Below are 57,671 nucleotides of genomic sequence, written 5' to 3'. Positions count from 1 at the left end.
CGGCTAAGAAAATCAAAGGACTTACCAAAGTGGTGAATGGCGAGCGTAGCTTTGTAGAAATAGCAACTCCAACAAGTTCGACAACGGCTGATGAGAAGCTGCTTGCCGTATCTTCTGCCGAATGGAATGAGATCAAAGACAACTGGTCCGGGTATGTGAATCAAACAAGATTATCCACAGCATCCAAAGACCAATTCTTTGCCATTAAAGATATTGCACGGGTTATTGAAAAAGGACTTGGGAGCATCGGGGTTAGGCGCTATTTCGTATTAATTGAGGGTGCTACAACGGGAACGAATGATGACCTAATTCTGGATGTAAAACAGCAGAAAGCGCCTGCTTTGTTGGGGAACACTTTTGTGAATCTGGATTATTCAGCCTATGTAGGCAAAGACGCTTCCCGTGCGAAAAAAGCTTATGACGAGTTGTCTTCAGTTGATGATCCGTTTGTCGGCGAGTTGAACGGCGCTTCCAAAACGTTTTTGATTCGAAAAATCTCAGCCTTTGATCGCGATTACGATGATAGTAAATTCGCTGATTTTAATGCATATAAAGATTTATTGAAGGCATCCGCTATGGCCTATGCTTATGCACATGCGCGGGCTGATCGCAATTTGGGATACAGTTTTGAAGCAAATGCACTTGCTGCGTTGAACACCGACTGGAGTACCATCAGAGATACAATAGTCAACTTAGGTGAAGACTACGCTAAGCAAGTGGAGGCTGACTACAATCAATTTAAAAATGTGAGTGCTGCTAATTTGATTGATATTGCAGATTTGAGTGCATTATCGATAGTGGGGGGAACAATCGCACCTTCCTTTAGTAGTAAACAAACGGATTATGCCATGAGTGTTGGAAATAGCGTATACGCGATGACCGTGGCTCCAGCAGCAATTGATCCAGCGGCTACGGTGACTGTGAACGGAACTGCCTTTGTAGGGCCAACACCTCGCACGATAGATTTGGCTGTAGGCAGCAATGTGGTCACGATTGTGGTTACGGCACAAGATCAATCGACAAAGACATATAAGATAACCGTTAGTCGAGACAGCTCCAACTCTAGCGGAAGCGGGACAGGGGCGGCCCCAGCCGCATCAGAAGCGACAAGCACAGTAGAGAAGAGCGATACGACTATTAAGACGACAACGGACGTAAAAAGCTCGTTAGACAGCGCTGGAAAGGCGACAGCCTCTGTATCCAGCAAGCAGGTGTCTGAGGCTTTAGCTAAGGTAACCGAGGGGCATACGGACGGAAAAGCTTCTGTCTTAGAAATTAAGACGGTTGTAGACCCTGCGGCGAAGCAAGCTGTGGTCAGTCTGCCAACCGAAGCTTTTGCAAGCATTGCAAGCAGTCCAACAGATACGCTTACGTTGTCATCAGGACTTGGTCAGATTTCTTTAGACAAACAGGCCATGGGTGCTGTACAGGGTGCCGCGACGAGCGGTACAGTAGATATTTCGATCCGTAAAGCAGACCTGCAGGCAGCAACGCAAGGTTGGACTCCGGCTGCTAAGGAAGCGCTGGAAGCAGCAGTAAGCGGCCGCCCAGTCTTCGACTTTACGATCACAGCAGGCGGCAATACAGTTTCAAGCTTCAATGGAGGTACGGTAGAGGTTCAAGTACCTTATAAACCGGCAGCTAATGAGGACACAAATGCCATTGTAGCCTACTACATTGCTGATAACGGTGAGCTCGTAAAAGTGACGAACAGCTATTTCGATGCTGCTACTGGCACATTAATTTTTAAAGTAAGCCACTTCTCACAATACGCGGTGGGGTATTCACCTGTTACGTTTGGGGATACGTCAGGAAGCTTCGCGAAGAGCTATATTACTTACTTAGCCGCACGTAATATTATCAATGGAACAGCAGAAGGTGAATTCTCGCCAGCTGAACAAATTACCCGTGCGGATTTCACCCTGATGCTGGCTCGCATGGCGGGCGCAAATCTAGGCGCGTATAAAGCGGTCACCTTCAACGATGTGAAGGCGGATAGCTATTATGCCCAGGCTGTACAATGGGCATCCCAGAACGGCATTACAAGCGGCGTACGCGCAGGTGAATTTGCACCAGCAGCTAACATATCGCGTGAGCAAATGGTAACGATGATTGCTAGGTTCGCCGCGCTGCAGAAGTTTAGCTTGCCGCAAGTCGCGGTCTCAGCATCTTTTGCAGATAGCGTTGAGATCCCTGCCTTCGCTGTAGATGCAGCGAAAGCGATGCAGCAAGCCGGCATTATTTCCGGGAAATCCGGCAATCGTTTCGCGCCGAAGGATTTGGCTTCACGTGAAGAGGCGGCGAAGATGTTGGGTATGCTTTGGCAGCAAATGATTCAATAGTTAGCTAATCTTAACACCTATTCCGAAAACACGATTTCTCATTCGTGCCGGGGAGTAGGTGTTTTTTTACATGGATAAAAGATAGGCGGCTTCCGCATTTTAATCATGTGGAGGTGTTACCTATGAGCAAATCAGATAAGCCTAGCGTGGATCAAGCTGAAATCGTGAAAGAGTGGATGCGCGTCATGCCCACCGTTCTCCAGCCTGCTGATACAACAAGGGTATGGGCAGATGAAGGCGATGCGGACGCTGTCCGTGTGCACATTATGACGGCGGGGCATACCGGCTATTCGTTTGATTTTAAAGTGACGTATGTGGACGCCAGAGAAGTGAAGGTTGAACTAACCGATGTACAGCAAGGAACGACGCATATTGACGAACGAAGTGATGTTATACAGTCGCTAATCGATGATTATGTGCGGCATATTCATGAGTGTGCGCAGGCATTGCAGAAGGTCACCAACGCTTAATAGAAGGAGGACACCTTGATGACGAAGCAAAAGAGTGCAGATAAGAACCTGCAAAATGTGGCTAAGGATCTAGATGCGAATCCGGCGAACGCGCATAATGCGCAGCAAATCCAGCAGAAGGTCAACGACCATAGGCATCAAGATGCTCTAAATCACGAAGGAACAAATTCGTAAAAGAGAGGATGAGGAGCTATGTCTAAACCTAAAAACTATTCTGCAGGTGACAATCTTGTTAATAATGGCAATGTAAAGAACCGCAATAATCCGGGTGGAAATCAAGAACCCTTATCGGGGTCTAAGAAAGTGAAGAATCAGAATCATCACGGCGGACACGCTGCAGAAGGCCATGGACACGGCGGATAACGGGCAATGAAATTTTTTAATAAACATGATTAAAAAAACGAAAACCGGTCATACTATTATTGTCGGCAAGCAGAGAGGTGTGGTTCCGTTGGAGCAATTAGCGAAAGCGAAACAACCATTGCAAAGAGGACTTTTCTACCTGTTATAATCAGGCTGGAGGGCGATGTGCTAAAGACACTTACCGTGTTTTATACGCAGATTTAACTTAGGTTTTATGTGTAACAAGGTTCAAAGAAATATCATCAATGCCGACAGAAAAAAGAACCCTTAGGGGTTCTTTTTTTCTATGTCTATCACGGTATCTGATGAGGGAGAGAAGGCGGCTGCATCGTCATTTTTCTCCGTAAACATTGATTTATGCTGCTTACGATGCATCAACAAACGGATACCCGCTCCTATTAAAAGAATAGCAACAATTAAGGTCTGACTAAAATTGTTAATCAGATACATGTAATTTCGCGAACTCGGCAGGAGCTGATACAAGAACTGAACGAAGACGTCACTGAAGATGTAGTAGCTGCCTAACACGATTAATATAACACCTATAGAGCGTTGGTAAGCTGTCCAGTTCTCGACAAGAGGCTTGTCGACTAAGGTGCCATTTTCATACTTAGAAATACTCTGTAAGGCATCAAAAAAGCTAAAGAACCACAGAATCGGAATCAGAAAGAAGAACAGTGAGAGTCGCAATACATCCAGGACATAGACGGAGAATAGGAACACAGCCATCAGCTGAATACCCCTTTTGGTCATAGATAAGTAGAGATGCGCGGCTCCAGGAAAAATAGCGATAATTGTAGCGAGAGTTCGGTTTTTACGTCCATGCTCATCACGTTGGAAATCTTCGAATATGCTGCGATCAATGAGTTCATATCCGGCCTGCTTGCGATCCAGTTGCTTAAGTGCATCGAACATGGTGTAGAACCAGAGTACCGGTAAAGCTAGCAAGAATACGATGAAGCCATCGTTGTGGGTCAGTATGGTGATGAAGAAGATAAGGATCGCGATCCCGAAGAAGGAGACCATTGCCGTAAGGCCTCTTTGCATGAGTCCAAGTCGGTAGTGACCAACGCCAGGTATGAAAGAGAGCATAAGCACTTTGGATCTTTCCTGACTCCTCGCTAGGTGATCATAATAGGAAGCGGCGTCCCAGGCGGGTATCTCCTGTTCAGGTGGGTAAGGCCCATAATACGCCGGATTCGGTTGATAATAGGCAGCAGGTGTAGGTGCTGGAGAACGCAGCAGGTAGATAATCATATCCACCATATTGGCAATCGCTGTGAACGCAATCGGTATTAATAGGATAGCGAATTCGTCAGCATCATGGGAAGCGACTCCTAAGAACAGGATGAAGGCTAGTCCAAAGAATACAAATCCGTATAGAAAACCGCGGCCCTTCCTGTTCATATATAAATGACCCGCTCCAGGAATGAAAGACAATAAGAACGCAGTAAGATGACTTTTGTTAGACATTATGGGTTGAAACCTCCTTCTTTTTGATCATTTTGCAAGGTGTCTAGCCAGGTAAGTGTTTTATTAACAATGTGATCGGAAACCGAAACTTGAGCTTTAAGGGAGGCAGGGGCTTCCAGAGGAGGAGCGGGCTTGAAGGCGCCGAACGTTCCTAATTCCTGCGATAAGCCATGGAAAAAGCCAGTTGCTACAAGGACAAGTGTCGCAGCAGCGGCGACCCCGTAGTGGAACATTGTAGAGCGATACCAAGCTGGCTTTGTGCCAATGGTACGCGTAATAATCTCTTTCATGTAAGTCTCTGTGTTAACGATATCAGTGAGCGTTACTGTTGACTCCTCTATACAAGCCATATAGATCGCTAGACAGTCATCACAACGGTATAAATGATTCTCCATCTCATTCCTTGTTTCTGAAGGGAGACTCTCTTTCACATACTGCATCCATTCCTGTTGGTCATAGTGTTGCGTTTTCATCGAAACTCCTCCTCCTTCCAGTGATTTCTCACCCATTGCTTTGCCCTGTACAGCTTAGATTCGACTGTTATAATGGTAACGCCTTGAGCATTGGCAATATCTTGATAGGACTGATGATGAATATAATAGGCCAGTAAAACATCCTGGTAATTCGATGGGATTTGGTCGAGCTTGTGACGTATGAATTCAGTCGTTTCTTTGATCAAAACCTCATGCTCTACACTCTGCTCCAGATGAGGAGGTCCTTGTCCTGTTGGAGACAGCCTCCTCGAATTCAGAGATAATGTCTTCCTTTCGCCGACTGGACGCGCGCTTGAAATCAATAGCTCGATTAACCGCGATGCGGGTCATCCACGTTTTCAAGCCTTTCCTTTCATACTGAGGGAGGGAGAAGTAAATACGGGTCCAAACCTCTTGGGATAAGTCCTCGGCATCCTTTTGATGGCGAACAATGGCAAAGATCGTCTGCAAAAGATAAGGACGATACCTGATAACCAACTCGCGGAATGCCGCTTCATCGCCCTTTACTATGCGATCAACTAATGAGTGCTCCTCAATATGCTTCTCCTCCTCTCCGCATGAATAGACGAAGCTCGTCAGCTGTACCCCTGCACTTATATGAAAAAAAAGAGCGAATCGTGAGATTCGCCCTTACTATCATTGCGCAATCGTAGAGTTGTTAGCAGTTAGTGGCCGCTTCTTAGCCGCGTTCTGAACGAACAGATAAGCGAGTAGTGCACTGAAAGCACCGAGGATACCGAGTACAATAAAGCCTTGGTTGAGTGAAAAATAGTCACCAATGATGCCCATGAGGACTGGCCCTACGAACATCCCGAGCCCATATATGGCTTGGAAGAAGCCCATTGCTGTTGCGCGCTTATCCGCAGGCATATGCTTAATGCTCATGCCCATGAGTAACGTAAATGAAAGTCCGCGACCAAAGCCTGCCAATGCTTGCGTGACCATGAGCAGCCATAGATGATGGGTGAACGGAACCGTAAAGGTGAATATCCCCATGAGCAGAAAGCCAACGACAACCATGCGCTTCTCTCCATAACGGATCGACCATCGTCGTCCTCCGAACAAGGAGGCTAGTGCAACGGGGACGTTAGCGAATAAGGATAGCAAGGAGAGCGAGAATTTGTCTGCTCCGAGCTGCATGGCATAGACTGGGGTGAAGCCGAAAACCGTAGCAAAAATCAATACCTGCGATAGAATAGCGAGCAAAGACACGAAAAGGAGCGTTCGATCTGTTGCCACGTCGCCTATTCCGCGCAGCGTAATTTTAGGCGCATCTTTCTCGACTTTTTCAATGAGAAAGAATGAGCCGATCATGCCAAGTAGGCCGAGCACTGCACCTAAGATAAATACCGATTCCCACCCCAGCTTGTCTGCTGCCCAGCCTGCACTTAGGATACCAAGCACCTGACCGAGTGAGTTGAAAAAGGAGATCGTGCCAATCGCCTTCGTTGATTCTTCATGCTTGTAATAGCTTGTGAATAGCACTGTAAAATCAACCCATGTCGCTGCGGCTGCTCCCGCGAGAGCGCGGAGGATTAAGATCCAAGTAAAATCGTGCGTGAACCACAGCCCTATTCCGGTAATGGCGGTGAAAAGAAGGCCGAAGGTAATGAACAGTCTTCTTTTATGAAAACGATCCGACATAATACCTACGGGTATGCGGAGCAGCATCTGCGAGATGCCATACATGCCTACAATCCAACCAGCTAACTGGTGGCTTCCCCCAAGGAACTCCACATAAGGCGCCATGATCGGAACGCTGGTGTACATTGACATCCAGAAGAGCATCGTAACGGCACAGAAGAGCGGGATCCGGTAGGATGAAATAGCGCGAGTTGTCATCGGAGTGAGGACTCCTTTCGATTATGAATCCAAAACAAAGAAGGGATTGCCAACCTAAGTTGAAATCCCTTTTTAAGTATGATTGCTTTGTGAGAAGAACGATACGCGCCCGATACGATTCGAACGTACGACCTACAGTTTAGGAAACTGTTGCTCTATCCTGCTGAGCTACGGGCGCATAGTATCGTCATTCTAACACGAGATGATTTCGGGGTGCAACCCATTTTAACCCATGTTCAAGCAGGAGGTTTCATTTAAGTAAGGAATGTACTGTAGTGAATAATGAATAGATATGTCATTTACTAGGATCCCTAATTAAAACAGCAGAAAGCAGGTGTTGTATGGAGCAACGTCCCGTGATTCAACTTGCCAGATCCAAAGCAGAAACAGTACTTGAAGGCATTTCTCTACTCATAATCGTAAGTATGATCGCATATGTCGCTTACGCGTGGCAGGATATGCCTGAGCGGATTCCGCTACATTTTAACGGAAAAGGCGAAGTTGATGGTTGGGGGAACAAAATAAGCTTAATTGTCTTACCCCTCATAGGCATAATCATCTACATTGGTTTGACCTTTCTTAGCAAGGTGCCGCACATATATAATTATCCAGCCCCAATTACACCTCAGAATGCCCTTGGTCAATACCAGAATGCGCGTTTATTTATGAACAGTTTAAAAGCGGTGATTGTGATTCTATTTGGTTTTATTGAATGGTCGGTTATCCAAAGTGCTAAGGCAGGCAACGCTGATCTCAACTGGTGGGCGTTTGGCTTCATTTTACTGCTACTGTTTGGCACGATCATCTTTTTCATCGTACGTTCGATACAATTAAAGTAAGGGAGGAATCAAGCTTTTCCCCGTAGTTTTCGAAAAAACTGCGTTAACATCGTTGAACATTCCTCTTGCAAAACGCCACTAACCACATCGACACGATGATTGAATCGGTCCTCCTGCAGTAAGTTCATCAACGTTCCAGCGCAGCCAGCCTTTGGATCCACTGTTCCATAAATCACTTGCGGTATTCGTGCTTGTACTATGGCACCTGCGCACATCGGACAAGGTTCCAGCGTCACATAAAGCTGGCAGTCGAGAAGGCGCCAGGCTTGCAGATGCTCGCTTGCCTGTTTAATGGCAATCATCTCTGCATGTGCGAGAGGATCTAGGGTTGTTTCGCGTAAATTATAGCCGCGGCCAATGATTTGACCTTGATGGACGACGACTGCGCCTATCGGTACTTCACGGATGGCTTCGGCTTTAAGCGCCTCACCAATCGCTTCTTGCATCCAGGGGATATGTTGATCCACAGGGGGACACCTCGCAATAATAGTTTATCCACATGTGCATAAAAATCCGAACAAATATTCGTTGTTAACAAGCTGTGGATAACAATGTGGATAACTTATAAACCTGTGGATATTCATTCCACTACACATTCATACAATAAAAACATCGCCCATGCAAGGATTTTAGTTGAAAGAAATATCCAGGCTACGTATAATGGTGGTAATAGTGGGTCTTTTAGACCATAAATAACGACTAAATTGAATAGCATAGCAGGGTTCGACAATAGCAAACTTGTTGAAAAGCAAGGACGCAAAGCTGAGGGTCTACGGTTCTAAGGAACTATGGCAGCCTGGTTACCGAAAATCGATGCTTTTTTTTGATTAAGGTGATAGGCTGCTCCCTTCTATATGGAAGAGGGGCAGTCTATTTTGTGCGTAATTGTTCTGTGGAATCCATTCGTCCGTAGAGGGAGAGGTGAAGGTGAGCATGGCGATGAATCAGGATGCTTTGAAACGGTATGGGAGCAAAGAAGGATTTGATGCGGAAGTATTGATCGATTGTAGAGCTGTTTTGGCGAAGGATGATTTTGTGTCAACAGGTATTCTTACCTATGCACAAGGAGATATCATGGAGATCGAGCTGCCGGAATATGAAGTATTTCAGCTTGGAGATAAAGCTAAAATGACGTTGTACACCAAATCGGGTCTCTTCGTCCTTCATACGACAGTCGTGGCTAGAGAGCCTGGTTCGCTCATTGTGATTAATCCGCCGGAGAACCGAAAGAAGTTTTCGGAGAAACGGGAGTTCCCGCGGGTGAATGTGAAAAACATAGGACAAATTTTTGGGTTTCAGAATATCCAACAGAAAGAACAGTATCAGCTTGAACAAGCCATTGAGATTTCAATTAAAAATATTTCGATGAATGGACTTGGTTTCACGATTAACGATAGTTCTATGATTGATGCTATTTTACATAAAAAATGCCAGTTACAAGTACAGCTCGATTTAGGCTTCGAAATGCCTTGTATGTTGGAAATTATAAGGAAAGAAAAGCAAGAGGGCAGCTACTATTACGGTGCTAGCTTCGAGAGTGTTCCTGCGGAACAAAGCAATGCGCTGCGCGGTTTTATTCTGCGAAATCAGATCCAAACCTACTTCGAACAGAAGCGGGATGAAGAGTACAAAAAAGCAATGGAAAAAAAGTCTGGAGCTAATCAATAGCTAGCAGGCTTTTTTTTGCCCTCCAAGTACTATATAATAAGAAGGATGATCTTCGAAAATTAAGGAGTTGTAACGACAATGGCTTTGAAAGCAGGTATCGTCGGTCTACCGAACGTAGGAAAATCGACATTGTTTAATGCAATTACACAGGCGGGGGCAGAATCTGCAAATTATCCGTTCTGTACGATCGATCCGAATGTTGGGGTAGTAGAAGTACCAGACGAGAGATTGCAGAAGCTGGTAGAAATCGTTGTGCCTAAGAGCATCGTGCCGACAGCGTTCGAATTCGTTGACATTGCGGGATTGGTTAAGGGTGCGAGCAAAGGCGAGGGCCTTGGAAATAAATTTCTAGCACACATCCGCGAAGTTGATGCGATTGTGCATGTTGTCCGTTGTTTTGAGGATGATAATATTACTCACGTTTCTGGGAAAGTCGATCCGATTGGCGACATCGAGACGATTAATCTTGAATTGATTTTGGCAGATATTGAGTCGGTTGATAAAAAAATCGAGCGTTCACGCAAAAACCTCAAAGGCGGCGACAAGAAAGTTGTAGCTGAAGTTGAGTGTTTGGAACGTATCAAAGAAGCCTTATATAATGATATGCCAGCACGCAGCTTGGATTTGACAGACGATGAGCGCCTTCTAGTTCGCGATCTTCATTTATTGACGATGAAGCCAGTGCTTTATGCGGCAAACGTGAGTGAAGATGAAGTTGCAACAGCGGATGACAATGCATACGTTAAAATCGTGAAGGAATTCGCAGAAAAAGAAAACAACGAAGTTGTTTCCATCAGTGCGAAGGTTGAGTCTGAGATTGCTGAACTGGAAGACGAAGAAAAAGAGATGTTCCTGGAAGAGTTGGGACTTCAAGAGTCCGGCTTGAATAGATTAATTAAAGCTGCTTATCGCAAACTCGGCTTGTATACGTATTTCACAGCTGGAGTGCAAGAAGTTAGAGCATGGACAATTCGTAAAGGAACAAAAGCTCCGCAAGCAGCTGGCGTCATTCATACGGATTTCGAACGTGGATTTATTCGTGCAGAGGTTGTTTCTTATCACGATTTGGCTGCTGCTGGATCCATGGCGGGTGCGAAAGAAAAAGGCCAAGTACGCCTTGAAGGTAAAGAGTACGTGGTAAATGACGGCGACGTTATGCATTTCCGCTTCAACGTTTAATTAATAACAAAAATAAGAAAGGAGTGATCCCCTATGTTGGATCGACTTCAGTCCATTGTGGACCGCTATGACAAACTAAGTGAGTTATTGTGTGACCCGGATGTAACGAGTGATACGAAGAAACTAAGAGAGTATTCCAAAGAGCAATCTGATCTTCAGGAGTCTTACGATGCTTATAATGAATATAAGAGCGTGAGCGAACAGCTGGCTGATGCGAAAGTGATGCAGAATGAGAAGCTGGACGATGAGATGCGCGAAATGGTCAAAATGGAGATCGAAGAGCTTAGCGAGCAATCCGCTAAACTAGAAGAACATCTCCGCATCTTGATGATGCCGAAGGATCCTAACGATGATAAGAACGTCATCGTGGAGATTCGCGGAGCGGCAGGCGGCGACGAAGCTGCACTGTTTGCAGGCGATCTCTACCGCATGTATACGCGTTATGCGGATGCGCAAGGTTGGAGAACGGAGATTTTGGATGCTTCCGTGAATGATTTGGGCGGATTTAAAGAAATTATTTTCATGATTACGGGTAAAGGTGCTTATAGCAAGCTCAAGTTTGAGAGCGGTGCGCACCGTGTTCAACGTATTCCAGTAACGGAATCCGGTGGACGGATCCACACCTCCACGTCAACGGTAGTCGTTATGCCGGAGGCAGAAGATGTGGAAATCGTGATTCATGATGCCGATATTCGTGTCGATACGTTCTGTTCCAGTGGAGCGGGCGGTCAATCCGTTAATACAACGAAATCCGCTGTACGTGTAACCCATGTACCAACGGGTATCGTAGCAACATGTCAGGATGGTAAATCGCAAAACTCCAATAAAGAGTCAGCGCTTCGTGTACTTCGTACGCGGATTTCAGATAAATTGCGTGAAGAAGAAGAAGCGAAATATGCTGGCGAGCGTAAAAGCAAAGTCGGAACGGGTGACCGTTCAGAGCGGATTCGTACGTACAACTTCCCGCAAAGCCGGATTACCGATCACCGTATCGGCTTGACGCTTCACCGTTTAGAGACAGTTCTTAACGGCGATATGGCGGAAATTGTGTCAGCACTAACGATTGCTGCACAATCCGATGCCTTAGAGGCAATGTAATGACGAGTGCAAACATGAGTGTGAGAGAAGCCTTTGTGAAGGCTTCTTCTTTTTTAGCAGAGCAAGGCGTAGCAGAGGCTTCGGCTTGCACGGAGTTATTGCTGCAGCACCTCTTAGGCGGCTGCAGTCGGACTGAGCTGCTGTTCCGCTGGTGGCAGGAACAGATGCCGGTAGAGCTGGTCGCCACGTGGGACCAGCTCGTTGCAAGGAAGGCCGCGGGTGAACCGGTGCAGTACATCATCGGTGAGCAGGATTTCTTCGGCCTTCCGTTTGAAGTCGGGCCGGCTGTGTTGATCCCGCGGCCGGAGACCGAACTGCTCGTGGAGGCGTTGCTCCACGAGGGCTCGCGTCTGTTCCCGCAAGGCGCTCCGCTCCTTGCGGATGTGGGCACCGGGAGTGGCATCATCCCGGTGACGATCGCGCACGCGCGCCCAACGTGGCGCGTGGCTGCCAGTGACATCTCCGCGGCAGCGCTGGAGATGGCCCGCAAGAACGCGCAGCGCCACGAAGTGGCAGCGCGGATTGAGTGGCTCGAGGGCGACCTCCTCGAGCCTTATATCGAGCGCGGGCTCGCGCCGGATATACTGGTGTCTAACCCACCGTATATCCCTGATGGCGACCTGCCGGCGCTGATGCCCGAGGTGCGGCTATTCGAGCCGCACACAGCTTTGTTCGGCGGTGTCGAGGGACTCGACCTGTACCGCCGGATGGTTTCGCAGCTGCACCGGCTGCCACGAATCCCGACTGTGGTCGGGTTCGAGGTGGGCATTGGGCAGGCGGAGGCAGTTGCGACGTTGCTGGGTGCCGCCGCAGACTGGACGGAGATCCGTTTCGTGCAGGATCTCCAGGGGATCAATCGCCACGTGTTGGCGATTCGTGAGCCACGCCAGCTGTAGGCTTGATCCAGGCGAGCCTGAAAGCCTGCAAATATGAGCCCTCTACCAACTCTATCATTTTGCCAAAAATAATAGATTCATAGGTTTAGCCCCACCCACTATTGTCCATACTGGCTAGTAGATGACGGGAAAGGGGCTACTCTCCATGGTTAAGAGAACGGAGCGCCACTCAGTTAAGAGTTTATTATTCATTGTTTTTGCACTTATACTTATGATTATGTGTTGGGAATCCAATCGTACGAATGCGGCGGTTATTTCGCCTACGATACCAGAAGAATCGATTCGTTTGCGTATTCTAGCAAATTCGGATTCTGCGCAGGACCAAGCTTTGAAACGCGAGATTCGCGATGCGATTATTGCTCGTATGGCAGAGTGGGTTGTTGGACCCCATTCCTTAGACGAGGCAAGAGCGGTTGTGAACGCGCATTTGCCTGAATTCGATCAACTTGTTGGCGAGATGATTGCATCCCGTGGCTATAATTATCCGCATACAGTAGAGCTAGGTGTTGTTCCTTTTCCAACCAAAATGTACGGAAATGACGTCTACCCAGCTGGGGATTATGAAGCATTGCGTGTTGTGATTGGTTCGGGTGAAGGCCAAAATTGGTGGTGCGTGTTATTTCCACCGTTATGCTTTGTAGATTCCGTATCGGGTGAAGCGGTTGCTTCAGCAGCTGTTGTCGTGGCCAAAACGACCGATGAGAATGGCAAGGAAAAGCAGCCGGTTAAAGAAGATAAAGCGAAAACTGTCGCTAGCAAAGATAAAGCTACTTCGACAGAGAAGGTAGCAAAGAAAGACACAAAAGGTGAGGTCGTAGCAGCTTCAGTTACCACGACCACGACCGAAGAGCCGGCTCAACCGAAAGTAAAGTTCTTTATTTGGGAAATGTTTAAGGCGATCTTTTCGTGGTTCAGCTAATCTATACAAGTAAGGATGAGAGTTTGTGACAATCTACTGGAACGTGAATCAAGGAGCGATTGGCGCAACAGCGCAGGATATAGCAGAAGCAGCGAAACTTCTGCAGCAAGGTGATACGGTCGCTTTTCCGACCGAAACGGTGTACGGACTTGGAGCGGATGCGACGAATACCGCCGCCGTTCTCCAGATTTTCGCTGCAAAAGGGAGGCCGTCTGATAACCCTCTGATTGTACATATTGCTGATGTGAACCAGCTCCCAAGTCTTATTCAGTCGGATAGTCTAACAACGGATCATCTAGCTCTTATGCAAGCCTTTTGGCCAGGCCCCTTAACCATTGTGCTACCTGTTCTTGCAGGTAGCCTTTCGCCGTTAGTGACGGCAGGTCTGCAAACGGTAGGCATTCGTATACCTGATCATCCGGTTGCCTTACAGCTGCTGCGAGAAACAGGGCTGCCGATAGCGGCGCCAAGTGCGAACAGCTCAGGTAGACCGAGCCCAACCCTAGCCTCGCATGTGCGTGATGATTTGGACGGGAAGATTGGCGGCATTGTGGATGGCGGTGCAACTGGTGTTGGCGTAGAGTCCACGGTGATTCAGCTGGTTGACGGGGAGTTATACATCCTGAGACCAGGTGGTGTGACAGCAGAGCAGCTGCATGTCGTGTTGCCAGAGCTGCCTATTCATGTGTCTGAACCGACAGAAGTAGAGGCTTCGGATACCCCGCGTGCGCCAGGTATGAAGTACACGCATTATGCGCCGAAGGGCTTTATGCACATCGTGCAAGGGGACAATGTGCAGGAAGTCTCAGCATGGATTCAGCAGGATATTGATGCTGCCAAGGCACGAGGAGAGTCGACGGGTATTCTTACCTTTGAGGAGAGAGCAGGCGAATACCGTGCAGATCTCATTCTCGCATGCGGCTCTCTATCCGAACCAGATTCGATTGCTCGGGAGCTATATGGCGCTCTGCGGACTTTTGATCACCAAGGTATTAGTTATATTGTTGCAGAAGGTGTCCCTGATTCAGGCATTGGCAGCGCGATTATGAATCGACTGCTCAAAGCAGCGGGGCATGAACGGATCCGTCTCTAAAATATAAGATTTTTGTGTTTCACGCACTAAATTGCCTTATATTCCAGATAAACGCTACCGTCCAAGTAGGACGGTGTAGCCGTTTATTGTGATTAGCATGATTCCCAGTTTGTCCGCATATCTTGAGAAAGAATCGTGGACAAGGGGGATCGTGCTATGCTCGCATCTGGGGTACAAGTTGGGCAACTCATGACAATTGGAATAATGGCGATTGCTTTGGGCCTAGATGCTTTTTCGTTAGGAATTGGCATAGGAATGAAGGGCATTCGTCTGTGGGATATTTTGAAAATAAGCATTATCATCGGTCTTTTCCATGTAATCATGCCGCTGACGGGGATGTTTATGGGGCAATATGTTTCGCTCCTATTGGGTAACGTAGCGACTGCCGCGGGGGGATGTTTGCTTATTTTGCTTGGAGCCCATATGGTATACAGCTCGGTACGCGGGGAAGAAGCGACGGCCTTTGATCATCGGACACTATGGGGGCTTATTATATTTGCTCTCAGTGTAAGTATAGATTCATTCTCGGTGGGTGTATCGCTTGGCATGTTTGCTACCGATATCGTGCTCACTGTGCTCGTCTTTGGTTTATTTGGCGGGTTGCTTTCGATAGCGGGCTTGCTATTAGGTAGACGTGTTAGCGGTTGGGTAGGCGAATACGGCGAGGCATTCGGCGGACTTATCTTATTAGGGTTTGGGATCAAGTTTTTACTATGATACAATACGAGTAATCATGGACGGTGCAGCCGTTCTTAAATTTCTATATAAACGCACCTCTCTTAAGAGGAGGGTGTAGTCGTTTATTTCGGGAGGATTTCATGTTGCGAATTCTATTTGTCTGTACAGGAAATACGTGCCGCAGTCCGTTAGCTGAAGGTTTGCTGCGTATGAGGGTGCGTCAAGAGGGGCTTGCGGCGGAGGTTCGTTCGGCAGGTGTATCCGCGATGACGGGTGGTCCGATCTCTAGGAATAGCCAATCGCTTCTCCATGAAGCGGGTTTCAAAGAATCGATTAGTTCGCTAGCAATAAGTGCTGCAGATGTCGATTGGGCTGACCTGGTCTTGACGATGACAACGGGGCATAAACGTACCGTGATTGGGCGCTTCCCTCATGCGATCGAGAAGACTTATACGCTCAATGAGTATGTAGAGGACGATGATCGAATTCTGAAGGCAATTGAAGAGAGAGAGCAGCTCGCAGCGGAGCTTCAACTTAAACAGGCGTTGTCCCAAACGGTATCTGTCGAAGAAAGAAGTCGTATGTATACGTTGGAAAATACGATTCCCGATTACGATATTTCCGATCCTTATGGCGGATCATTGGCTGATTACCGAAACACCGCTGAAGAAATTAGTCGGAGCTTAGATAAATTGGTAAAAAAGCTGCGTTAACCAAAATCGTTTTTCCAGATTGCACCTTATGTCTTCATGTAGGCTAATAGAACTTTACACATCGCGAGGAATGCGATAAAATACAGGTAACAAGCAAGACTCAATGTAACTGGCGACGAGTGGGAGTAACCACAATGGAGCATTGAGCTATACGGCCGGTCGCCTGGGCAAAAGAGCAACGCGCGTTTTTTAGCGTGTGCGCTCTTTTTTTCGTTTTTGGTGAGCTTTGGGATATAATAGGATGGTCGAATTCGAACAGTCAAAAAGGAGCGTTTTATTCATGAAAATTGCTTTAGGTGCAGATCATGCAGGCTATCGTTTGAAAGATGTTATCATTCCTTTTATTGAATCATTAGGTCATCAAGTGATTGATTTCGGATGCAGCTGCGGCGACTCCGTTGATTATCCAGATTATGCACTTCAAGTTTGCGAAAAAGTCGTTTCAGGAGAAGCAGACAAAGGGATTCTGCTTTGTGGAACAGGCATTGGGATGTCCATTGCTGCCAATAAGGTTCCGGGAATTCGCTGTGCACTTGTGCACGATCTTTTCTCTGCGAAAGCGACACGTGAACATAATGATACGAACGTGCTTGCAATGGGTGAGCGAGTAGTTGGACCTGGTGTAGCGGAAGAAATCGTCAAAATCTGGTTGGAAACCGAGTTTTCAGAGGGCGTCCGCCATAAGAACCGCATCAATAAAGTGCAGAGCATTGAGGATCGTTTCACGGTACATCCCTAGAAATGAGGATGAATAATGAGTGATTCTGTATTTGACCCTATAGCAGCAGCGGAAGCTTTGGAAGCGAACCTGCGGGAGCTGGTTACGGTCGGCGGCTTGCGACCCGGCAACATTCTTGTGATCGGTACGAGCACGAGTGAAATTCTCGGGCATCGAATTGGTACATCGGGTACGCTGGATGCGGCTAAGCCGATTTTTGAGACGGTGAAGCGCATTTGCAGCGAGTTCGGACTGTTTGCGGCCTATCAGTGCTGTGAGCATTTGAATCGTGCGCTGGTTGTGGAAGAAGAGCTTTTGACGCTAGCGCCACAGCTGGAGCCGGTCTCTGTCATTCCCGTGCCGAAGGCAGGAGGCTCGATGGCCTCTTATGCGTATCGGCACTTCACAAAGGCCGTCGTGGTGGAGTCGATTGCGGCTCACGCGGCTATCGATATTGGCAGTACGCTGATCGGGATGCACCTGCGTAAAGTGGCTGTGCCTGTCAGGCCACCTGTTCGCCATATCGGCCAAGCGTACGTTACGATGGCCTTCGCAAGGCCTAAGCTGATCGGCGGCACGAGAGCTATCTACTCCGCCGATCTAGCGGAGCAACTCTATCAACAAGCTGCACCTGATGCAGATTGCTAATTGTATTTTAACGACTATCCTTAGGAGGAATTCCATATGACAAACTTTTTGAGCAAACAAGATCCGAAAATCGTAGAAGCGATGAACCTTGAGCTAGGCCGTCAACGCGACAAAATTGAGCTAATTGCTTCCGAGAACATCGTGAGCGAAGCCGTTCTTGAAGCTATGGGTACAGTACTTACGAACAAATATGCAGAAGGCTACCCAGGCAAAAGATACTATGGTGGCTGTGAGTACGTAGACATCGTGGAAGACATCGCTCGTGATCGCGCGAAAGAGCTTTTCGGTGCTGAGCACGCCAACGTTCAACCGCATTCCGGTGCACAAGCGAACATGGCTGTTTACCTAGCTGCTCTAAACCCTGGCGACACGGTTCTTGGTATGAACCTTGCGCACGGTGGTCACTTAACACATGGTAGTCCTGTTAATGCTTCCGGTATTCTTTACAACTTCGTAGCTTACGGCGTAAGCGAAAAAGATTTCCGCATCGACTATGATGATGTTCGTAAAGCAGCTTTCAAACACAAGCCTCGTATGCTAGTTGCTGGTGCAAGTGCGTACCCGCGTACGATTGATTTCGAAGCATTGGCTTCCATTGCTAACGATGTAGGCGCATTGTTCTTCGTTGATATGGCGCATATCGCTGGTCTAGTTGCAGCTGGTTTGCACCCGAACCCAGTGCCGCACGCACATTTTGTAACAACAACAACACACAAAACGCTTCGCGGTCCTCGCGGCGGTATGATTCTTACGAAAAAGGCATGGGCTGCAGCGATCGATAAAGCAGTATTCCCTGGTTCCCAAGGTGGACCTTTGATGCATACAATTGCAGCTAAAGCTGTTTCCTTCGGTGAAGCTCTTCAACCGGATTTCAAAGTTTATGGTCAAAACGTCATCAACAACGCACAAGCTTTGGCAACAGCTCTTACAGCTGAAGGTATCAACCTTGTGTCCGGCGGTACAGACAATCACTTGATGTTGGTTGACTTGCGTAACCTGAACATCTCCGGTAAAGACGCTGAGCACGTGCTTGATGAGATCGGTATTACAGCGAACAAAAACGCAATTCCTTTCGACCCAACTAGCCCGTTCGTAACAAGCGGTATCCGTTTGGGTACACCGGCTGTTACTTCCCGTGGTATGGACGAAGAAGCAATGAAAACTATCGCAAAAGTTATCGGTCTTACATTGAAAAACCCGAAAGACGAAGCTACGCTTGAGAAAGCTCGTGGCATGGTTGCGGATCTAACAGCGCAATTCCCACTTTACCCAGGTTTGACTTACTAATCGTTTTTAGGGAGGCCAGCTCATTGGAGCTGGTCTTTTTTTTTTACACGCAACCATGGCCACCCCATGTATACCTTGTCCGGACTTTATAACCCAAAGTAGCTTCCCTTACTGTATTGCCACACTCCCGTCTTCATCGTCACCTCCTGGTACCATCCCCCCTAATTACCGCCGCCGCGCCAAACCGATCCCCCAAGCTACTCATCAACACCTTCAACTCGACCTGTAGTTACCTCCACTTTACCTTAATTACCGCCGCCACCCCCAACCGATCGCTCCGAGCTACTTAAACCTCCCTCACCTTCACTTCCAACCCTCCCCAGCAAACTAACTGGATTTTCTCCATCTATTTGAAGCCAATTTCTCGAATTGGAAGGAATAGCTGTATTTCCTGTAGTTAAATTCTTTCGAATCGCTCGATTCTTTACGTTTCATCGAAATTAGCTGTACTTTTTCCATTTAATCACGAAAGTAGGTCGGATTTGAGCAAATTAGCTGTAGTTTATACATCAAAACGCAATCGGCAGCCAAAGCATCCGTCCACGCACTACATTCCAGCAACGATCTATCCGCAATAAGGCAAGCAGCTACCAATCTGCCAATCACACATCCCAAAACTTCAAACCATCTTACGAAAATATGAAACCTTTCCGCGCGACAGAGCCCTTACACTATTTCTGTACGAATGTATACCCTTACAGAGCTAGGAGAGGTGAACATGAATTTTCAGGAGATGCTTCGGCCTGTGCCGGCTGGGGCGAAGTTTGAGCTAGCAGGATGGCATGTTTGGTGTGGTTCGATGACACGAGATGCGGAGGGGAGGTATTACTTGTTTTATTCACGTTGGCCTGAGCAAGTGGGGTTTGAAGCTTGGGTCACACATTCCGAAATCGCCTATGCGGTTGCTGATAATCCGTTGGGTCCGTTCCACCATGTTGATACGCTTTGGACCAACAGAGATGGTGTAGCAAGCTGGGATAGGGATGTAGCACACAATCCAGCTATGTTGCACCACGGTAATCGTTATTACTTGTATTACATGGGGACTCATGGTCCTGACTTTGATCTCGACCATCCTGCCGATGAGGTAACATGGTGGTCGTATCGGAACAAGCAACGTATTGGAGTTGCTGTCGCTGACCATCCTGCAGGACCCTGGACGCGCGGGACTGCTCCTGTACTCGATGTTTCCCCAGGAGAGTGGGATGGTCTCATGACGAGCAATCCTACCGTGTGCGAGACCATGGACGGCCGTGTTCTAATGATGTACAAAGGTGTGGCCGAGGGTCCTCCGCCGAAGGGTGGAGCGGTTAACGCAGGCGTTGCCTTTGCCGATCATCCGCTGGGACCGTTTCGCAAGCAGCCAGAACCCACGGTAAAGAATCCAACGAACGATTGGGCGGTAGAGGACCCTTATGTATGGTGTCAGGACGATGGCTACTATGCGCTGATGAAGGATTTCCAAGGTTATTTTACGAAGTCGGAACGCGGCTCTGTGGCTTTATTTGAATCATCAGACGGCATTGTGTGGCAGCCATCGCGGCATGTGCTCGCATTCGATCTTCAAATTCCCTGGGCGCATCAAGTCGCACAATCCGTCCTCAGATTGGAACGCCCCCAGCTATGGTTCGACGAGAGCGGGAAACCTGCCGTCTTACTATGCGCCGTACTTGAACGGGAGGGAAGCCGATCGTATAACATCCGAATTCCATTAGGAGGAGATTAATGGTGAATTTGAAATGGCTCAGTCCACTTCGTACTTTAATAGTCAATCCGCTCCGGACGGTATTACCCGTATGTTTGTTGACCACAGCGACACTCGCTACAATTTCACCTGCTCCAGCTTCAGCAGCAGCACCAGCAGGTTACTCGTTATATTACGCGGATGAATTTAACGATACGGCGATCAATGAGGATGACTGGATGTATCGTGATGCGGGTCCCTATTCACTAGGCTACAACCGGAAAGAGAACGTGCGTGAGTCGGGCGGCTCTTTGCACATTGATTTTAAGCGTGAGCAAATTAATGGTACGTGGTACAACACCTGCGGCGGTATAGTTTCGAAGAAACTGTTCGGCTATGGCTATTACGAGACGAGAGCTAAGCTGTTTAATAGCACGACAGGGCTGCATTCTTCCTTCTGGAGTATGGGGCTCAGCAATCATATTGCGGCGAACAATATAACCGGCTTGACGGCCGAAATTGCCGAGGGGAATTTACCTTTTTATAATCAGGCTACGGAGATTGACGGCTTCGAGCATGACTCTGCCAACGGCTACTTTGATACGGGGACGATCACTTATATCCCAGGCTACAGTTCACCGCGTCATGCGGTCTCCGTTACACCAGATGCGTGGCACGTCTATGGGTACGAATGGACGCCGACGGCGATTAAATTCTATCTGGACGGTACACTCGTCAACACGATTAATACCGTTACGACACCGATGCCTTTTGCACCAGCCAATTTTTGGCTAACGGCACTAGGCTATAGAACCGTCTCGGATTACACGAAACTGCCAGGTGAAAGTGAGTTTGATTACTTCCGTTTTTACGCGAAAAGCTACCCAGCTGCGAATCTGCTCGGAAATCCTTTGATGGAGTTTACGGTAAAAGACACATCCAAGGGATATACCGATCAAGATACGCCGAACTGGATTGAGACGTACGATAAAGATGCCAGCTTCATGACCACGACAGATGCACATACCGGAACGCGTTCCTTGAAGCATGCGAAGGGAAGCAATTATCTGGTTACGACGAAGCAGAATCTGAATGGTATCGCGAACGGTACCTACCAGCTCAGCGCATGGGTGAAGAGCTCTGGCGGTCAGACACAGGCTCAGATGCGTGTGCTGAACTATGGTGGAGCGGAGATGAACATCACGGTCCCCACAACCAGCACGTGGACACAAATTACGTTGAATAATATCCCCGTGACCAATGGTCAGGCAACGATTGCCTTTACGTCTAATGCAACCTCGACACAGTGGATGCTCGTTGATGATGTGATCTTTAGCGAAGTATCCGCTACAACGGTGTATGAAGCAGAGTCCTTACCCGTAACAACGTCTACGGGGGATTCGCAAACGAATTACAGTGACGCTGTTGCTGGCAAATCGTTCAACAACCTAAATGGCAATGGAGTTGGCGATTACGTACAATACACGGTAAATGTACCGCAGACAGGAACGTATACTGTGTATGTGGGAAATCGCAGCGCATTCAACAAAGGCATATACCAGCTTGCCGTTAACGGCACGAATCTGGGTTCAACGGTAGACCAGTATGCTGCTACTTCTGGTTATATGGAGTCTAACTTGGGTACGGTGACGATCAGTACAACTGGCAATCAGACGTTCCGATTCACAGTAACGGGTAAGCATGCGTCCGCCAGCACCTATAATCTAGCTTACGATTACATCACACTCGTCAAAAATTGATCCAGCAAAGCCGTCTCTCTAGCGAGAGGCGGTTTTCGTATTTTTCAAAGATTTCCGAAGATTTTAGACCATCTGCCAAAGATATGAAAAGGATCGCCCCTTTCGCGACGCTACAATAAAGGTATAACCAACAGAGAGAGGAGAGGCAGCTCATGCATCGAACGATGAACCTGCTGCGAAGATACGGTGTGATGTATGCCCTATTAATTCCGGGCTTACTGTACTTTGCGGTATTCAAATATGTGCCGATGGTGTACATCGCCGCTGCATTTAAGAACTACAATGTCCTGCAAGGACTATGGGAAAGCCCGTGGGTCGGCTGGCAGAACTTTCAGCTATTTTTCGATGGTGTGTATTTCAAACAAATTATTGGAAACACCATTCTGATTTCGTTTTACAAGCTCGTCTTTTCATTTCCAGCACCGATTATTCTAGCCTTAATGCTCAATGCCGTTACGTCAACGGGGTTCAAAAGGACCATTCAAACCCTGACCTACCTGCCTCACTTTCTATCATGGGTCATTATTTACGGGTTACTGGTGGCTTTCCTCGCACCTGGAACAGGACTCGTTAACCAGTTGTTAACCGCCTTTCACTTAGACCGCATATCCTTCTTAACCGAGTCCGGTCTGATCCGGTCGCTTATTGTCACAACAGATATTTGGCAGTCAGTCGGCTGGGGAGCCATCATTTACTTGGCAGCGCTCACAGGCATCGATCCAAGCCTTTATGAAGCAGCAACGATGGATGGTGCGTCTCAATCCCGTCAGTTATGGCATATTACCCTTCCGGGTATTCGCAACGTCATTATCCTCATGCTCGTGCTGCGGCTCAGCGCCATTCTTGATGTCGGCTTTGACCAAATCTTCATCATGCTCAATCCGCTTAATCAAGAGAAGGCCGATGTTATCGAGACATGGGTGTATCGGGTCGGTTTACAAGAGGGACGTATTGGACTTGCTACCGCTGTCGGGTTGTTTAAATCAGTAATCGGCTTCGTGCTAGTACTTGGTGCGAATCGGATTGCCAAAAAATTCGACGGACAAATCTGGTAGAAGGAGGAATCATCCATGCGTCACATGACTACCGGCGACCGACTCGCCCAAGGTGTTAACTATTTGCTACTCTCATTGCTCGCCGCTTCTTGCGTACTGCCGTTCTTGTATGTCATTAGTGTTTCACTGACCCCGATCTCCGAGTTTATCAAGAAAGATGGCTTGGTCATTATCCCGACACACACCACGTTGACTGCGTACCGAGAGATTATGCAAGGGGGCCGATTACTCGATGCCTACCAAGTTACCCTCTTTCGTGTCATTGTCGGTACGCTGCTGAACTTAGTGTTCACCGTCATTACAGCACTTCCGCTCTCGCGCAAAGCCTTGCCTGGCCGAAGCCCATTCCTGCTTTTCATCGTATTCACCATGCTGTTCAACGGCGGTATTATTCCAGGCTACTTGCTCGTGAAAAATATAGGACTGCTCGACTCCGAATGGTCACTCATCATTCCTGGCTTGATTAATGCGTTCTATCTCATGATTGTAAAAAGCTTTTTCGAACAGCTGCCAGAAGCGATTGACGAAGCTGCTCGTATCGACGGAGCGGGTGAAATCTCCATTCTGGTACGCATCGTGATCCCATTGTCCGTACCGATTATCGCGACGATTGGCCTTTTCTACGCCGTGTGGCACTGGAATAGCTATTTCGACGCTCTGCTCTACATCAACACTCCAGAGAATCAGCCTGTACAGCTATTTCTAAGGCAAATTCTACTCGCGTCTGTGGCGATTAGTGGTGACGCAGCTGAAGCAGCAAACTCGGTGAACCCCATTTCGGTCCAAATGGCGTCCGTAGCCATTACAACGTTACCGATTTTGGTTGTGTATCCATTCATCCAGAAGCATTTTACCCGAGGTGTACTGCTTGGCTCTGTGAAAGGATAATAGGGGCCAAAATAGCGATGATATCTAGAGGAAACTCTCGGATATAGCATGTATAATAGACTAAAGGGAGAGGTTCAAGATGAAAAAGAATCACGCAAGTGCGTTGCTTAGTATGACTGTAATCCTTGGGGTTGTTGCTGCAGGCTGTAGCAAGGCTGAGAATACGGCTTCACCAAGTGCGAGCGTTGCCCCTTCTACGGGAGCCACGCAATCAGCTAAGCCTGTGGAAGCTGACAAGAAGTACAAAGTTAGCTTTTACAATACGATAGGCTATCGTTTGACGACGCCAATGCCAGCAAAAGAGCAGGATCCGATTCGTCAGATGATCGAGAAAGACAACAACATGGATCTCGATATGATCATGGGCGGCGAGAACTGGAAAGATAAGCTCAACCTGCTGATCTCCTCTAATCAGATTCCCGATATCGTCTCTTTCCCAGATCGTGCTTCTGCGATTAAATATTACGATCAAGGCTTACTGGCCGATCTCGATGACTTGTTGAAGGAGTTCCCTGAGCTTCCGAAAGCATTCGACCCTTCGCGCCTTGAGCCTATGAAATATAAAGGCCATACAATTGGCTTACCAGCTTCCGAAGCTGTCGGTGGTGTCAATGGTTGGTGGATTAACAATACATGGCTCAAAAAGTTGAACCTATCGGTTCCAACGAATCCACAAGAATTGCTCAATGTTATGAAAGCGTTCACTTTCAACGATCCAGACGGTAATGGCAAGAACGATACGTATGGTTACGTCGCGATGCTGCCAAAGGATGGTTCACTGGGTTATAGCACGAGCGGTGCACAAGGTTTCCAACAGATTTTCTGGATGTACGGTGTTCAACCTAACTTTGTAGATGTCAAAGAGGGTAAGGTTGTTGTCTACAACACCGACGCGAAAACGAAGGAAGCGCTGACGTTCATTAAAGAAATGATCGATGCAAAAGTGGTTGACCCTGACTGGGTAACGATCGACGATGGACTCAAACGTGATAATAAAATGTACCAAGGCAAAGTTGGTATTATGATCGAAGACTGGCGCCGTTCGGAGCCAGCAGAAACGAAGAAAATGCAGGATGCCGGAGGAAGTGTGCCGGATTGGAAGCAAATTGCACCTCCAAAGGGGCCCTATGGTGATCAAATCCTTGACGTGAAACCATTCCAGCAGTCACTCATTGGACTTTCGAAGGAAGCGATGAAGGATGCCGGCAAAGCAAAGCGTGCTATGCAGTTCATTCAATATCTATACACCAATAAGGATGCTTATCCGTTCTTAGCTTACGGCATTAAGGATAAATCATTTACTGTAACGAACGGCACACCGAAGTTGATCGATAGATCTACGTATAACGAGAAGGAAATTGAGTGGCGCTATAACTATGCTTTCGTTCGCAAAGCGACGGACGGCGTGTACTTTGACTTCCAGAAGCCTGATATCACAAACGCGAACCAGAAGATTAATACGAGTTACTTGAAGGATAATAACGTAAATCCACGCGTTTTTGATGATCCGGCTGACCCGATGTCGCAAGATCGCCTCAAATACGCCAATGAAATGATGCTCAAATTCGTAACAGGAAAAGAGCCTTTAACGAACTGGGATACGTACGTGAAGACGTTACAGGACAAATTCAAGTTGAACGATGCGATTGCGAATTATACGAAGCAGCTGCAAGGTGACGGTGTTATAAAATAAGTGTAGTGGGGAAAAGGGGAGAAGCCTCCTCTTTTTCCACATTTCAACGACTAGCTAGCAACGAGGGGTGCGCACATGCGAGATTGGATCAAGAAATGGTTCCACAATATATCATTCCGCCTGTTTCTGGTCTGTTTCGTCTTCGTGCTCAGCTCGGAGGCTATTCTAAGCGGCTTATCCTATCGTTATATTAAAAATGAAATTACGTCGAGTCAGCTTAACCAAGCTACACAGTTGCTGCATAAGGAAGAGGAATATATCGATTTATACTTTCTTCTTGTGCAAAATACGATCGGTCAACTCTCCACTTCAGCGGCTTCGTGGCGTAATGATCTGACAGCTGCGCAGGCTGCCTTGGAGAATGCCTATCGGGAGAACTCGGTCATGCTGACAGACGTGTACGTGATTCGCAAGGATTTGTCCATTCTGGGTGGAAACCCTGTAACCAAGGTTATTAATGACCCAAGAGATGATCGTGATCCGCTATACAAAATGGCTTACAGTAACGCTTACGGTGCCGTGACGGTTAGTCAACCCTATCAGAATTTCTTCTCCGGTTGGACAGTTACCTTCACCAAAGCGATTACGATAGCCGGTGAACCTATGGCTGTGGCTGTGGATTTAAATCTAACTGCGATGCAGGAGCGATTGCAAAAAATTGGCGGTGGCAGCAACGATTTGCAGCTAGGCATTATGGACAAAGAGGGACGTGTCATTCTGGAGCCAGCAGGCAGTCGTCTGTTTAGTATTGTCGATCACCGTCTACGTTTTGACGACCGCGATGGTCGGGAACTTGTGGAGTCCAAGGATGATGTCTTTAATGAGCACATGAATGGAAACGCCGTGACCATTATGAAGAGCATTAATCCGCGTACCAAATGGATTGTCTTTGCCTTCTATGACGGAACGACGCTGCAAACTTCGCTCAAGCGGATGGAGACCTTTTTCATTGGCCTGCTGCTGCTTGGCTTCTTGCTTAGTATGTTGACGGCCGGCTTCGTGGCTCGCATGATTCGAACGCCTGTGTATTATCTGATTCGAAAAATCAATCAAGTCGGTCACGGAGACTTGAACGTTAGCATATCGAGCGCACGCCGTGATGAATTCGGCAAGCTGGCTGAAACATTCGATGATATGCTGCGCCAAATCAGGACCTTAATTGAGCACGTGAATCATGGTGAGCGCAAGAAGAAAGAGTTAGAGATTCAAGTACTGCAATCTCAAATCAATCCTCATTTTCTGTACAACACGCTAGGTTCGATCTCCAATGTGGTTGCATTTGGCCGCTATCACGAGGTAGATAACATCATTGAAGCCCTGATTTCAATTCTCGAATACGGCATCACGGAGTTCTCTGACCGGGTCAGTTTGGAGCAGGAATTGCGGAATGTGAAGGATTATTTATATATTCAGAAGATCCGATACGATAGTGAATTTGAGCTTAAGGAAGACATCGATCCGGTAGCCCTGCAGCTTCCTGTCCTTCGCATGGCGCTTCAGCCGATTGTGGAGAATAGTATTTTTCACGGATATGCCGGAGGTCGTAAACCAGGAGCAATTCAGTTATCAGCCATTCGTCGGGACGGTAATCTCATTATTGAGGTAAAGGACGAAGGAATAGGCATGACGCCTGATAAGACAACGGAGTTACTGCTAGAGGATCCAGCGGGGAAAAATTATAATCATCGGAAGCGAATTGGTTTGTACAACATCCATCAACGAATCCGTTTGAATTACGGCGAGCCTTATGGGCTTAGCGTGTGGAGTGAGCCAGGGCGTGGAACATGTGTAACACTGACATTCCCAGATGACACAGTGCAAGAGAACAAGAAGCATGAGGAACGGGACAGGGGGGAAGCGCAATGAGAGAGGTAACCTGCCTCATTGTGGATGATGAGCCGCCAATGGTAAAGCGGTTAGAGACCTATTTCGAGCGATGGGCGGAGCGGCGGATGCCATTCCGACTTGTTGGTCGTGCCTATTCGGGCGCCGAAGCCTTGGAAAGGGCAGATGAACTTCGTCCTGACCTCATCATCACAGATATCGTGATGCCTGGCATGGACGGGATTGAACTCGTTCGTCAGCTTCGGGAACGTCTGCCTAATGTGGAGGTTATCATCCTAAGCGCCTACTCCGACTTTGCCTATGCGAAACAAGCGATTGCCATGGGTGTGTTTGAATATTTAGTTAAGGTGCCATTACGCGAAGAAGACGTACACACCGCCTTGTCCAAAGCGCGTGATAATGTCATCGCTCGCGAGGAAAAAGAAAGGCGCTTGCAAAGTCTTAGCGGATCAGTGAAGGAGAATTCGTATCGTCTGCGTAAGCATCTGTTTGAGGAGCTGCTGCGTGGTGAGGTGTCGGATCCCGTCATGGATCGCCGAAGCGCAGAGTTAGTGCCGAGTTTTGAGCCGCGGCAGTTTGGCTGCTTTGCTCTACGTTTTGATAATTATGATGTATTCTGCTCGGAATATTCACCAGCTGACCGTAACATGCTCAAGTACGGCATGTTAAATATTATAGAAGAAGTACTGCGGGAAAAAGGAAGCTGCTTTGCTTGTGAGCTGCAGCAAGGGGTCATCGTGGCTTTAGCTGCGCTTCCAGCGGGCAGCGAACAGTCGTTCGATCGGAACTGCTACGAGCTTGGGGAAAGCATCCGTGACGCCATCAAAACCTATTTACGAATATCTGTTTCGATAGGTGTGAGCCGGATGTATAATGGCTGGGGGCAGGCTTCAAAAGCCTATGAGGAGGCAAAAGGTGCGCTCGCGGATACCTTCTACGCTAGCTTTGGCTCCGTGGTTACGCCAAATCGCAGGCTAGCTTACACAGAGAGCGACTGGCGTGAGCTTTCAGAACGCTTCGAGCATACGCTTGAGCGATCAAGCTCAAAGTCAGGAGGCGAAGCGATTGCGCCTCTGCTTCATGTGCTGCACAGCCACCGCGTTATCCCAGGCAAGCTTCTGGGTTATGTGGAGAGCTGGTACGCACGGCTTCGCCAGCGGCTGCTGTCGACAGAGCATGCGGATGCCTCCGAGGTGGTTACCTTTGCAGACTGTACGCATCTGCATCAGCTGGTTGATCGGCTGCGCTTGGAGTGGGAAAGACTACATGCCCGAGTAGAAGGAAGCGGGTTGCGCGCAGAGATGGTAAAGGCGATGCGTTTCGTTGAGGATCATCTGAAGGAATCGATTTCCCTCAGCGTTGTAGCCGAGCATATTCATTTGAATCCTTCGTATGTGAGCGAGCTTTTCAAGAAAGAATTAGGGATTAATTTCACGGATTACGTCTCCAAGCGTAGGATTGAGCGGGCCATCGAGCTGCTGCGTAAGCGTGATTATTCCAATTTAGAACTTGCCGAGGCTGTTGGCGTTCATAATGAGAAGTATTTTTGTACCTTGTTCAAAAAAATAACCGGAACCTCTCCGCAGAAGTTTGTAGCGGTAGTCGGGAGAGATTGACGAGGAGAGAGTTGCTTTGCTATCCAAGAAAACTCGAAATCAGTTGGATGAATCCATTTTTCATAATCCGCCTGCTACATATCGAAGCGTACCTTTCTGGTCATGGAACGATAAGCTAGAGCCCGAGGAACTTCGTAGGCAAATTGGCGAGATGAAACGTGCAGGGTTAGGCGGTTTCTTCATGCATACAAGACAGGGACTGCTAACTCCCTATATGGGTGAGGAGTTCCTAGATGCGACCGAGGTATCAGCGGACGAGGCGAAAGCTCAAGGGCTTGAAGCTTGGTGTTACGATGAGAACGGATGGCCTAGTGGAACAGCGAATGGCGTTGTGCCGGCATTAGGGGCCTCTTATCAGCAAAAGTCGCTGGAGCGTATCCAAGTTAAGAAAGAGAACGCCTTGCACCAGATGGAAGTACTTCGACAGGACCCCGACTTTATGTACCTGCTGGTTCGATTAGAAAACGAGCAGCAATGGCGAGTGCAAGAGACGGATGGCGATATTGAAAATTGGGATGTAGGTCTGGCCGTCATGTGCCGAGTGAATCCTTACTATATTGATATCCTTTCTATTGAAGCGATGGATGCCTTTCTTCAGGCGTGCCATGAGGTTTATTTTCAGCGTCTGGGTGACAGGTTCGGTGAGGGGACTATGCCCGGCATATTCACAGATGAGTTTAAGTTCTCGGGCATTCCATGGTCGGTTGATCTTGATCGGGAGTATTCGTTGCGTTATGGGCAGTCCATTACGAATGCCATCGGTTGGCTGCTTACAGAAGTACAAGAGTCTGAAAAAGAAGCCGCATACCTAGCGCGTTATCAGTTCTGGAATCTGGTAAGCGAGCGTTTTCGAACGTCAGTTCGCTTGGTTGCAGACTGGTGTGAAGCACATGGCTGGCAGCTGACAGGTCATTTCATGGGCGAAGATACCCTTATGGACCAAATGCAGTATACGGCAGGAGTCATGCCGCTGTACGAGCGAATGCATATGCCAGGTATTGATATGCTGGGGCGTACGCCGCGCAGCGTGATCTTGCCTAAGCAGGCGTCTTCGGTAGCGCGGCAGTTGGATAAACCGTTCGTGATCACGGAAACCTTCGGTTGCTGCGGCTGGAACTTGAGTTTCCGTGAGATGAAAAGGATCGCCGAATGGCAGTTTGTCCTAGGTGTGAATCGTCTATGCCCACATCTGCAATCGTATTCGATTCGTGGGGTTCGCAAGCGGGACTACCCACCTTCTCTGTACGTTCAGCAACCATGGTGGGATGTGTACAGCCAGTTTAATGATTACTTTGCTAGACTTACGTATTTGTTGACGCTCGGGAAGGCCGTTCCAGGCATTCTTGTGCTGCATCCGATGCGATCGGCATGGCTGTTGCAAAGTTTGAAAGATAAAAGTAACGTGGAACAGTTGCAGAACCGCATGGATGTGTTAGCGGAGGAGTTATTAGCGCTTCAGCGTGATTTCGATTACGGCGATGAATCTTTGATGCGAGACTATGGGCGTATTTTGGACGGGATGTTACAGGTCGGTTCGCAACAATATGCAACGGTCATTGTAAGTGATGTGCTAACGATAGAAGCTTCAACCTTTGAACTGCTGAAATCGTTCGTAGAAGTGGGAGGAAAGGTCATCTTGGTGGGGGAAGCCCCTCTCTATCTGGAGGGCAAACAGAGCGAGTCGCTGGCATCTTGGTTTATGAGCGATAGTGTGGTTCATATTGCCGAATTAAAGGGTTTAGCCGAGCATGTGCAGGTTCGCAGGGATTGGCTACCGGGAGAGGATACGTCGCAAGAAGCTTTACGCAAGCTTTATGTACAGGAGCGGCGTTTGCCTGGTGTGACATTGCTGTATGTTGTGCATACGGGGAATACCGGGACGGTCGAGTTGAACATTCATGCGTCAGATCGGCGAGTATGGATGGAGATGGATTTGGAAAATGGGGGAAAAGGCGAAGCTGACGCACGCACACTGTCGTCAAGTTTGAAGCTAGCGCCTGGTGACTCCAAGATTTTCGCGGTTTGGGACAGTGAGGCTGTAACGGAAGCAGTTCCAGTTTCGGCTTTACCTTCACTCACTGAGAAGACATTATCAGTCGTTGAAGTGGACATGGAAGCCCCATGGGACTATCAGCTGTCAGCACCTAATGCGCTAACCTTAGACTATGCTGCCTATCGTTTAGATGGAGGCGAGTGGTCAGCTCCAACGTATGTGCTGAATATCCAAGAGCATTGTATCGCGCTGAAACGGCCTGTGCATATCGAGTTGGCGTTTACTTTCGATACAGATGCAGCCCTGATGCAGGTCACTGATCGTTCGCTGTGGAAGCTGGCGATCGAACGTCCTGAGCACTGGAAGCTGGAGGTTAACGGACAGCTTATCCAAGCAGACAGCGCTGACGGTTGGTTAGGCGGAGATCGCAGCTTCCCTACGCTGAAGATCGGTGACTATGTGCGAGAGGGACGTAACGATATCCACATGTCGGGAACCTTTTACTGCAACGAAGAGGTGTACCGGTTCTTCGGTGTGGCCGGTGCCAACTTGGCCCCGATTCGCAATAAGCTCACATTCGACGTTGAGATCGAAAGTGTGTACGTGCTAGGTCCTTTCGCTGTGCAACCGCATAGGGGCTGGGAGCAGGCGGAACGCGAGGCATTATGGACGGAAGGCCCGTTCACTTTGACTCCCCCGCCGAAGCAACTGTCTCTGACGAATGTCACAACGCAGGGATTGGTCTTCTATGCAGGGGGCATCCGTGCAGCCAAAAGCATTACTTTACCCGAGTATGTGCTCAAACGTATACGCGAAGGGAGCAGGCTCGTCCTACAGTGGGACGCTATGCGCTGTCCAGCTGTGAATATTACAGTAAATGAAGGAACCACGCATACGATTCTTTGGGGAGCCCAGCAACTGGATCTTACAGCGGAAGTATCGGAAGCCACCGTGCAGCTTCACATAGAGTTGCTGACCAGTGGACGTAACACATTTGGCCCTCATCATCATCTAAAGGGTGAAGTAACCTTCGTCGGACCGACTAGCTTTACCGATAAAATCGGGTGGGTTGACGCAGGGGCCGACCATATCTGGACGGATCGCTACTGTTTTGTCAGCTTCGGGCTGACCGGTGTTCAGTTATTGCTGATAGACGCCAGCTAAACCTTACTTCTACACCCTCGTCAGTGTGCATTCTCCGATTGGAGAGTGCGGCTTATGAGGGTTTTTTGCCATGATTTTATAACCAAAGCAAAACCGTGCATATTGTTGGTTCTATAGCAGATAAGTTGGATAACATATGATATAATGGACGAGGTTTGCCTGACCTACAAGCTTAATTTAGGAGGAATTTATGGGTAAAGTACATATTTGCGATCATCCGCTTATCCAGCATAAGCTTACTTATATTCGGGATGAGAACACGACAACGAAGGATTTTAGAGCGCTTGTCGATGAAGTTGCTACATTAATGGTTTATGAAATTACAAGAGATCTTCCGCTGCAGCAAGTGCAAGTAAAAACGCCGGTCACAACAGCAGATTGCCACGTGATCTCGGGTAGAATGTTGGGGTTGATCCCTATTTTGCGAGCGGGTTTAGGTATGGTTGACGGTGTGTTAAAGCTGATGCCAGCTGCCAAAGTTGGACATGTTGGCCTCTATCGCGATCCGGATACACTTCAGCCCGTGGAATACTATGTGAAGCTGCCTACGGATGTATTGGAGCGGGATTTATTAGTTATCGATCCAATGCTGGCTACAGGCGGATCTGCCAACGCAGCGATTGAAGTGCTGAAACGTAGAGGCTGTACACGTATCAAGCTCATGTGTCTCATTGCTGCACCTGAGGGCGTAGCTTCCGTTCAAAAAGAACATCCAGACGTTGATATTTACGTCGCAGCTGTTGATGATCATTTGAATGATCATGGCTATATCGTGCCAGGTCTCGGGGATGCAGGGGATCGTCTGTACGGCACTGATTAATTTTTTGAACAAAAGTAAAGCTTACGAAGTCAGTTTTCCTGTAAGAAAACTTAAGCTCATGCTTACGAGCTTAGTTTTCTTTAACAGAAACGTTAAGGGGAGAAGAAACCGATGAAACGTCTAAAAGTGATTACGATCTTCGGAACAAGACCTGAAGCTATCAAAATGGCTCCGCTCATTCTCGAGTTGGAGAAGCATCCTGAGCAGATTGAGTCTCTGGTATGCGTAACTGCACAGCATCGTCAGATGTTAGACCAAGTGCTTGATATTTTTAAAATCACACCTGACTTTGACCTTAATGTAATGAAAGATCGCCAAACATTGAACGAGATTACCATGCGTGTGCTGCAAGGACTAGAGCCTGTGTTTAAAGAGGCGAAGCCGGATCTCATTCTTGTTCATGGGGATACACTAACAACGTTCCTGGCTAGCTATGCGGCATTTATGCAACAGATACAAGTAGGACACGTGGAAGCGGGTCTACGGACGTGGAACAAATTGTCGCCATATCCAGAGGAAATGAATCGTCAATTAACGGGCGTTCTTGCAGACCTTCATTTTGCGCCTACACAGCAATCTGCAGATAACCTGCGCAAAGAAAATAAATCAGAGTCCCAGATCTATGTGACCGGGAATACGGCTATTGATGTATTTAAGTACACGGTGCAGGAGAAATTCGAGCATCCAGTTCTTGAATGGGCCGAAGGTCGCAAGCTGATCTTGATGACAGCGCATCGTCGTGAGGCTCAGGGCGAGCCGCATCGTCAAATATTCCGTGCTGTGAAACGTATCGCTGATGAGTTTGAGGACATTGCAATCGTTTACCCGGTTCATCCGAATCCGGTGGTTCTCGAACCTGCCCATGAAATTTTAGGCAATCATCCACGCATCAAATTGATCGATCCGCTTGACGTTTTCGAACTGCATAACTTCTATCCGTATACGTATATGATTCTGACGGACTCTGGCGGCCTTCAAGAAGAGGCGCCGACCTTTGGTGTACCAGCTCTCGTTCTTCGTGATACGACAGAGCGTCCAGAGGGTATCCAAGCGGGCACATTAGAGCTGGTTGGCACGGATGAAGAAGTGGTCTATACGCGCGCTAAGGCGTTGCTAACAGATGCAGATCAGTACAATAAAATGAGCCAAGCTGCGAACCCTTACGGAGACGGAAAAGCGTCTGAACGCATAGTTCAAGCGATTCTTCATCACTTCGGTAGGACGACTGAACGCCCGGAATCTTTCTAACCGTGACAAAATCATGACAAACGCTACAGCGTACAGTTGAACTGTTCGGTTTAAAAAAGCGCAAACCCTAGAGCCGCAAGGCTCTAAGGAGTTTTGTGAGATGTGACAAATGAAGTTCCGTCAATTGACAAAGTTAGCATGGCTTCGATACAATGAATGAGGATTCGTAGGAGATGAGCTACGAGACGCGTTTTCCCATGTGGAAAACACCCAGGAGGGTGCAATGAAACGGTCAAATTCCAATGATAATCCTTGGCGGGCAGTAGCGTTAACTAGTGCAATTGGCATAGACCTTGTCGTATGTTTGGCAGCCGGATATTTCTTCGGTGATTGGTTGAGTGGTGTACTAGGTGGACAGATCTGGTTGTTAGTCGGATTTTTACTTGGGCTTGTAACCGGCATCATGAGCATTTACTTGATGATTAAGCGGTACGGAGGGCTATGATGGACGACTTTTCAGCCACTCTGAAAACGGTTCAAAACGTATTTCTTTTCTTTTTATCCTTTTGTTTGGCTGCATGGGCGCTTCTTGTCGATTACCGGGTTTACGTTGCAGGGATAATGCTTGGAGCATGTGCGAGTATGATCAATGCGAGGTTCTTAGCTTGGAAGATTAACAAGCTGGCAGCAGCTGCGATAGAGCAGTCAGGGCGCAAGGTAACCCTTGGCTTCTTGACAAGGGCAGCAATCGCTGGGTTTGTTGGGTTGATTGCCGTCAGGTATCCCGAACATGTTGCATTAACCACGACGATTGTTGGATACTTTTTTGCTCAATTGGCAACACTCGTATTGGGTATTCTTTCTATTAAGAAGTCTAAGAAGTAATTCCACGATGTAACTTCAACGGATGAAAGGGGTGAAAATGGAAAATATGGAACATCACGCGCCAATATATAATTGGTTTGGTATTGATTTCGATGCATCAGCACTATTGATGATCGGGATTACCACAGTTATCGTGCTAATTCTCGCAATTGCAGGAGCGAGCCGAGCATCCGTAACAAATCCTTCGAAACTTCAAAACTTCATGGAATGGACGATTGAATTCGTAGAAGGCATTATTGGAAGCACGATCGGTTCCAAGCATGGCAAAGGATTTATCGCACTTGGTCTTACGCTCATTATGTATATCTTTATCGGCAACATGCTCGGCCTTCCTTTCTCAATCGTGACGGAAGATCATGTATCTTGGTGGAAATCACCAACAGCTGATATCGCAGTTACAGGAGCACTAACAGTCGTTGTTATCGTACTAAGTCACTACTTAGGGATTACTCGTAACACGAAACATTACTTCGCGCATTACTTTGAGTTCAAAGGGGCAATGTTGATCCTTCATTTAATTGAAGTTGTATCTAAGCCGCTTACGCTTGCGTTCCGTCTTTACGGTAACATTTATGCAGGTGAAATCATGATATCTGTCATTATTGGAGCAGGTTGGTTTGGAATTGCGCCTCTCTTCGTATGGCAGGGCTTCAGTGTGTTCGTAGGTGCGATTCAAGCCTTCGTATTCACGATGCTGACCATGGTTTATATCTCACAAACATTGATTCATGAAGAAAAGCACTAAGCATTAGACTTACCTCGGGAAGTCTCGAGTCACTTATAAAACAACAAAAAACCTAAGAGTTTAAGGGAGGATTTTATCAATGGGAGCAATAGCATTAGTAGCAGCAGGTATCGTATTCGGTTTGGGAGCACTAGGTGCAGGTATTGGTAACGGTTTGATCGTAGGTCGTGCTTTGGAAGGTATTTCTCGTCAACCAGAACTTCGTGGTACGCTTCAAACAACAATGTTTATCGGGGTAGGTCTAGTTGAGGCAATGCCGGTCGTTGCATTGGTTCTTGCGTTCATCTTTATGGGAAAAGCTTAAGAAACCGCTTGGCGTTGATGGCCGAAGTCGCCACCACGCCTTCGTTTTGCCCATGTTATCAGAAGGGAGTGACGTTACTTGCATATTGAATGGTCCACATTTTGGATACAACTTGTCGCGTTTTTAATTTTATATTTGTTGCTTTCTAAATTTGCGTTCGGTCCTCTGTTCGGCATGATGGAGAAACGCAGACAATTGGTGAAAGATCAAATTCAAACAGCTGAAACTAGCCGTAAACAGGCAGAGCAACTGTTGGAGGAACAAAAGCAAGCGCTGCAACAAACTCGTAAGGAAGCTTACGACATCATTGAGCAAGCGAAGCACACAGGCTCCAAGCAAGCGGATGATATTATTCATGCAGCTAGTGCAGAAGCAAACCGTCTGAAAGACGAAGCGCTTAAAGATATCGAAAATGAGAAGAACAAAGCGGTTGCCGCTCTTCGCAGCCAAGTTGGTGCGATGTCCGTTCTGATCGCATCCAAAATTATTGAGAAACAAATCGACGAAAAGTCACAAGAAGAACTTGTTGAGCATTACCTCAAAGAGGTAGGAGGCAACGTATGAGTGACATCGTCGTAGCGAAGCGTTATGCCAAAGCTTTATTCGAAGTAGCGAAGGAAAAGAATATTATTTCCCAAGTTGAAGATGAGCTTAAATCTGTAGCTAGTGCGATTAGGGATAATGCAGACTTGCAGAAGTTCCTGAACCATCCGAACATCGGGAATACCGCGAAAACGGACCTGCTGAAGCAGATTTTCGAAGGCAAAGTTTCCGAACCGGTGTGGAACACGCTGCTTGTCTTGATTGATAAAGGTAGACAGTCCATTGTTTCTGCTTTGGCGAACGATTATGCCAAAGTTGCGAATGAAGCGCTTGGTCAAGCGAGTGCGACTGTATACTCTGCATACGTACTTTCGGATGCACAACAAGCTGAGATAGCTTCACATTTCAGTAAAGTAACTGGTAAAACGATCCGTGTTTCGTCTGTGGTTGAGCCTAAGCTGCTCGGCGGCATTCAAGTGCGTATCGGTGATCGTTTATATGATGGAAGCTTGGCAGGCAAACTTGATCGTTTGGCCAAAGCGTTAGTTTAATATAACCACTGTAAGAATAGGGGTGAAGTTCGTTGAGTATCAAACCTGAAGAAATCAGCTCATTGATTAAACAACAGATCGAAAACTATAATTCCGATATCCAAGTAGTTGATGTAGGTACAGTCATTCAAGTAGGTGACGGTATTGCTCGTGCTCACGGCTTGGAAAACGTTATGGCAGGCGAGCTGCTTGAGTTCCCGAGCGGCGTACTAGGCTATGCTTTTAACCTTGAGGAAAGCAACGTAGGTATCGTTATTCTTGGACCTTACCGTGATATTCGTGAAGGAGACCAAGTTAAACGTACAGGCCGTATCATGGAGGTTCCAGTTGGTGAAGAACTTCTAGGTCGTGTAGTTAACTCCTTGGGTCAACCTGTCGATGGCAGAGGTCCAATCAACACAACAGCATTCCGCCCTGTAGAGAACATGGCTCCAGGCGTAATGGCTCGTAAATCCGTACATGAACCAATGCAAACAGGTATTAAAGCGATTGACGCTATGGTACCAGTTGGCCGTGGTCAACGTGAGTTGATTATTGGTGACCGTCAAACAGGTAAAACGGCGATTGCGATCGACGCAATCATCAACCAAAAAGGCAATGGCGTTAAATGTATCTACGTTGCAATTGGTCAAAAACAATCCACAGTTGTAGGTGTTGTTGAAACCCTTCGTGCTGCTGGTGCGCTTGACTACACAATCGTAGTAACAGCTTCCGCTTCCGAGCCTTCACCTATGCTATGGTTAGCTCCATACTCCGGTTGTGCTATGGCTGAGTACTTCATGTACAAAGGCGAGCACGTTCTTATCGTATACGATGACTTGTCCAAACAAGCTGCCGCATATCGTGAGTTGTCCCTCTTGCTTCGTCGTCCACCAGGTCGTGAAGCTTATCCAGGGGACGTATTCTACTTGCACTCCCGTTTGCTAGAGCGTGCTGCGAAATTGAACGATGAGCTTGGCGGCGGTTCCATTACGGCGCTTCCATTCATCGAGACACAAGCAGGCGACATCTCAGCTTACATTCCAACGAACGTAATTTCCATCACAGATGGTCAAATCTTCTTGGAATCCGATTTGTTCTACTCCGGTCAGCGTCCAGCGGTTAACGTTGGTAACTCTGTATCCCGTGTAGGGGGCTCCGCTCAAACGAAAGCGATGAAAAAAGTTGCGGGTACACTTCGTGTAGACTTGGCACAATATCGTGAGCTTGCTGCGTTTGCCGCATTCGGATCCGATTTGGATAGAGCGACTAAAGCTCGTTTGGATCGTGGGGTTCGTACGCTTGAAATCTTGAAACAAGGCGTTCACCAACCAATGTCTTTGGAGAAGCAAGTTGCTTCCCTTTACACGGTTGTCAAAGGTCATGTGGATGATATTCCAGTTCAAGACGTAACGCGTTTCGAAGCACAATTCTTGGCTTTCTTGGAATCTAACCGTCCTGAAGTTCTGAATAGCATTCGTGATACGAAAGATATTACTGCGGATAACGATAAAGCATTGGTTGATGCAATCAATACATTTAAAAAGAGCTTTGCTGTTTCTGAATAAATCATGAAGGCAGGGCTTCATGTCAAGTGAAGCTCTTGCTACCATGTGAATCCTGGGCAGGCGGACGCCTGAATTCAGGTCTTCGAATGAAGGCTTTTTAAGCCTCAAAAGAGAGGTGAGCAGGTATGGCAAAAGGAATGCGCGAGATTAAGCGCCAAATTAAATCCACACAAAGCACGAAGCAAATCACGAGAGCAATGGAAATGGTTGCAGCAGCTAACTTACGTAGAGCACAGCAATCAGCGGAAGCGGCACGTCCGTACTCCGAGAAGTTGAAAGAAGTGGTTGCAAGCATTGCAGCTGGCACCAAAGGCGTGAAGCACCCGATGCTACAATCACGTGAAGTGAAGAAAACAGCCTATTTGGTTATTACTTCCGACCGTGGTCTCGCTGGTGGTTACAATGCCAACGTGTTGCGTAAAGCAATGACTGAAATTCGTGGAAATCATAAATCTACAGCTGAGTACTCCGTCTTCGTAATCGGACGTAAAGGAAGCAATTTCTTCTCGAAACGAAATATTCCGATTGTTGAAGAAGTAACCGGTGTTCCGGATACGCCGAAATTCGCGGATATTAAGCCTGTTGCAACTGCAGCGGTTGCTAATTTCGTTAACGGTACGTATGACCAACTGTTCTTGATTTACAACAAGTTCCAAAATGCGATTAGCCAAATTCCTACCATGATTCGTCTGCTTCCGATGGAAGATGTATCCGGCGTGGCTGCAGCTAGCTATGAGTATGAGCCGTCACCGGAAGGCGTTCTGGAAGTGCTGCTCCCTAAATATGCTGAGACGCTTATTTACACGGCTGTTCTGGAAGGTAAAGCAAGTGAGTTTGGCGCGAGAATGACAGCGATGAACTCAGCAACGAAGAATGCAACGAAGATGATCAACAGCTACACATTAGCTTATAACCGTGCACGTCAAGCTTCGATTACGCAAGAAATTTCGGAGATCGTCGCTGGTGCTAACGCGAACGCATAATGATAAACGGTCTCTAGAGAGACACAAGCTTTACTTAGGAGGGAAACCATGAGCAAAGGGCGCGTTGTGAATATTACAGGGCCTGTCGTCGACATTGAGTTCGAGCGCGGACAACTCCCTGAAATTCTGAATGCAATCAAGATTGAAAAAACCGAGGGTGGACAACAGTCTACTATGACGGTTGAAACGGCTGTTCACCTTGGTGACAACCTCGTACGTTGCGTAGCAATGTCCTCGACTGATGGACTTGTTCGTGGCGCTGTAGCAACAGATACTGGCGCAGCAATCACTGTACCGGTAGGTGCAGCAACACTTGGTCGTGTATTTAACGTATTGGGTGATCCGATTGACGGTAACGAAACAGTTGATCGTACGCTAACTAGCCCAATCCACAAAGAAGCACCTGCTTTCGACAATTTGTCGACAAAAGCAGAGATTCTTGAGACAGGTATTAAAGTTATTGATTTGATGGCCCCTTACGTTAAGGGTGGTAAAATCGGTCTCTTCGGTGGTGCCGGTGTAGGTAAAACGGTAACCTTGCAAGAGTTGATCCATAACATTGCGCAAAACCACGGCGGTATCTCCGTATTTGCGGGTGTTGGAGAGCGTACTCGTGAAGGTAATGACCTTTACCACGAGATGAAAGATTCCGGCGTTCTTGAGAAAACAGCGATGGTATTTGGTCAAATGAATGAGCCTCCAGGCGCACGTCTTCGCGTAGCTTTGTCTGGTTTGACAATGGCTGAGTATTTCCGTGACGAAGAAGGAAGAGACGTTCTTCTTTTAATCGACAACATCTTCCGTTTCACACAAGCAGGTTCCGAGGTTTCGGCTTTGTTAGGCCGTATGCCTTCCGCGGTAGGTTACCAACCAACTCTGGCAACAGAGATGGGTCAACTACAAGAGCGTATTACCTCCACGAAAAAAGGTTCCGTTACTTCCATTCAAGCAATTTACGTTCCTGCCGATGACTATACGGATCCGGCTCCAGCAACGGCATTTGCTCACTTGGATGCAACAACGAACTTGGAGCGTAGTATCGCGGCTGCAGGTATTTTCCCTGCGGTAGATCCGCTTGCTTCATCATCCCGTGTTCTTACACCAGAAACAGTTGGCGAAGAGCATTACAAAGTAGCACAAGGTGTTAAACAAATTCTTCAACGTTACAAAGAGCTTCTGGATATCATCGCGATTTTGGGTATGGATGAGTTGTCTGATGAGGACAAATTGGTCGTTACTCGTGCGCGTCGTCTTCGTCTGTTCTTGTCTCAGCCGCTTCACGTTGCTGAGCCGTTCAACGGATTCCCAGGCTTGTATGTACCATTGAAAGATACTGTGCGCAGCTTCAAAGAAGTTCTTGAAGGCAAGCACGACAATCTTCCTGAAGTTGCTTTCCACAACGTGGGCACAATCGAGGATGCAATCGCAAAAGCTAAAACGCTGTAAGGTGCATTTGCATACTCGCTAAGTTAGCTTAGGAAGGAGAATCCAAGTGAGTACATTCCTACTGGAAATTGTAACACCGGAGCGCAAAGTGTACGCTGAACAAGTGGACATGGTTAGCGTGAAGGGTACTGAAGGGGAGCTTGGAATTCTGCCGAATCACATTCCATTGGTCACTCCACTTAGAATTGCACCGATTACTGTGAAGAAAGCGGGCTCCAAAGACGGAGTCATCGCAGTGAACGGCGGATTCATGGAAGTGCGCAAGGATAAGGTGGTTATTTTGGCGGAAAGCGCCGAGCTGCCTGAACAAATTGATATCGATCGTGCGAGAGCAGCGAAAGAGCGTGCGGAGAAACGTCTTGCAGAAACAAAGCAAGATAACGTAGATTTCAAACGAGCTGAAGCTTCTTTACAAAGAGCAGTGAATCGTATCGATGTGTCCGGGAAATAAATAAATGGCGGGGGAACTTCGGTTCTTCCGCTTTTTTGCGCTTATTTGGCGAAGAAAAAAGCTGCCCCTCTCGGAGGAGAGGAACAGCTCGTTGATGGTTTCCTTGTTAAGCGTGATGCCAGACTGTGGATTCCCCTGTTTTCGGGCAAGGAGGGAACGTTTGGCCTGCTGTTAGTTCAATGCTTTGCCCGTCGGCATCGCGATAGCGACCTGTCTCGGTAACTTTGTCATGGGTTCTGTGTTGGTGATTAGCATTTGAAGCATTTGCCATAGGAATCAGTCCTTTCGAGAATAGTAATTGGGCATGTAGCCAGGGCCTTTTTGCCCAATGAATAGTATTACCCACTTATGTGAAATGCTAATCTTATCGATAAAAAGAATTAGTGTCGACGCCTAAACCCCTTTTTGTTATACTAATTAAGGTGATTATTACCAAAACTACTTATAGGGTAAAGAACGCAAATAAGAAATGGAGGCGGTTACATTCACATGATGTATACAAATAACTATGTAATCGTAGCGATTTTCCTTGGGTTAGGCATTTTTCTCCCCATTGCAGCGCTGACGATTGGCAAATGGTTAAGACCGAGTAAACCCATCGATGAGAAGTACACGACGTATGAGAGTGGTAATGAGCCTGTAGGTGAGGGACAAATCCGGTTTAACATTCGTTATTATTTGTTTGCTTTGATGTTTGTTATCTTTGATGTGGAGACCGTATTCCTCTATCCGTGGGCTGTGGCTTTTAATCAGCTCGGGCTGTTTGCTTTAATAGAAATGTGTATTTTTGTAGCCTTGCTTGCCATAGGATTAATATACGCTTGGAAGAAGAAGGTGCTGCAATGGACTTCAATTTAGAGTCAATCTCCCCCGAGGATCGGGAAGAAATAAATCGCAATGTATTTATGACAACACTTGAGCAGGTGAAAGCTTGGGCTCGCAGTAATTCGCTTTGGCCATTAACCTTTGGATTGGCTTGTTGCGCAATCGAAATGATGGGAACTGGCGCATCTCACTATGATTTAGACAGATTCGGAGTCATGTTCCGTACGTCTCCTAGGCAATCAGATGTCATGATTGTAGCAGGGACAGTTACGAAGAAAATGGCTCCTTTGCTGCGCCGTCTTTACGAGCAAATGCCTGAACCCAAGTGGGTAATCGCGATGGGCTCCTGCGCAACAGCAGGAGGGCCTTATGTGAAGTCGTATTCAGTTGTCAAAGGTGTGGACCAGGTTGTGCCTGTGGATGTGTATATTCCAGGTTGTCCACCGAATCCGGCAGCCCTCATTTATGGGATCAACAAGCTTCAGGAAAAGATTCGCTATGAGGCGAAAACTGGGAAGCAGGTGATCAACCGATGAGCGAGGAGAAAAAGCCGGAAGAAACGGCAGTTGCGACTCCTCCTCTTGGTGAGGATGGGAAAGAGGAAGGCAGTGTAGAGAGCACAGCCGAAACGAAAGTGGAAGCTGGTGCAGAGGGGACCGCTGCGAGTAAACCGGCGGAAGCTAGCGAGCCACCTGCTGGCGCAAGCACGCCAGCAACAGACGCGGCAGCGGAGCGCGCCGCGGCAAGAGCCGCGCGCCTCGCAGCGCGCGCGGCCACAGAGGCGGGCGAGCCTGCGCCCGCCGGAGCAGCAACGCCAGCGTCCGCAGACGCTGGCAGCGAAGATCAGGCGGCCAAAGCCCAGGCCGCCGCAGAAGCCCGTGCCGCGCGTGCCGCAGCACGCGGAGCCAAGACCGAATCGGCGGAGCCTGCTGCGCCGAAAGAGCCTTCACCGAACCAGCCGCTGCTGGACCGGTTGGTCAACATCCTTAAGGCCGAGGCAGGCGAAGACGCCGTGGTTGATTCATTCATCAACGAGAGGGACGCACATCGCCCTTACGTGATCATTCACAGCTCGCGCTGGCCGCAGGCTGCGCTGACGCTTCGCGATCACGCCGAGCTGCGCTGCGATTACTTGCGTAATCTCTCCGGCGTAGACCAAGAAACGCACCTTGAGGTGGCGTATCATCTGCTTTCCCTCACACATAAGCAAGAATATTGTGTGAAGGTAAAGACAGACCGCGAGCAAGCCAGCATACCTTCGGTAGCTGAAGTTTGGCCGACGGCCAACTGGAACGAGCGCGAAGCCTTTGACCTGTTCGGCATCGATTTCCCTGGCCACCCGAACTTAGTACGGATCATGATGCCTGATGATTGGGTGGGTCATCCACTGCGCAAAGACTACGAACCGCTTGACCCGGAGGTGTAGCACGTGTTACGGACAGAAGAGCTCCTATTAAACGTTGGTCCTCAGCATCCCAGTACGCACGGCGTTTTCCGCGTGATTGTAAAGCTGGATGGTGAAATCATAAGAGAAGCCATACCTGTTATGGGCTACTTACATAGAGGAACAGAGAAATTAGCTGAGAACCTCAGTTATACCCAAATTATCCCGTATACCGACCGAATGGATTACGTTTCGGCGATGACGACGAACTATGTTTTAGTGAATGCTGTTGAGAAAATGATGCAGCTCGAAATACCCGAACGAGCGGAATTTCTTCGCTTAATCGTGATGGAGCTGCAGCGTATCGCGTCTCATCTGGTGTGGTGGGGAACTTATCTCCTAGATATCGGGGCGATGAGTCCATTCTTGTATGCGTTCCGTGATCGAGAAACCATCATCGACCTATTCAATGAATTGTGCGGGGCTCGTTTAACGTACAATTATATGCGCGTAGGCGGCGTGAAGTGGGACGCACCAGAAGGCTGGATTGAGAAAGTACGCAAATTCGTCCCATATATGTATGGCAAACTGGAAGAGTATCACACGCTGGTCACGGGAAATGAGATTTTCCTCTCTCGGATTAAGGGCGTAGGCAGATATGATGCCGATACAGCCATTGCGTATGGCCTTAGCGGAGCCAACCTGCGTTGTACGGGTGTAGATTGGGATATTCGCAAAACGCAGCCCTACAGCCTGTACAGCCGCTTTCAGTTCGATGTGCCTGTGCGTAGCGGCGGAGATTGCTATGATCGTTATTTGATACGTATGGAAGAAATCAAACAGTCCCTTCGCATCTTGGAGCAAGCCTTAGATGTGTTCCCAGAAGGTGGCGAAACAATGGGCAAGGTGCCGAGAGTCATTCGTCCTCCCGAAGGCGAAGTTTACTCAGCAATCGAATCTCCACGTGGGGAAATTGGCTGCTATATTATTTCTCGAGGTAAGCAAGAGCCGTTCCGCTTGAAATTCCGCAGACCGTCCTTCGTGAATCTGCAAATATTGCCCAAGCTGCTGGTCGGGGAGTCGATGACCAATCTCATCACGATTCTGGGCGGTATTGATATTGTCGTTGGGGAGGTGGATGCCTAATGGTCAATCTATTGGAAGAGAGTCTGACCTGGACGAACTTCTTCGTATTCCTATTCTGGGGCATCGTGATGCTGCTGCTTGTACTCGGTTTCGTTACTTATGCGATCTACTTTGAACGTAAAGTTATCGGCTGGATGCAACTGCGGATCGGACCTAACCGGACAGGGCCTTTTGGACTGCTGCAAAGCGTTGCAGATGTCTTCAAGCTTCTTATCAAGGAAGATACGATTCCCAAAAAAGCCGAGCGTGAGCTTTTCATACTCGCACCGATCATTACCTTTATCCCGGCCTTTACGATCATTGCGACCATTCCATTCTCAGATCGGATGTTCAATGCGGACTTAAATGTGGGATTACTCTTTTACGTAGCACTAACAGGGATTTCAACCATCGGGATTATTCTTGGCGGTTGGGCATCCAACAATAAATATGCGTTGCTAGGCGGCATGCGTTCCGGAGCACAGATGATTAGCTATGAAGTTCCGCTAGTTATTTCGGTCGTTGGTGTAATTATGATGACGGGCAGTTTGAATCTGCATACCATCGTTGATCATCAAACAGGCGGCTTCTGGCACTGGAATTTCATTCCGCAAATTCTGGGTTTCATCATCTTCGTCATTGCGGGTGTGTCGGAGCTTAATCGTACGCCGTTCGACTTACCAGAAGCTGAGTCTGAGCTCGTTGCAGGGTATCATGTGGAATACAGCGGTTTCCGCTTCGCCTTTTTCATGCTATCCGAATATGTGTACGTCTTCGTCATTGCTTCCCTGATCTCTCTGATATTCCTAGGTGGATGGCATGCGCCATTCGGGTTCCTTGATTTCATTCCAGGCGTCCTCTGGTTCTTGTTGAAATTCTCAGCGGTTGTGTTCTTCCTCTTCTGGCTACGGGCGACATTGCCACGTGTACGGATTGATCAGTTGATGGGTTTTGGCTGGAAAGTACTGCTGCCACTGGCGCTAGTCAACATGTTGCTGACAGCGATCATCATGACCATCTTTTAAGAATAGTTGCTTTCGAAGTTAGTTTTGCTAACGCAAGACTTGAAGGAGTTGAAACGCATGAAGGGCATTATGAAAGGTTTAGGCTTCACATTCAAGCACTTGACTGAGAAGAAAGTAACGTACGCATACCCTGAGGTTCCGATTAAAATGCCGGATCGCTTTCGTGGTATTCAATATTTTGATCCCGAGAAATGCATTGTGTGCAATCAATGTGCGCGTGTGTGTCCGACGGAGTGTATTACGTTAACTGGAAAAGCGAACCCAGACCCTGAGAAAAAGGGGAAGGTCATTGATACGTATGACATCAACTTCGAAATCTGTATTCTGTGCGATCTGTGCACAGAGGTATGTCCGACAGAAGCGATCGTGATGACGAACAATTTTGAACTCAGCAGCTATAGCCGGGATGATTTGTTTAAGAATATGGAATGGCTGAGCAACAACACCCAAAATATTCGTCAAGAGAACAATTCTGCGATGCCTAAAGGGGGCGCGAAGAAAGATGTTTAATGGACTCGGCGATTTCCTATCCAGCGGTACAAGCTGGGCCTTCTTCATCTTTGCGCTGCTCGCCATCGGCGGGGCGATCTTTATGATCTCTTTTACAAAAGTCGTGCACATGGTTGTGGCAGTAGCCCTAACGTTTATTAGTTTGGCAGGTCTGTACGTTATCCTTGAAGCAGAGTTTGTTGCTTTTGTCCAAGTGTTGATTTATGCAGGTGCCATCTCGATTCTGATGATTTTCGGCATTATGATGACGAAGCATAGACAGGGTGAAGATGAAGGTCCTAAGCGTCCATGGCATGAAGGCTTGGCGATTCTCGGCGCGGTCGGATTGTTCGGAGTTTTGTTCTATGCGATTCAGAAGTCAACCTTCGTTTCCTCAGGAGCGCTGGATGCTGGTAAGGATAATACGCTCGAAATCGGAAAACTGCTCTATAACGTGCATGTGATACCTTTCGAAATCATGTCCGTGCTGCTGACGGTAGCGTTCATCGGTGCCATCATAGTCGCGAAGAGAGAGGAGGATTAGCCTTGGGTAACTTAATTACTCCTTATCTGACATTGGCGGCGATCCTATTCTGCATTGGACTGTACGGTGCACTCACGAAGAAAAACGGGGTCATCGTCTTGCTCTCCATCGAGCTCATGCTCAATGCGGTGAACTTGAATTTGATTGCCTTCTCCAAACTAGGGGATCATCCAGCCTTAACGGGGCAAATTTTCTCCCTCTTTAACATTACGATTGCAGCTGCTGAGGCCGCTGTGGGCATTGCGATATTAATCGCAATTTACCGAAATAAAGGTACAGTTGAAGTTACGGATTTGGATTCTATGAAGCGCTAGGAGGCTAACAAGGCTATGGTATCGGACTATTCACAGTACGCCTGGCTCATTCCATTGTTTCCGTTGCTAGCTTTTCTAGTGCTTACGGCAATGGGACGTCAACTGAAGGATTTAGGGATTTACATTAGCATTTTTGCGATGTTGCTTTCTTTTATCGTGGCTTTGCTCATTTTTGTAGAACGGATAGGCGGCAATGTTGAGGATTTCACGTGGGATAAAATGAACTGGCTGCAGGTGGGCGATTTCACGCTGAAAATGGGGTTTGAGGTCACCAATCTAAACTCCCTGATGCTCGTTATCGTTACGCTCGTTTCCCTGCTGGTGAACATTTATTCGAAGGGCTACATGAAAGGCGACGAGCGCATTCACGTGTTTTTTGGTTATATTGCGCTGTTCTCCTTCTCCATGCTAGGTCTTGTAATTTCTGAAAATATGCTGGAGCTGTACATCTTCTGGGAGCTAGTAGGGGTATGTTCCTTCTTGCTCGTCGGATTCTGGTACTTCAAGCCAGAGGCGAAGGCTGCCGCCAAAAAGGCATTCATCGTCACTCGTATCGGGGATGTGGGCTTATTCATCGCGATCCTGTTGTTGTATTTATACATGCCAGGACATGCGCTTGATTTCACTTCCATACATAATGCTTTCACAACGGGCAAAATCGACCCTACGATCGTCACATGGATCGCTGTCCTAATTTTCATCGGGGCGATGGGGAAATCCGGTCAATTCCCGCTGCACACGTGGTTACCTGATGCGATGGAAGGACCAACGCCGATTTCAGCGCTGATCCACGCCGCAACGATGGTTGCAGCTGGGGTATACCTTGTGGCACGGACGTTTGATATTTTCCATGCCTCGCCGGATGCGTTAATGGTCGTTGCTTATGTGGGCGGGTTCACCGCTATTTTCGCAGCGACAATCGGCATTGCGCAGAACGATATTAAACGGATTCTCGCTTACTCGACCGTGAGTCAACTCGGCTACATGATGATGGCGCTGGGGATTGGCGTTTCCATTACGTCGGGGATGTTCCACTTGTTTACACACGCTTTCTTCAAAGCGCTGCTCTTCTTGGGCGCCGGTAGTGTGATTCATGCGGTTCATACGCAAAACATTAATGAAATGGGCGGATTATCCCGCAAAATGAAAATTACGACCTGGACTTTTGCGATCGGAACGCTGGCTTTGGCTGGTATCTTCCCATTCGCAGGCTTCTGGTCGAAGGATATGATTCTAACGGAAGCGTACGAGCATAATCAGCTTCTGTTCTGGGTTGGCGTGATTGCAGCGTTCTTCACGGCTTTCTACATGTCCCGCTTGTTCTTCCTCGTGTTTATGGGGGCATCAAGAGCGAAAGATCATGCTTCGGCGGATCACAATGATCACGGGCATGACCATGCACATGAGCCGCATGAATCTCCGGCATCGATGACAACTCCGCTTATCGTGCTAGCTGTGCTAGCTGTCGTTGCAGGCTTCGCGAACACGCCATTCAACGAGTGGCTTGGTCATTGGCTGACTGGGCAGGAGCATGAGGAGACGGCCAATTGGATGGTTATTATTTTGTCTACATTGGCTGGATTGTTAGGAATTGGACTGGGTTATCTCATGTATCTCAAACGTACCATCCCTCGGGACATTGTTTCGAGCAAAATGCCATGGTTGTACACATTGCTAAATCGCAAATATTTCATCGATGAAATCTATGAGGCTATTGTTGTCAAACCGCTTCGCGGTCTAGGCTTCATCTTGGAATTGATCGATATTTACGTCATTGACGGGATTGTACGTTTGGTTGCTTTCACCGTAGTTAGTCTTGGACGCCTAGGTTCCCGACTTCAAAATGGTCAACTGCAGTCCTACGGGGTCATCATGCTACTAGGGATGCTGATTCTGGCACTTGCCATTGCAGGAAGGAGGTTCATACATGCCGGCTAACTTACCCATTCTTAGTATGATTGCCTTCTCACCTCTGCTCGGTGTTCTCGTCCTGCTCTTCCTTCGGGGAGATCGGGGGCGTTTGATCAAAACAGTGGGTATCGTCACGACATTTATTCCGCTTATTTTGGCTGCGTGGCTCTACGTGGACTATAACTATCAGGGAGATCCGATTCAGTACAAAGAACAGCTCGATTGGATCAAAGTCCCATTAAACCACGAGGGTATTCAGCAAATTACACAATTCTTCTTCGAGTTTAAATATTCGTTGGCGGTCGATGGCATTTCGTTGCCACTCGTCTTTCTAACGGCGTTAATCTCGTCCATGGCCGCTCTAGCGTCCGTTTATATCAAGAAACGTTGGAAAACGTATTTCATTCTATTCCTTTTGCTCGAAGTAGGTATGTTCGGTGTATTCATGGCACAGGATCTCTTCTTGTTCTTCCTGTTCTTCGAAATTACACTCGTGCCGATGTTCTTCTTGATCGGAATTTGGGGGTACATGAACCGGGAGCAAGCTGCTAATCGCTTCTTGTTATATAACGGACTTGGCTCAGCTATCATGCTGATAGCCTTCCTGATCCTGGTTACGACAGCCGGATTTAGTCAAGATCCTTCGCAGACTGAAGCTATCATTTACTACAGCGGCGACATCCATACCATTGCACATAATTTGCTGCAAGATCCTGCCGCTTATGTTAATCAGGTCGACACGCCATTCTTTATGAGTCAAGCAATGAAATGGACCGTGTTTATCATGCTATTGGTCGCATTCGGGATCAAATTGCCGATCTTCCCGTTCCATACGTGGATGTTGAAAGTACATACAGAGGCTCCGCCTGCTGTTGTTATGATTCACTCCGGGATTTTGCTCAAAATGGGGGCCTACGGCCTTATCCGTTTCGGGATTCTGTTCTTCCCGGCGGAAGCCCAGCAATGGGCGTGGGTGCTCGCGCTCCTCGGTGTCATTAACATCGTGTACGGTGCGCTTCTCGCGATGGTTCAAAAGGATTTCAAACTCGTATTAGCCTACTCGAGTATTAGTCACATGGGCATCGTCCTGCTGGGAATTGCCGCTTTCAATATCGCAGGTCTGCAAGGTGCCGTGTTCCAACTGATCTCACACGGATTGATTTCAGCCCTGATGTTCTTGCTCGTCGGCAGCATCTACGAGCGAACCGAAACTACGCAGCTCGATCGCTTGGGCGGTCTCGCTAAGAATATCCCTTTCATCAGCGGCATTCTGCTGATTGCAGGGATGGCCTCGCTCGGATTGCCAGGCTTATCCGGCTTTATCAGTGAGTTCCTCGCGTTCGTCGGACTCTTTGAAACACACCGGGTGTACGCGATTGTCGGTACACTGGGGATTATCTTCGCAGCGGTTTACGTGCTGCGCGGGGTACTGAACATCACGTTCGGCCCTCAGCAGCCGAGCTTACTGCAACAAGGGATGCGCGATGCGCGTCTCATCGAGGCTGTGCCGATGATTACCTTGGTCGCGTTCATTCTCTTGTTGGGCGTGTACCCAAGCGTGCTAAGTCAGCCGCTTCAACAAACCATTGGCAGCTTGGATCAGTTGATTCATAGCGTAGCCGGGAAGATAGGAGGTTAGTCCAGTGGAACAGATTAGACTCCATGCTGCTGATTTGATGCATCTGCTCCCTGAGCTTGCGCTGATTGCTACCGCGATCATCCTATCTCTCTTGGATTTGGTTCTGCCGAACCGATTCAGCCGTTCAATTATTGGATGGTTAACCTTGGTTGGTCTCGCGATTTCTGCGGTTTTCGTCGTACTGCAGCTGAATCCGGAAGAAGCGATTCAACTCTTAAATCAAAGTTATCGTGTTGACGACTTCTCGAACTTACTTAAATTATGTACGCTTGTCGGTACGGGGTTAATCGTCTTCATGAGCCTAGGCTACGTGAAAGAAGATAGCATCCCACATGTTGGGGAGTATTATTACTTCTACTTACCTGCTGCGTTAGGCGCCATGATTATGTCATCTTCAGGTGATTTAATTACGCTATACGTTGGCCTGGAGCTGCTGAGTATCACTTCTTACATCATGGTTGCCATGAAGAAGAAAGATAACAAATCCAATGAAGGATCGTTCAAGTACTTGGTGATGGGCGGTATCTCGTCCGCAATCATTCTGTATGGTATGTCTTTCCTATACGGAATGGTAGGCTCTGCGAATTTGCAAGAGATTGGCACAGCCCTTCCGACACTAATAGCTTCTTACGAGCCACTACTTTATGTAGCCTTCTTCCTACTACTAGCAGGCTTCGGTTTCAAGATTGCTGCTGCACCTTTCCACAGCTGGGCACCCGATGTGTATGAGGGAGCTCCAACACCAGTTACAGCCTTTCTGGCTGTTGTTTCCAAAGCTGCTGGTTTCGCTATTTTGTTCCGTGTCTTCTATGTCTTGTTCGGGTTCACTGCCTTCGAAGGCAGCCAGCTGCAGTCCGATGTGTTCCTAGCAATATCGGTAATGGCGGCTATTGCGATGGTTGTGGGGAATTTCATTGCACTGAAGCAGACGAATATGAAAAGGCTACTCGCTTACTCGGGGATAGCAAATGCTGGTTATCTGCTCGTTCCGATTGGAACGTACTTTTCGGCCACGCATTATGCTAATTTCTCAGAATTCATTTTCTACTTAATTGCTTATATGTTTATGAACATCGGTGCATTCGCCGTATTGATGATTATTGAACAGGCAGAGGGACATACAGAGGGTAAAGGGTTTGCGGGACTGTACTACCGTGCTCCTTTAACAGCTGTTGCCATGGTGCTGCTCGTATTGTCTTTAGCAGGTATTCCTGTATCTGGCGGATTCTTCGGTAAACTCTACATCATCTTAGGAACGATGCAGACACAGCAATACTGGTTAGGTGCTTTAATGATCGCAACCAGTGTAGTCTCACTCTATTATTATTTCAGCATCGTACGTCAGATGTTCATGCGTAGTGATTATGAGCCGGCGGCAATTCGAGTGTCCGTACCATTAGGCATAACGGTTTGGTTATGTGCTCTAATTAGCGTGGCGCTAGGCGCGGTACCGCATTTGGTGCTGAAAGCTATTGAGAGTATCTTTACGTTGACGAAGGATTTCATCATTATGTAAAATGCGTTAAAAGGATAAGGCTCTTCCTACTCCAAATGTAGGAAGGGCTTTTCTGTTTTTTGCAAGCAAACTTACATCCCCAATCCCCTATTTCCCCGGAAATAAAGGCGTTCAGACAAGACAACCTCCTACAGCGTATTTTAAAAAATATTTCCCGAGATCTGAACTTTTTGCGAAGATAAACCGTTATAGGTATCGAGAAGATGTTTAATATGGTATAGATATATGAGAAAACTTTTATCGAGGCTCCTCGAAGATAAGTGACAGCGTTTAGATGTAAGTTTTAGCGCCGATAAGTAAGCTGCTTTCGGATACCGAAAATGTATACTTTCTTATGTGGTAAGTAAATGACAAATGAGATTCAATTTGGGGTAAAGGACCTGGTGTGATGACATATTTTCGACACGTAGGGCTCGTGTTACTTATGCTGCTCGTTCTAGGATTAACTGGGTTCGCGAGCAAGTTAGAGGCAGCTTATGCACTGTCTTCGGATCCCATGAGAGTGAAGCAAACCTATCTGGATATGATTCGCGTTGACCAAGCGTGGGCGGCAGCAGAAGATGCTCGTACGCCGATCGTAGTCGCTGTAGTCGATACAGGGGTCGACCTTGGACATCCAGATTTAATTGGCAATTTAGTCAATGGTGTGAACTTACTTCAGGCTTCGAAGAAGCCTTTTGATGATAATGGACATGGAACGAACGTAGCCGGCTTAATTGCTGCTGCGATAAATAATGATAAAGGGATTGCGGGTATCGCCCCTAATGCCAAGATTATGCCAATTAAGGCGTTGGAAGCTGATGGAACAGGCGGCGAAGCCAAGCTGGGTGAAGGCATTAAATACGCAGTTGATCACGGAGCGAAGATCGTTGTCCTTTCTTTAGGATTGAACAAATACTCGGATTATCTCGCAGGGATTGTCCAATACGCTGAGGATCGTAACGTGTTGCTTGTCGCTGCAGTTGGGAATGAGAGCACGAGTGTCAAGTACCCTGCGGCTTATCCAACCGTGCTTTCTGTTGGTGGTGTTAGTCCCGACAAACAGGCAGATCCACGTTCGAATTACGGTCCAGAGCTTGATATCATGGCGCCATGGGATGTATATACGACTGCTCTAGGCGGGGGTTATCAGTACCAAGATGGCAGCTCGATGGCAGCACCTCAAGTGGCGGCCGCTGCCGCATTGGTCTGGGGCAAATACCCGGCGATGACGGCCTATCAAGTGCGATCACAGATTGAACAAACGGCACAGGATTTGATGACCAAAGGGTGGGACGCTAAGACGGGTTACGGCTTATTGAATATCGAGAAAGCACTGACGGAGCCTTATAAACAAGATCGTTTCGAGCCGAATGATCTAGCCAGCCAGGCCGCTTCGCTGCCTAATCATACATTGGTTAAAGCGAATCTTAGCTCGGGGCAGGATCAGGACTGGTATGTAATTGATGCTGCGTATGACGGGTATATCCAAATTGGTGTGCAGCCGGAAGATGGCGCAGGTATTCGGGTGAATTTTGATTCCGGACAAAGCTTTGTGGCTGGTAATGGCGCTGCGGATGGCAATCAGCCTTTCAAGGTAGCTGTAACGAAAGGTCGTACCTATGTCCAGCTAGAAAATGTGGATCGTGCCCGGAAGACCACACTAAACTATACGTTGCAGACAGATTATGTGATATATACAGATCCTTTTGAAGATAATGATAAGCAATATAAAGCATTTACGCTGCCAGAACGCAGCCAAACCTTGAAGGGGACTTTTCATGACAAAGGAGATCTGGATTGGTTTGCTCTAACACTTGAACACTCCGGTACCATGCGTTTACGGCTATCGACCGATACGGGTCGTATTGATCCGATGCTTCTTTTTCAGAAAGAAGGAGAGAAGGCAACGACGATTGATCAAGCTGGCGATGGTGGCTTAGAGGTTAGTTCCCTGATGGAAGTGCTTCCTGGGCAATATTACATTCGCGTTAGCAACGTGAAGGATTATGCTGGCCCTATTACTGGGGAGTATACGTTAGAGATCGAGTACACGCCGCAATTCATTGACGCGAACGAGCCGAATGACAGATCTTATCAAGCAACGTTTGCTGCGATGAATGCCGGATATGAAGGTGTTTTTAATCGTAATGACGACGTCGATTGGTTCGAATTCCGATTGACTTCCGATAGCTTGGCCCAAGTGAGATTAACGAATATTCCAACTTCACGGACGTTATTTGCGACTTTATATAATAGTTCCCTGAAGGAGCAAGGCACCTACCGCAGTGAGTCAGGTTCAAGTCAGCTCAATTTTGAGAAGCCGCTGCCTGAGGGTACGTATTATATCAAGTTGCAGGCTAATCAGTGGTTCATGAGTCAAATGTATCGCTTGCAGTTGAATAGTTATGGGCTTGTTAGCGGGTATGTTGATATTGCCGGACATTGGGCACAAGATGCGATTAGTCAGCTAACGCAGCAAGGCATGATTAGTGGCTACGGGAATTATCGTTTTGCTCCTAATCAGTCGATTACCAGGGCAGAAGCAGCTACCGTACTGTCTCGTGCTTTGCGCTTAACGAAACGTAAGGATTTACGGTTCAGTGATTTAGCAACATCACATTGGGCTTACGCCGACATAGCCAAAACCGTTCAGGCATCTATCGTAGACGGTTATCCGAATGGTACCTTTGATCCTGACGGCAAATTGACTCGTATGGAAATGACACAGATGCTTGCACGCAGTATGAATATGACAGGGAAACTAAGAGGGAATATCCCTTTTAGCGATGTGAGTGAATCTTACTGGGGTGTGGGTATTCTCAAACAGATGGCGGCGGATGGTTGGATCAGCGGATTTCCCGATGGCACCTTCCACCCGGAAGATCAAGCAACACGGGCTGAATTTGTGACTTTGCTGGCCAAAGTCGTTAATCGGTAAAATCGAAGAGGAGTGACCTATGGGCGAGACGGACAAATGGAGTGAAGTGGCGCAATATGCGTCGTGGATGAATGTAGCTAGTATAACAGTCTATATTCTTTGCATTGGTTTAGCTTGGTGGTCGCTGCAGGCGTTCCGCTTTGATGTTTTGTTGAGAAGGCCCAAAGGCGCACAAGCCATCATGCTGCAAATTTTACTTTCGATCGGACTTGGACAGCTGGTTGCTGGCTTTTTCATTCAGTATTTAGGTCTCTCTATGAGCTTCAGTCAGATGTTTTAATGCGATTTTCCGAATAATGAACAACTTTGTTGTCAACAATGGATAGTAGAACGGAATGAAAATCACATTAGGCTTCGAACTCTATGTAGGGCATCTCTGACTGCCAAAAGAACACAGTTGTATCTATGCGGCTCCAAATGATAAACTTAGGAAATGTGCGAAACCTGTCTTATAAAATAAGTGCGCGGAGGGACCATGATGAGCAAAATTATCGTCCGCGGTGGCCGAAAGCTAGCTGGCAATGTAAAAATCAACGGAGCAAAGAATGCGGTACTGCCGATTATTGCGGCTTCCATTTTGGGGTCGGAAGGTGAAAGCGTCATCCATGATGCGCCTCCCCTTGACGATGTACTAGTCATTAATAAAGTATTACAAAGCTTAGGAATTGAAGTCGAATATAACCGTCAGGTGATTCGAGTAAGAGCTGGGCAGATTAATACCTGTGAAGCTTCCTATGATCTAGTCCGTAAAATGAGAGCCTCTTTCCTCGTTATGGGTCCTTTGTTAGCTAGGTTGGGTCAAGCGAGAATTTCGCTTCCAGGCGGTTGTGCGATTGGCACAAGACCGATTGACCAGCATCTAAAAGGCTTTGAAGCGATGGGTGCCGATATTGAACTGGGTCAAGGCTATATCGAAGCGAAAGTGAAAGGGCGCCTGAAGGGTGCCAAAATTTATTTGGACGTCGCCAGTGTAGGGGCAACCGAGAACATTATGATGGCCGCAACACTTGCGGAGGGTACAACAACGATTGAAAATGCGGCAAAAGAGCCGGAAATTGTTGATTTGGCCAATTATCTGAATGCAATGGGCGCTGTGATCCGCGGTGCGGGAACAGGTGTTATCCGCATTGAGGGTGTAGAGAAGCTTCGCGGCGTCGTACATACGGTGATCCCAGATCGCGTAGAAGCCGGAACGTACATGATTGCTGCTGCTATTACGGGCAGTGAGTTGTACATGGAGGGCGCGATTGGCGACCACCTTCGTCCTGTTATTTCCAAATTGCAGGAAATGGGTGTATCAGTCGAAGAAGATGAGAATGGTATTCGTGTACGGTCTACAGGTCCGCTGCGCGCGGTTGACGTGAAAACGTTACCGTATCCAGGTTTTCCAACTGATATGCAGTCGCAAATGATGGCGCTGCTGATGGTGGCTGACGGAACTAGTCTTGTCACAGAGACAGTGTTCGAGAACCGGTTTATGCACGTGGATGAATTCGCGAATATGAACGCTAATATTAAAGTGGACGGACGGACGGCAATCGTCAGCGGTAACTCGAAACTTCGCGGTGCCAAGGTTTGTGCAACAGACCTGCGTGCAGGCGCAGCGCTTATCCTCGCGGCATTAGCAGCTGAGGGTGAGACGGAGATTACTGGTGTTCACCACATTGATCGTGGATATGTCGACATCACGGACGTTCTGCGTGAACTTGGTGCTGATATTTATCGCTCGGTTCCACAAGAAATTGAGCAAGAAGTTGCGGAGCTTGGATTCTTCAATATCCAGCCAACGCTAGCGTAAGCAATAAGGGACCATCAGGGAATTATCCTGATGGTCTTTTTTTGTTCCGGTTCAACCCCAAGCCTAGCTTCGGCAGGCAACCTATGTGAGAACTCTAAGAGAGCTAACCTCCCCCCTAGTTTAACTGTAAAAACTACAGCTAATTCCACCACCTCTCTCGCATTTAGTAAACTAACTGGATTTCTGCATCTAGAATAAAAAGTGGACGTCTCTTAGTGTAGAAGTAATAATAATCTTAACTATGAACTAAGAGGTGTTTGTCCATGAGCGATTCAAGACAACGATATAATGAAACTTTTA

At 47.7% G+C, this 57,671-nt stretch carries 57 protein-coding genes, 1 tRNA gene and 2 riboswitches (1 of these 60 running past the window's edge); of the genes, 50 read left to right on the top strand and 8 right to left on the bottom strand.

Annotated features, from left to right (window positions below):
- From AC58QM_RS33825 to AC58QM_RS33810, 4 genes are all read left to right on the top strand, one after another.
- A protein-coding gene (locus AC58QM_RS33825) for a DUF2252 family protein (protein ID WP_497289121.1) crosses the window boundary here: on the top strand, nucleotides 1–2,342 show its 3' portion. It extends 2,107 nt beyond the left edge of the window; 2,342 of the gene's 4,449 nt are visible here — the last part of the coding sequence; its start codon lies off the left edge, out of view; it ends in the stop codon at nucleotides 2,340–2,342.
- Between the two features lie 122 nt (nucleotides 2,343–2,464).
- Nucleotides 2,465–2,812, top strand: a complete 348-nt coding sequence (locus AC58QM_RS33820) for a hypothetical protein (RefSeq protein WP_497289113.1) — start codon at nucleotides 2,465–2,467, stop codon at nucleotides 2,810–2,812.
- Nucleotides 2,813–2,830: 18 nt separating this feature from the next.
- Nucleotides 2,831–2,986 carry a hypothetical protein gene (locus AC58QM_RS33815; protein ID WP_310501147.1) on the top strand — a complete coding sequence of 52 codons (156 nt, stop codon included), beginning with the start codon at nucleotides 2,831–2,833 and terminating at the stop codon, nucleotides 2,984–2,986.
- 18 nt (nucleotides 2,987–3,004) lie between these two features.
- Nucleotides 3,005–3,175 carry a small acid-soluble spore protein P gene (locus AC58QM_RS33810; protein WP_497258940.1) on the top strand — a complete coding sequence of 57 codons (171 nt, stop codon included), beginning with the start codon at nucleotides 3,005–3,007 and terminating at the stop codon, nucleotides 3,173–3,175.
- 267 nt (nucleotides 3,176–3,442) lie between these two features.
- Here the strand turns inward: AC58QM_RS33810 and AC58QM_RS33805 are convergent, their stop codons facing one another.
- From AC58QM_RS33805 to AC58QM_RS33780, 6 genes are all read right to left on the bottom strand, one after another.
- Nucleotides 3,443–4,648 carry a hypothetical protein gene (locus AC58QM_RS33805; protein ID WP_497289112.1) on the bottom strand — a complete coding sequence of 402 codons (1,206 nt, stop codon included), beginning with the start codon at nucleotides 4,646–4,648 and terminating at the stop codon, nucleotides 3,443–3,445.
- On the bottom strand, nucleotides 4,648–5,121 hold the full coding sequence (locus AC58QM_RS33800) for a hypothetical protein (RefSeq protein WP_497289111.1): 474 nt from the start codon (nucleotides 5,119–5,121) through the stop codon (nucleotides 4,648–4,650). The genes AC58QM_RS33805 and AC58QM_RS33800 overlap by 1 nt, the downstream gene beginning before the upstream one ends.
- Nucleotides 5,118–5,327 (bottom strand): sigma factor-like helix-turn-helix DNA-binding protein, encoded by a 210-nt coding sequence (locus AC58QM_RS33795; RefSeq protein WP_497289110.1) that lies wholly within the window; start codon nucleotides 5,325–5,327, stop codon nucleotides 5,118–5,120. Before AC58QM_RS33795 ends, AC58QM_RS33800 begins: the two co-directional genes overlap by 4 nt.
- 4 nt (nucleotides 5,328–5,331) lie before the next feature.
- Nucleotides 5,332–5,592, bottom strand: a complete 261-nt coding sequence (locus AC58QM_RS33790) for a sigma factor (protein ID WP_497289120.1) — start codon at nucleotides 5,590–5,592, stop codon at nucleotides 5,332–5,334.
- A gap of 186 nt (nucleotides 5,593–5,778) precedes the next feature.
- Nucleotides 5,779–6,984, bottom strand: a complete 1,206-nt coding sequence (locus tag AC58QM_RS33785) for an MFS transporter (RefSeq protein ID WP_497289109.1) — start codon at nucleotides 6,982–6,984, stop codon at nucleotides 5,779–5,781.
- A 104-nt stretch (nucleotides 6,985–7,088) separates the two neighbouring features.
- Nucleotides 7,089–7,162 (bottom strand) — tRNA-Arg (locus AC58QM_RS33780).
- 163 nt (nucleotides 7,163–7,325) lie between these two features.
- Between AC58QM_RS33780 and AC58QM_RS33775 the strand changes: the two genes are divergently transcribed.
- Nucleotides 7,326–7,823 carry a DUF1648 domain-containing protein gene (locus tag AC58QM_RS33775; protein WP_497289108.1) on the top strand — a complete coding sequence of 166 codons (498 nt, stop codon included), beginning with the start codon at nucleotides 7,326–7,328 and terminating at the stop codon, nucleotides 7,821–7,823.
- Nucleotides 7,824–7,831: 8 nt separating this feature from the next.
- Here the strand turns inward: AC58QM_RS33775 and tadA are convergent, their stop codons facing one another.
- Complete coding sequence (gene tadA, locus AC58QM_RS33770) at nucleotides 7,832–8,290, bottom strand: tRNA adenosine(34) deaminase TadA (protein ID WP_497289107.1); 459 nt, start codon at nucleotides 8,288–8,290, stop codon at nucleotides 7,832–7,834.
- Between the two features lie 254 nt (nucleotides 8,291–8,544).
- Nucleotides 8,545–8,631, top strand: a riboswitch (cyclic di-GMP riboswitch).
- 125 nt (nucleotides 8,632–8,756) lie between these two features.
- Between tadA and AC58QM_RS33765 the strand changes: the two genes are divergently transcribed.
- The 31 genes from AC58QM_RS33765 (at nucleotide 8,757) to AC58QM_RS33615 (ending at nucleotide 41,881) form a co-directional block, all read left to right on the top strand.
- On the top strand, nucleotides 8,757–9,491 hold the full coding sequence (locus AC58QM_RS33765; RefSeq protein WP_497289106.1) for a PilZ domain-containing protein: 735 nt from the start codon (nucleotides 8,757–8,759) through the stop codon (nucleotides 9,489–9,491).
- Between the two features lie 78 nt (nucleotides 9,492–9,569).
- On the top strand, nucleotides 9,570–10,670 hold the full coding sequence (gene ychF, locus AC58QM_RS33760; RefSeq protein WP_497289105.1) for a redox-regulated ATPase YchF: 1,101 nt from the start codon (nucleotides 9,570–9,572) through the stop codon (nucleotides 10,668–10,670).
- Between the two features lie 33 nt (nucleotides 10,671–10,703).
- A complete protein-coding gene (gene prfA / locus AC58QM_RS33755) occupies nucleotides 10,704–11,768 on the top strand; it encodes a peptide chain release factor 1 (RefSeq protein WP_173117318.1) in 1,065 nt (354 codons plus the stop codon).
- The gene (gene prmC / locus AC58QM_RS33750) at nucleotides 11,768–12,664 is read left to right on the top strand and encodes a peptide chain release factor N(5)-glutamine methyltransferase (protein WP_497289104.1); all 897 of its coding nucleotides are present in this window, start codon (nucleotides 11,768–11,770) and stop codon (nucleotides 12,662–12,664) included. Before prfA ends, prmC begins: the two co-directional genes overlap by 1 nt.
- Nucleotides 12,665–12,809: 145 nt before the next feature.
- Nucleotides 12,810–13,583: a stage II sporulation protein R gene (spoIIR, locus tag AC58QM_RS33745; RefSeq protein ID WP_497289103.1), complete on the top strand. Its 774-nt coding sequence runs from the start codon at nucleotides 12,810–12,812 to the stop codon at nucleotides 13,581–13,583.
- A 25-nt stretch (nucleotides 13,584–13,608) separates the two neighbouring features.
- Nucleotides 13,609–14,676, top strand: a complete 1,068-nt coding sequence (locus AC58QM_RS33740) for an L-threonylcarbamoyladenylate synthase (RefSeq protein ID WP_497289102.1) — start codon at nucleotides 13,609–13,611, stop codon at nucleotides 14,674–14,676.
- Nucleotides 14,677–14,832: 156 nt separating this feature from the next.
- Complete coding sequence (locus AC58QM_RS33735; RefSeq protein ID WP_497289101.1) at nucleotides 14,833–15,393, top strand: manganese efflux pump MntP; 561 nt, start codon at nucleotides 14,833–14,835, stop codon at nucleotides 15,391–15,393.
- A gap of 101 nt (nucleotides 15,394–15,494) precedes the next feature.
- The gene (locus AC58QM_RS33730) at nucleotides 15,495–16,067 is read left to right on the top strand and encodes a low molecular weight protein arginine phosphatase (protein WP_497289100.1); all 573 of its coding nucleotides are present in this window, start codon (nucleotides 15,495–15,497) and stop codon (nucleotides 16,065–16,067) included.
- A gap of 95 nt (nucleotides 16,068–16,162) precedes the next feature.
- Nucleotides 16,163–16,243, top strand: a riboswitch (ZMP/ZTP riboswitch).
- A 104-nt stretch (nucleotides 16,244–16,347) separates the two neighbouring features.
- On the top strand, nucleotides 16,348–16,806 hold the full coding sequence (gene rpiB / locus AC58QM_RS33725) for a ribose 5-phosphate isomerase B (protein WP_056611733.1): 459 nt from the start codon (nucleotides 16,348–16,350) through the stop codon (nucleotides 16,804–16,806).
- Nucleotides 16,807–16,821: 15 nt separating this feature from the next.
- A complete protein-coding gene (locus AC58QM_RS33720; protein WP_497289099.1) occupies nucleotides 16,822–17,433 on the top strand; it encodes a TIGR01440 family protein in 612 nt (203 codons plus the stop codon).
- Nucleotides 17,434–17,469: 36 nt separating this feature from the next.
- Entirely contained in the window at nucleotides 17,470–18,720 is a 1,251-nt protein-coding gene (gene glyA / locus AC58QM_RS33715) for a serine hydroxymethyltransferase (protein WP_497289098.1), read from the top strand.
- A gap of 718 nt (nucleotides 18,721–19,438) precedes the next feature.
- A complete protein-coding gene (locus AC58QM_RS33710) occupies nucleotides 19,439–20,446 on the top strand; it encodes a glycoside hydrolase family protein (RefSeq protein ID WP_497289097.1) in 1,008 nt (335 codons plus the stop codon).
- On the top strand, nucleotides 20,446–22,164 hold the full coding sequence (locus tag AC58QM_RS33705) for a family 16 glycosylhydrolase (RefSeq protein WP_497289096.1): 1,719 nt from the start codon (nucleotides 20,446–20,448) through the stop codon (nucleotides 22,162–22,164). The genes AC58QM_RS33710 and AC58QM_RS33705 overlap by 1 nt, the downstream gene beginning before the upstream one ends.
- 152 nt (nucleotides 22,165–22,316) lie before the next feature.
- Nucleotides 22,317–23,219 (top strand): ABC transporter permease, encoded by a 903-nt coding sequence (locus AC58QM_RS33700; RefSeq protein WP_497289095.1) that lies wholly within the window; start codon nucleotides 22,317–22,319, stop codon nucleotides 23,217–23,219.
- 15 nt (nucleotides 23,220–23,234) lie between these two features.
- Nucleotides 23,235–24,107 carry a carbohydrate ABC transporter permease gene (locus tag AC58QM_RS33695; RefSeq protein ID WP_497289094.1) on the top strand — a complete coding sequence of 291 codons (873 nt, stop codon included), beginning with the start codon at nucleotides 23,235–23,237 and terminating at the stop codon, nucleotides 24,105–24,107.
- A gap of 79 nt (nucleotides 24,108–24,186) precedes the next feature.
- Nucleotides 24,187–25,800: a type 2 periplasmic-binding domain-containing protein gene (locus AC58QM_RS33690; protein ID WP_497289093.1), complete on the top strand. Its 1,614-nt coding sequence runs from the start codon at nucleotides 24,187–24,189 to the stop codon at nucleotides 25,798–25,800.
- A 75-nt stretch (nucleotides 25,801–25,875) separates the two neighbouring features.
- Entirely contained in the window at nucleotides 25,876–27,666 is a 1,791-nt protein-coding gene (locus AC58QM_RS33685; RefSeq protein WP_497289092.1) for a cache domain-containing sensor histidine kinase, read from the top strand.
- Nucleotides 27,663–29,261, top strand: a complete 1,599-nt coding sequence (locus AC58QM_RS33680; RefSeq protein ID WP_497289091.1) for a response regulator — start codon at nucleotides 27,663–27,665, stop codon at nucleotides 29,259–29,261. Before AC58QM_RS33685 ends, AC58QM_RS33680 begins: the two co-directional genes overlap by 4 nt.
- Nucleotides 29,262–29,277: 16 nt before the next feature.
- Nucleotides 29,278–32,418: a glycosyl hydrolase gene (locus AC58QM_RS33675; RefSeq protein ID WP_497289090.1), complete on the top strand. Its 3,141-nt coding sequence runs from the start codon at nucleotides 29,278–29,280 to the stop codon at nucleotides 32,416–32,418.
- Nucleotides 32,419–32,608: 190 nt separating this feature from the next.
- A complete protein-coding gene (gene upp, locus AC58QM_RS33670) occupies nucleotides 32,609–33,238 on the top strand; it encodes a uracil phosphoribosyltransferase (protein WP_310501120.1) in 630 nt (209 codons plus the stop codon).
- Between the two features lie 111 nt (nucleotides 33,239–33,349).
- Complete coding sequence (wecB, locus tag AC58QM_RS33665; RefSeq protein WP_497289089.1) at nucleotides 33,350–34,486, top strand: non-hydrolyzing UDP-N-acetylglucosamine 2-epimerase; 1,137 nt, start codon at nucleotides 33,350–33,352, stop codon at nucleotides 34,484–34,486.
- A 223-nt stretch (nucleotides 34,487–34,709) separates the two neighbouring features.
- Entirely contained in the window at nucleotides 34,710–34,931 is a 222-nt protein-coding gene (locus AC58QM_RS33660) for an AtpZ/AtpI family protein (RefSeq protein WP_497289088.1), read from the top strand.
- Entirely contained in the window at nucleotides 34,928–35,311 is a 384-nt protein-coding gene (locus AC58QM_RS33655; RefSeq protein ID WP_497289087.1) for an ATP synthase subunit I, read from the top strand. Before AC58QM_RS33660 ends, AC58QM_RS33655 begins: the two co-directional genes overlap by 4 nt.
- A 37-nt stretch (nucleotides 35,312–35,348) precedes the next feature.
- Nucleotides 35,349–36,056 (top strand): F0F1 ATP synthase subunit A, encoded by a 708-nt coding sequence (gene atpB, locus AC58QM_RS33650; RefSeq protein WP_310501116.1) that lies wholly within the window; start codon nucleotides 35,349–35,351, stop codon nucleotides 36,054–36,056.
- Nucleotides 36,057–36,135: 79 nt separating this feature from the next.
- Nucleotides 36,136–36,360 (top strand): F0F1 ATP synthase subunit C, encoded by a 225-nt coding sequence (gene atpE, locus AC58QM_RS33645; protein WP_028556930.1) that lies wholly within the window; start codon nucleotides 36,136–36,138, stop codon nucleotides 36,358–36,360.
- A 78-nt stretch (nucleotides 36,361–36,438) separates the two neighbouring features.
- Nucleotides 36,439–36,924 (top strand): F0F1 ATP synthase subunit B, encoded by a 486-nt coding sequence (gene atpF / locus AC58QM_RS33640; protein ID WP_056611682.1) that lies wholly within the window; start codon nucleotides 36,439–36,441, stop codon nucleotides 36,922–36,924.
- Nucleotides 36,921–37,454: a F0F1 ATP synthase subunit delta gene (locus AC58QM_RS33635; protein WP_056611679.1), complete on the top strand. Its 534-nt coding sequence runs from the start codon at nucleotides 36,921–36,923 to the stop codon at nucleotides 37,452–37,454. The genes atpF and AC58QM_RS33635 overlap by 4 nt, the downstream gene beginning before the upstream one ends.
- 32 nt (nucleotides 37,455–37,486) lie before the next feature.
- Nucleotides 37,487–39,001 (top strand): F0F1 ATP synthase subunit alpha, encoded by a 1,515-nt coding sequence (gene atpA, locus AC58QM_RS33630; RefSeq protein ID WP_056611676.1) that lies wholly within the window; start codon nucleotides 37,487–37,489, stop codon nucleotides 38,999–39,001.
- A 125-nt stretch (nucleotides 39,002–39,126) separates the two neighbouring features.
- Entirely contained in the window at nucleotides 39,127–39,984 is an 858-nt protein-coding gene (gene atpG / locus AC58QM_RS33625; RefSeq protein WP_497289086.1) for an ATP synthase F1 subunit gamma, read from the top strand.
- Between the two features lie 48 nt (nucleotides 39,985–40,032).
- Complete coding sequence (gene atpD, locus AC58QM_RS33620) at nucleotides 40,033–41,430, top strand: F0F1 ATP synthase subunit beta (RefSeq protein WP_497289085.1); 1,398 nt, start codon at nucleotides 40,033–40,035, stop codon at nucleotides 41,428–41,430.
- Between the two features lie 46 nt (nucleotides 41,431–41,476).
- Complete coding sequence (locus AC58QM_RS33615; protein WP_497289084.1) at nucleotides 41,477–41,881, top strand: F0F1 ATP synthase subunit epsilon; 405 nt, start codon at nucleotides 41,477–41,479, stop codon at nucleotides 41,879–41,881.
- Nucleotides 41,882–41,987: 106 nt separating this feature from the next.
- On the opposite strand, the gene AC58QM_RS33610 is transcribed toward AC58QM_RS33615, so the two are convergent.
- Nucleotides 41,988–42,152 (bottom strand): hypothetical protein, encoded by a 165-nt coding sequence (locus AC58QM_RS33610; RefSeq protein ID WP_497289083.1) that lies wholly within the window; start codon nucleotides 42,150–42,152, stop codon nucleotides 41,988–41,990.
- Between the two features lie 221 nt (nucleotides 42,153–42,373).
- Between AC58QM_RS33610 and AC58QM_RS33605 the strand changes: the two genes are divergently transcribed.
- The 14 genes from AC58QM_RS33605 (at nucleotide 42,374) to murA (ending at nucleotide 57,371) form a co-directional block, all read left to right on the top strand.
- Nucleotides 42,374–42,739, top strand: coding sequence for an NADH-quinone oxidoreductase subunit A (locus AC58QM_RS33605; protein WP_497289119.1), 366 nt, complete (start codon nucleotides 42,374–42,376; stop codon nucleotides 42,737–42,739).
- The gene (locus AC58QM_RS33600; protein WP_497289082.1) at nucleotides 42,724–43,242 is read left to right on the top strand and encodes a NuoB/complex I 20 kDa subunit family protein; all 519 of its coding nucleotides are present in this window, start codon (nucleotides 42,724–42,726) and stop codon (nucleotides 43,240–43,242) included. The genes AC58QM_RS33605 and AC58QM_RS33600 overlap by 16 nt, the downstream gene beginning before the upstream one ends.
- On the top strand, nucleotides 43,239–44,132 hold the full coding sequence (locus AC58QM_RS33595; RefSeq protein WP_497289081.1) for an NADH-quinone oxidoreductase subunit C: 894 nt from the start codon (nucleotides 43,239–43,241) through the stop codon (nucleotides 44,130–44,132). Before AC58QM_RS33600 ends, AC58QM_RS33595 begins: the two co-directional genes overlap by 4 nt.
- 3 nt (nucleotides 44,133–44,135) lie before the next feature.
- Entirely contained in the window at nucleotides 44,136–45,236 is a 1,101-nt protein-coding gene (locus tag AC58QM_RS33590) for an NADH-quinone oxidoreductase subunit D (RefSeq protein ID WP_497289080.1), read from the top strand.
- Nucleotides 45,236–46,240, top strand: a complete 1,005-nt coding sequence (gene nuoH / locus AC58QM_RS33585) for an NADH-quinone oxidoreductase subunit NuoH (RefSeq protein WP_497289079.1) — start codon at nucleotides 45,236–45,238, stop codon at nucleotides 46,238–46,240. The genes AC58QM_RS33590 and nuoH overlap by 1 nt, the downstream gene beginning before the upstream one ends.
- 57 nt (nucleotides 46,241–46,297) lie before the next feature.
- Nucleotides 46,298–46,750, top strand: coding sequence for an NADH-quinone oxidoreductase subunit NuoI (gene nuoI, locus AC58QM_RS33580; RefSeq protein ID WP_056611658.1), 453 nt, complete (start codon nucleotides 46,298–46,300; stop codon nucleotides 46,748–46,750).
- Nucleotides 46,743–47,273 (top strand): NADH-quinone oxidoreductase subunit J, encoded by a 531-nt coding sequence (locus AC58QM_RS33575; protein WP_497289078.1) that lies wholly within the window; start codon nucleotides 46,743–46,745, stop codon nucleotides 47,271–47,273. Before nuoI ends, AC58QM_RS33575 begins: the two co-directional genes overlap by 8 nt.
- Before the next feature lie 2 nt (nucleotides 47,274–47,275).
- Complete coding sequence (nuoK, locus tag AC58QM_RS33570) at nucleotides 47,276–47,587, top strand: NADH-quinone oxidoreductase subunit NuoK (protein ID WP_497289077.1); 312 nt, start codon at nucleotides 47,276–47,278, stop codon at nucleotides 47,585–47,587.
- 15 nt (nucleotides 47,588–47,602) lie between these two features.
- On the top strand, nucleotides 47,603–49,525 hold the full coding sequence (nuoL, locus tag AC58QM_RS33565; RefSeq protein WP_497289076.1) for an NADH-quinone oxidoreductase subunit L: 1,923 nt from the start codon (nucleotides 47,603–47,605) through the stop codon (nucleotides 49,523–49,525).
- Nucleotides 49,515–51,137 (top strand): complex I subunit 4 family protein, encoded by a 1,623-nt coding sequence (locus tag AC58QM_RS33560; protein WP_497289075.1) that lies wholly within the window; start codon nucleotides 49,515–49,517, stop codon nucleotides 51,135–51,137. Before nuoL ends, AC58QM_RS33560 begins: the two co-directional genes overlap by 11 nt.
- Nucleotides 51,138–51,174: 37 nt before the next feature.
- Nucleotides 51,175–52,653 carry an NADH-quinone oxidoreductase subunit N gene (locus AC58QM_RS33555; RefSeq protein WP_497289118.1) on the top strand — a complete coding sequence of 493 codons (1,479 nt, stop codon included), beginning with the start codon at nucleotides 51,175–51,177 and terminating at the stop codon, nucleotides 52,651–52,653.
- Between the two features lie 388 nt (nucleotides 52,654–53,041).
- Nucleotides 53,042–55,573 carry a S8 family serine peptidase gene (locus AC58QM_RS33550; RefSeq protein ID WP_497289074.1) on the top strand — a complete coding sequence of 844 codons (2,532 nt, stop codon included), beginning with the start codon at nucleotides 53,042–53,044 and terminating at the stop codon, nucleotides 55,571–55,573.
- Nucleotides 55,574–55,592: 19 nt separating this feature from the next.
- Complete coding sequence (locus AC58QM_RS33545) at nucleotides 55,593–55,853, top strand: DUF1146 domain-containing protein (protein ID WP_497289073.1); 261 nt, start codon at nucleotides 55,593–55,595, stop codon at nucleotides 55,851–55,853.
- Between the two features lie 198 nt (nucleotides 55,854–56,051).
- Nucleotides 56,052–57,371 (top strand): UDP-N-acetylglucosamine 1-carboxyvinyltransferase, encoded by a 1,320-nt coding sequence (gene murA / locus AC58QM_RS33540; protein ID WP_310501160.1) that lies wholly within the window; start codon nucleotides 56,052–56,054, stop codon nucleotides 57,369–57,371.
- Nucleotides 57,372–57,671 lie beyond the last annotated feature (300 nt).

The organism is Paenibacillus sp. J22P165 (genome assembly GCF_059692015.1).
Note: the sequence above shows the minus strand (reverse complement) of the source record. Positions and strands in the feature narration are given on the sequence as shown.

Excerpts from the sequence above, each read along its gene's own strand:
- murA (WP_310501160.1), top strand. The coding sequence starts at position 56,052 with ATGAGCAAAATTATCGTCCGCGGTGGCCGAAAGCTAGCTGGCAATGTA.
- spoIIR (WP_497289103.1), top strand. The coding sequence starts at position 12,810 with ATGGTTAAGAGAACGGAGCGCCACTCAGTTAAGAGTTTATTATTCATT.
- AC58QM_RS33730 (WP_497289100.1), top strand. The coding sequence starts at position 15,495 with ATGTTGCGAATTCTATTTGTCTGTACAGGAAATACGTGCCGCAGTCCG.
- AC58QM_RS33775 (WP_497289108.1), top strand. The coding sequence starts at position 7,326 with ATGGAGCAACGTCCCGTGATTCAACTTGCCAGATCCAAAGCAGAAACA.
- AC58QM_RS33810 (WP_497258940.1), top strand. The coding sequence starts at position 3,005 with ATGTCTAAACCTAAAAACTATTCTGCAGGTGACAATCTTGTTAATAAT.
- AC58QM_RS33680 (WP_497289091.1), top strand. The coding sequence starts at position 27,663 with ATGAGAGAGGTAACCTGCCTCATTGTGGATGATGAGCCGCCAATGGTA.
- AC58QM_RS33655 (WP_497289087.1), top strand. The coding sequence starts at position 34,928 with ATGATGGACGACTTTTCAGCCACTCTGAAAACGGTTCAAAACGTATTT.
- nuoI (WP_056611658.1), top strand. The coding sequence starts at position 46,298 with ATGAAGGGCATTATGAAAGGTTTAGGCTTCACATTCAAGCACTTGACT.
- AC58QM_RS33610 (WP_497289083.1), bottom strand. The coding sequence starts at position 42,152 with ATGGCAAATGCTTCAAATGCTAATCACCAACACAGAACCCATGACAAA.
- AC58QM_RS33685 (WP_497289092.1), top strand. The coding sequence starts at position 25,876 with ATGCGAGATTGGATCAAGAAATGGTTCCACAATATATCATTCCGCCTG.
- AC58QM_RS33695 (WP_497289094.1), top strand. The coding sequence starts at position 23,235 with ATGCGTCACATGACTACCGGCGACCGACTCGCCCAAGGTGTTAACTAT.
- AC58QM_RS33575 (WP_497289078.1), top strand. The coding sequence starts at position 46,743 with ATGTTTAATGGACTCGGCGATTTCCTATCCAGCGGTACAAGCTGGGCC.
- nuoL (WP_497289076.1), top strand. The coding sequence starts at position 47,603 with ATGGTATCGGACTATTCACAGTACGCCTGGCTCATTCCATTGTTTCCG.
- AC58QM_RS33710 (WP_497289097.1), top strand. The coding sequence starts at position 19,439 with ATGAATTTTCAGGAGATGCTTCGGCCTGTGCCGGCTGGGGCGAAGTTT.
- AC58QM_RS33820 (WP_497289113.1), top strand. The coding sequence starts at position 2,465 with ATGAGCAAATCAGATAAGCCTAGCGTGGATCAAGCTGAAATCGTGAAA.
- AC58QM_RS33785 (WP_497289109.1), bottom strand. The coding sequence starts at position 6,984 with ATGACAACTCGCGCTATTTCATCCTACCGGATCCCGCTCTTCTGTGCC.
- prmC (WP_497289104.1), top strand. The coding sequence starts at position 11,768 with ATGACGAGTGCAAACATGAGTGTGAGAGAAGCCTTTGTGAAGGCTTCT.
- AC58QM_RS33805 (WP_497289112.1), bottom strand. The coding sequence starts at position 4,648 with ATGTCTAACAAAAGTCATCTTACTGCGTTCTTATTGTCTTTCATTCCT.
- AC58QM_RS33765 (WP_497289106.1), top strand. The coding sequence starts at position 8,757 with ATGGCGATGAATCAGGATGCTTTGAAACGGTATGGGAGCAAAGAAGGA.
- wecB (WP_497289089.1), top strand. The coding sequence starts at position 33,350 with ATGAAACGTCTAAAAGTGATTACGATCTTCGGAACAAGACCTGAAGCT.
- AC58QM_RS33690 (WP_497289093.1), top strand. The coding sequence starts at position 24,187 with ATGAAAAAGAATCACGCAAGTGCGTTGCTTAGTATGACTGTAATCCTT.
- upp (WP_310501120.1), top strand. The coding sequence starts at position 32,609 with ATGGGTAAAGTACATATTTGCGATCATCCGCTTATCCAGCATAAGCTT.
- AC58QM_RS33700 (WP_497289095.1), top strand. The coding sequence starts at position 22,317 with ATGCATCGAACGATGAACCTGCTGCGAAGATACGGTGTGATGTATGCC.
- AC58QM_RS33800 (WP_497289111.1), bottom strand. The coding sequence starts at position 5,121 with ATGAAAACGCAACACTATGACCAACAGGAATGGATGCAGTATGTGAAA.
- AC58QM_RS33735 (WP_497289101.1), top strand. The coding sequence starts at position 14,833 with ATGCTCGCATCTGGGGTACAAGTTGGGCAACTCATGACAATTGGAATA.
- AC58QM_RS33555 (WP_497289118.1), top strand. The coding sequence starts at position 51,175 with ATGCATCTGCTCCCTGAGCTTGCGCTGATTGCTACCGCGATCATCCTA.
- AC58QM_RS33595 (WP_497289081.1), top strand. The coding sequence starts at position 43,239 with ATGAGCGAGGAGAAAAAGCCGGAAGAAACGGCAGTTGCGACTCCTCCT.
- glyA (WP_497289098.1), top strand. The coding sequence starts at position 17,470 with ATGACAAACTTTTTGAGCAAACAAGATCCGAAAATCGTAGAAGCGATG.
- atpG (WP_497289086.1), top strand. The coding sequence starts at position 39,127 with ATGGCAAAAGGAATGCGCGAGATTAAGCGCCAAATTAAATCCACACAA.
- atpB (WP_310501116.1), top strand. The coding sequence starts at position 35,349 with ATGGAAAATATGGAACATCACGCGCCAATATATAATTGGTTTGGTATT.
- atpE (WP_028556930.1), top strand. The coding sequence starts at position 36,136 with ATGGGAGCAATAGCATTAGTAGCAGCAGGTATCGTATTCGGTTTGGGA.
- AC58QM_RS33815 (WP_310501147.1), top strand. The coding sequence starts at position 2,831 with ATGACGAAGCAAAAGAGTGCAGATAAGAACCTGCAAAATGTGGCTAAG.
- AC58QM_RS33605 (WP_497289119.1), top strand. The coding sequence starts at position 42,374 with ATGTATACAAATAACTATGTAATCGTAGCGATTTTCCTTGGGTTAGGC.
- ychF (WP_497289105.1), top strand. The coding sequence starts at position 9,570 with ATGGCTTTGAAAGCAGGTATCGTCGGTCTACCGAACGTAGGAAAATCG.
- AC58QM_RS33660 (WP_497289088.1), top strand. The coding sequence starts at position 34,710 with ATGAAACGGTCAAATTCCAATGATAATCCTTGGCGGGCAGTAGCGTTA.
- AC58QM_RS33635 (WP_056611679.1), top strand. The coding sequence starts at position 36,921 with ATGAGTGACATCGTCGTAGCGAAGCGTTATGCCAAAGCTTTATTCGAA.
- AC58QM_RS33550 (WP_497289074.1), top strand. The coding sequence starts at position 53,042 with ATGACATATTTTCGACACGTAGGGCTCGTGTTACTTATGCTGCTCGTT.
- AC58QM_RS33600 (WP_497289082.1), top strand. The coding sequence starts at position 42,724 with ATGGACTTCAATTTAGAGTCAATCTCCCCCGAGGATCGGGAAGAAATA.
- rpiB (WP_056611733.1), top strand. The coding sequence starts at position 16,348 with ATGAAAATTGCTTTAGGTGCAGATCATGCAGGCTATCGTTTGAAAGAT.
- AC58QM_RS33720 (WP_497289099.1), top strand. The coding sequence starts at position 16,822 with ATGAGTGATTCTGTATTTGACCCTATAGCAGCAGCGGAAGCTTTGGAA.
- nuoH (WP_497289079.1), top strand. The coding sequence starts at position 45,236 with ATGGTCAATCTATTGGAAGAGAGTCTGACCTGGACGAACTTCTTCGTA.
- AC58QM_RS33560 (WP_497289075.1), top strand. The coding sequence starts at position 49,515 with ATGCCGGCTAACTTACCCATTCTTAGTATGATTGCCTTCTCACCTCTG.
- AC58QM_RS33545 (WP_497289073.1), top strand. The coding sequence starts at position 55,593 with ATGGGCGAGACGGACAAATGGAGTGAAGTGGCGCAATATGCGTCGTGG.
- AC58QM_RS33705 (WP_497289096.1), top strand. The coding sequence starts at position 20,446 with ATGGTGAATTTGAAATGGCTCAGTCCACTTCGTACTTTAATAGTCAAT.
- prfA (WP_173117318.1), top strand. The coding sequence starts at position 10,704 with ATGTTGGATCGACTTCAGTCCATTGTGGACCGCTATGACAAACTAAGT.
- atpD (WP_497289085.1), top strand. The coding sequence starts at position 40,033 with ATGAGCAAAGGGCGCGTTGTGAATATTACAGGGCCTGTCGTCGACATT.